The following is a 56,906-nucleotide window of genomic DNA, read 5'->3' as shown; positions in this document are numbered from 1 at the left end:
CATCCGCAAGATCCGCGACACCGGGGTCACGGTGCTGCTCATCGAGCACGACATGCGCCTGGTCATGGGCGTCACCGACCGGATCGTCGTGCTGGAGTTCGGCAAGAAGATCGCCGAGGGGACGCCGGCCGAGGTGCGCGAGAACCCGGCGGTCATCGCCGCCTACCTGGGAGTGCCGACCGATGCTGCTTGAGATGGAGAACGTGACGGTCGCCTACGGGCGTATCGAGGCGTTGCACGGCATCAGCCTGACCGTGGGCGAGGGCGAGATCGTCGCGCTGATCGGCGCCAACGGCGCCGGCAAGTCGACCACGATGCGGGCCATCTCGGGTTTGCGGCCGGTCGGTCAGGGCAAGATCCGCTTCGACGGTCAGGACATCACCAAGATGCGGGCCGACCTGCGGGTCATCCGCGGGGTGTCGCAGTCGCCGGAGGGCCGCGGCATCTTCCCGGGCATGACGGTCCGGGAGAACCTCGAGATGGGCGCCTACACCCGCCGGGTCCGGTCGGAGATCGACGAGGACCTCCAGCGGGCGTTCGACCTGTTCCCGCGACTCAAGGAGCGCGAGCGGCAGGCCGGTGGCACGCTGTCCGGCGGTGAGCAGCAGATGCTGGCCGTGGGCCGCGCGCTGATGAGCCGGCCCAAGCTGCTGCTGCTCGACGAGCCGTCGATGGGCCTGGCGCCGATGCTCATCCAGCAGATCTTCGACATCATCGTGGAGATCAACCAACAGGGCACGACCGTGCTGCTGGTGGAGCAGAATGCGCAGCAGGCATTGTCGCGCGCGCATCGTGCGTACGTCTTGGAGACCGGAAGGATCGTCAAGGAAGGCTCGGGCTCCGAGCTCCTGCACGACCCGGCGGTCAAGGACGCCTACCTCGGCGTCGCGTAACACCCCTTTGGACGACTAGGAGTCATCATGTTCCGCACCCCCTCAGGCCGCCGGGCGATCCTCGGCCTGGCCGCCGCGGCGGCGCTGACGTTGTCGATGGGCGCCTGCGGCTCGGAGTCCGACGACTCGGGCTCGAGCGGCGCCCCGGCGCCCAGCGCCTCCGCCGACACCTCGCTGGCCGACAAGGTCCCGGCCGACATCAAGAGCGCCGGCAAGCTGGTCATCGGCACCGACTCGTCGTACGCGCCGAACGAGTACCTCGACACCGACGGCAAGACGGTCATCGGCTTCGACGTCGACCTGTTCAACGCGGTCGCGCAGAAGCTCGGCCTGACCACCGAGTGGCAGTCGGCGACCTTCGACAGCATCATCCCGGGCGTCGGCAGCGACAAGTACGCGGTCGGCGTCTCGTCCTTCACGATCAACGCGGACCGGCTCAAGGAGGTCAACATGATCTCCTACTTCTCGGCCGGCACGCAGTGGGCGGCCAAGAAGGGCGCCACGATCAACCCGGACGACGTCTGCGGCAAGAAGATCGCCGTGCAGACCGCGACCGTGCAGGTCGACGACCTGAACGCGCGCTCGAAGAAGTGCACCGACGCCGGCAAGGCCAAGATCACGATCGACCAGTACCAGAAGCAGTCGGACGCGACCAACGCCGTCAACACCGGCAAGGACGAGGCCATGCTGGCCGACTCGCCGATCGTGGCCTACGCGGTGAAGCAGACCAACGGCACGCTCGAGCTGGTCGGTGACATCTACGACTCGGCCCCGTACGGCTACGTGGTGGCCAAGGACCAGACCGAGTTCGCCAACGTCATCGGCGAGGCCGTCAAGGCGCTGATCGCCGACGGCACGTACAAGACGATCCTCGACAAGTGGGGCGTCACCGCGGGTGCGGTCACCACTGCCGAAGTGAACCCGTCGGTCTGATCCGCCACACATGAGCGACCAGACAACCACCGAGCGGGCACGGCCGGAACCGATCAAGGCCGTGCCCGTCCGGCACCCCGGGCGCTGGGTGACCATCGCGGTCCTGGCGGTGCTCGCCGCGATGTTCGTGCACCTGCTGGCGACCAACGACAACTTCCGCTGGTCGTTCATCTTCTCGTCCTACGAGGAGGGCAAGCGCGGGGTCATGTTCACCGGCCCGGTGCTCGAGGGCCTGCGGGGCACGCTGCTGCTGACCGTCACGTCGATGGCGATCGGCATCTCCCTCGGCGTCGTGCTCGCCGTCATGCGGCTGTCACCGAACCGGATCCTGTCGTCGGTGGCGTTCGTCTACACCTGGTTCTTCCGGGCCGTGCCCCGCCTGATCCTGGCCATCCTGTTCGGCAACCTGAACATCCTGTGGAGCCGGGTCGGCTTCGGCCTGCCGTTCGACAAGCAGATCGGCGACCTGTTCGGCATCGACAACTTCAACGGGCAGTTCTACAGCATCCGGGCGGCCGACCTGCTGGCCGGTTTCGTGGCCGGCATGCTCGCGCTGGGGTTGTCCGAGGCCGCGTACATGGCCGAGATCGTCCGGGCCGGCCTGCAGTCGGTCGACGAGGGGCAGACCGAGGCCGCGGTCGCGCTGGGCATGTCCCGCTTCCAGGTGCTGCGGCGCATCGTCCTGCCGCAGGCCATGCGGGTGATCGTGCCGCCGACCGGCAACGAGACCATCGCCATGGTCAAGGACACGTCCCTGGTGGCGTACGTCCCGGTCGCCGGCGAGCTCTGGTTCCAGCTCAACGCCGTCTCGGCCCGGACCTTCGTGGTCTTCCCGGTGCTGGTGGCCGCGGTGATCTGGTATCTGATCATCTGTACCGTGCTGATGATCGGCCAGTTCTTCCTCGAACGGCACTACGGCAAGGGCTACGGGGCCGCCGCCAGGGCCCGGCAGCGGCTGCGCGACATCGAGGTCGAGCAGGGCGGCCGGGTCATCGACACCGGGGAGGGCAGATGACCGGTACGACCGAGATGGTGCGCGCCGACAATGTGCACAAGTCGTTCGGCTCGCTCGAGGTCCTCAAGGGCATCGACCTGGTCGTCAGGAGCGGCGAGGTGTGCTGCGTGCTCGGCCCGTCGGGCTCGGGCAAGTCGACGTTCCTGCGCTGCGTCAACCACCTGGAGAAGATCAACGCCGGCCGGATCTTCGTCGACGGCGATCTGATGGGCTACCGCGAGCGCGGCGGCAAGCTGCACGAGCTGGGCGAGAAGGACGTGGCCAAGCAACGGCGCTCGATCGGCATGGTCTTCCAGCGCTTCAACCTGTTCCCGCACATGACGGTCCTGCAGAACGTCATGGAGGCGCCGTGCCGGGTCAAGAAAGAGGCCAAGGCGGACGTACGCGACCGCGCGGTCGCGATGCTCGAACGCGTGGGCCTGGGCGAGAAGACCGGCTCGTACCCCGGTCAGCTCTCCGGCGGCCAGCAGCAGCGGGTGGCGATCGCCCGGGCCCTGGCCATGCGCCCCAAGCTGATGCTGTTCGACGAGCCGACCAGCGCGCTCGACCCGGAACTGGTCGGTGAGGTCCTGGACGTGATGAAGGACCTCGCCCGGGACGGGATGACGATGGTCGTGGTCACCCACGAGATCGGCTTCGCCCGCGAGGTCGGCGACAACCTGATCTTCATGGACGGCGGCGTCGTCGTGGAGCAGGGGGCTCCGCGCGAGGTCATCGCGAATCCGCAGCACGAGCGAACCAGGGCATTTCTGAGCAAGGTGCTCTAAGCGAGCGGGGTGGTCCGGGTTTCTGTCGTACCTCACGACTAGAGTTCACGGACGTGAGCGATGACGCCCAGACCCCCCGTTTGCTGCTGCTCGACGGCCACTCGCTGGCCTACCGGGCGTTCCACGCGCTGCCCAAGGAAAACTTCAGCACCCAGACCGGGCAGCACACGAACGCGGTCTTCGGTTTCACCTCGATGCTGATCAACATGCTGCGCGACGAGAAGCCGACGCACATCGTGGTCGCCTTCGACGTCTCCCGTAAAAGCTTCCGCACCGAGATCTACCCGGAGTACAAGGCCGGCCGCGCCGCCACCCCGCCCGAGTTCGTCGGCCAGGTGCCGCTGATCAAGGAGATCCTGGCCGCCCTGCGCATCCAGGTCGTGGAGAAAGAGGGCTTCGAGGCCGACGACGTCATCGCCACCCTGTCCGGGCAGGCCAGCGCGGCCGGCATGGAGGTCTTGATCTCCAGTGGCGACCGCGACTCTTTCCAGCTCGCCGGCGAGCACGTCACGATCCTCTACCCGGCCCGCGGCGTGTCCGAGGTCTGGCGCCTGACCCCCGACGCCATCGAGGCCAAGTACCTCGTGCGTCCCGAGCGCTACCGGGACAAGGCCGCCCTGGTCGGCGAGGTCAGCGACAACCTGTCCGGCGTGCCCGGGGTCGGCGACAAGACCGCCGCCAAATGGATCAAGGAGTACGGCGACCTCGACGGCGTCATCGCCCACGTCGACAAGATCAAGGGCAAGGTGGGCGACAACCTGCGGGCCCACCTGGCCGACGTGATGCGCAACTACCGGATGAACGCTCTGCGCACCGACCTGGAGCTGCCGGTCGGCCCCGAGGACACGCAGTGGCACGGCTGGGACCGCGAGGCCGTGCACCAGGTCTTCGACGCGCTCGAGTTCCGGGTGCTGCGCGAGCGTCTCTACTCCTACCTCGACGCGGTCGAGCCGGAGGCCGAGTCCGGCTTCGACCTCGAGGGCCGCGTGCTGCGCGCCGGCGAGGTGGCCGGCTGGCTCACCGAGCACGCCGCCGCCGCTCCCGTCGGCGTGGCCGTCACCGGCACCTTCGGCCGGGGCACGGGCACGCTCACCGGCGTCGCCATCGCCACCGGGGACGGCCCGGCCGCCTGGTTCGACCCGGCCGCGCTGGACGAGGCCGACGAGCAGGCCGTCAGCCGGTGGCTGGCCGACCCCGAGCGGCCCAAGGTCGTGCACGACGCGAAACCGGCCGCGCTGGCCATGCGGGCCCACGGCTGGCGCCTGGCCGGCGTGCGCGTCGACACCGCCCTCGCGGCCTATCTGGCCAAGCCCGACCAGCGGGCGTACGACCTGACCGACCTGGCCCTGCGCTACCTCAAGCGCGAGCTGCGCGTCGAGGAGCCCGAGACCGGCCAGCTCGACCTGCTCTCCGGCCTGGGCGCCGAGAGCGGCGAGGCCGCCGACAGCCTCGCCGAGCAGAACGTGATGCTGCGGGCCAGGGCCACCCTCGACCTGGCCGACGTGCTGACCGAGGAGCTCTCGCGCGACGGCGGCGAGTCGCAGACCCTGCTGACCGAGGTCGAGCAGCCGCTGTCCGAGGTCCTGGGCGAGATGGAGCACCTCGGCATCGCGGCCGACACCCAGTACCTCTCCGAGCTCGAGGCGCACTTCGCGGCCGAGGTGAAGGCCGCCCAGCAGGCCGCGCACGAGGTGGTCGGCCGCGAGTTCAACCTCGGCTCGCCCAAGCAGCTCCAGCAGATCCTGTTCGAGGAGCGGAGCCTGCCCAAGACCAAGAAGATCAAGTCGGGGTACACGACCGACGCCGACGCCCTGCAGAGCCTGTTCGCGCAGACCGGCGACCCGCTGCTGGAGCACCTGCTGCGCCACCGCGACGTGGCCAAGCTCAAGTCGACCGTCGACGGCCTGCTCAAGTCGGTCTCCGACGACGGGCGCATCCACACCACGTTCAACCAGACCGTGGCCGCCACCGGCCGGCTCTCCTCGACCGACCCCAACCTGCAGAACATCCCGATCCGCACCGAGGAGGGCCGGCGCATCCGCCGCGCGTTCGTGGTCGGCGAGGGCTTCGAGACGCTCATGACGGCCGACTACAGCCAGATCGAGATGCGCATCATGGCCCACCTGTCCGAGGACGAGGCGCTGATCGCCGCCTTCAACTCGGCCTTCGACTTCCACGCGGCCACCGCGTCCTCGGTCTTCCACGTCCCGGTCGAGGAGGTCGTCCCCGACCAGCGCCGCAAGATCAAAGCCATGAACTACGGCCTGGCCTACGGGCTGAGCGCGTTCGGCCTGTCGAACCAGCTCACCATCCCCGTCGAGGAGGCCCGCGGCCTGATGGAGGAGTACTTCCAGCGCTTCGGCGGCATCCGGGAGTACCTCGACAAGGTGGTGCGCCAGGCCGGCAAGGACGGCTACACGGCCACCATCCTGGGCCGGCGCCGCTACCTGCCCGATCTGTCCAGCGACAACCGCCAGCGCCGCGAGATGGCCGAGCGGATGGCCCTGAACGCCCCGATCCAGGGCTCGGCGGCCGACATCATCAAGGTCGCCATGCTCCGGGTCGACCGGGCCATCCGCGAGGCCGGGCTGCGCTCGCGCATGCTGCTGCAGGTCCACGACGAGCTCGTCTTCGACGTGGCCCCGGGCGAGCACGAGGCCCTGGAGGCGCTGGTCCGGCGCGAGATGGGCAACGCCCACCCGCTGTCGGTGCCGCTGGAGGTCTCGGTCGGCTCCGGCCGCGACTGGAACGGCGCCGACCACTGAGCCCCGGCGCGCATGGTGACGAGATGAGAGCGCGACGTGGTTGCGGGGCTCTGCAAACGTGTGGCTCATGACGAGCCACACGACGAGCCCCGGCGGCCCGGCGACGCTGAGGCGTGAACCGCTCGATCCCGCCCAGGCCGACACGTTCGCGCCGATGTTCAAGGCGCTCGGCGACCCGGTGCGGTTGCGGCTGCTGTCGATGATCGCCTCGGCCCGCGGCGGCGAGGTGTGCGTCTGCGACCTCACCGGCGCGTTCCACCTGACCGGGCCGACCATCTCGCACCATCTCAAGGTGCTGCGCGAGGCCGGCCTGGTCGACAGCGACCGCCGCGGCACCTGGGTCTACTACCGGCTCATCCCGGCCGCCCTCGCGGTGCTGGGCGGGCTGCTCGACACCGGGGTGCTGTGACCCGCTACTTCTTGAGCGGGTCGTGGCCCCAGTTCATCAGCGAGTACCGCCACTTGGTCTCCGAGACGTCGCCGGAGGGGCGCTGCGCCTGATGGCGGTGCACGTAACCGACGACCTTGCGCATGTGCGCCTCGTCGGCCTCGGTCAGGTCGGCCTTCTTGGTGCCGAGGATCTTGACGATCTTGCGGCCGGAGTCGTGGCCGACCGACTCGCCGCCGGACGACGGCTTCTGGCCGACGTCCTTCGACTCGTCGGTCGTGAGCCACTTCTCGATCTCGCCCGCGGTCATGTTCACGGCCGACTTGAAGTCGGCGTAGACGTCGTCAGCCATGGTGCAGCGCGCCCGGCTTGTGGACCGCCTCGCGGCCGGTCTTGTCGCTCTTGACCTTGTACTGCGGGTCGTCGGGGGAGGCGTCGACGGTGCGCCCGGCCGCCTCGGTCCGCTTGGTGATCTTCTGCTCGACCTCGCCGTGCACGGTCTGGCCGTGGCTCTTCCAGGTGACGTCGTCGCCCTTGCTCAGGTCTTTGCTCATGACCGGGCGATACCCGGGCCGGATCAGGGCAAACGGGTCACGAAGATGGCCGTTCCGGGAAACAGGCGGCCGCGCAGCGGGCTCCACTGGCCCCAGGTCTGCTCGTGCCCGGCCGGCCACTCGGGCTCGATCAGGTCGCGCAGCTCGAAGCCGGCCGCGACCAGTTCACGGACCCGGTCGCCGATCGTGCGGTGCTGCTCGATGTAGGTGACCGCGCCCGACTCGTCGCGCTCCACGTACGGCGTACGGTCGAAGTAGGAGTTGCGGGCGATCAGCCCGGTCTCGTCCGGCTCGTCCCAGAAGATCCAGCGCATCGGGTGGGTGACCGAGAAGACCCAGCTGCCGCCGGGGCGCAGCACCCGGGCCACCTCGCGCATGGCCGCGGCCGAGTCGGACACGAACGGGATCGCCCCGAAGGCGGTGCAGACGATGTCGAATACGCTGTCCGCGAACGGCAGGGCCAGCGCGTCCGCTTGGATCAAGGGCACCACCACGCCCGTACGCTCCGCGGCCGCCGCCGCATGCCGCAGCATGCCGGCCGAGAGATCGAGGGCGGTCACCTCCGCGCCCTGCCCGGCCAGCCACCGGGCCCCGGCCGCCGCGCCCGCCCCGAGCTCGAGGACCCGCCGGTCGCGGACGTCGCCGAGCAGGTGGGCGTCGGCCTCGCGCAGGCCCTCCGGGCACCACACGAAGTCGAGATCGCCCAGGAAGGCGCCGTGCTCGGCCTGGTACTCGTCGGCGTCGGAGTCCCACCAGCCGCGGCTCGCGCGCCGGCTCTCGTCGTCGCTGACAGCGTTTTCGATCACCGCGCCACGGTACGGCAGGGCACGCCGCCGCCCCGAATCGGCACATAAAGGGCATGGTGTGGGGTTTCGCGGCAACAATGTGCCGCGCTCGTCAGGAGGGCTTGCAACCTGTGGTAATGCGCACGGTAAGCTAGTCGATGCGCTCGCGGATCGTGTGCCTCGGCAGGGAGCAGGTTCCGTGGTCGCCGGTCCCGACATGATCGACTGGTCGTCATCTGGTTGCTCGTGCCGTGCCCGGCGGCAGTTCCGTGGAGCGCGAGAGACACCACGACACCCATCCGTTCGGAGCAACAGTCCACATGACGAGCAGCATCGAGGCCACCTCGAGCGCCAACAAGGTCACCGTCGACGATCTCGGCTCTGAGGAAGCTTTCCTCGCCGCCATCGACGAGACCATCAAGTACTTCAACGACGGCGACATTGTCGAAGGCACCGTCGTCAAGGTCGATCGGGACGAGGTCCTGCTCGACATCGGCTACAAGACCGAGGGCGTCATCCCCTCGCGCGAGTTGTCGATCAAGCATGACGTGGACCCCGCGGAAGTGGTGTCGGTCGGTGACCACATCGAAGCCCTCGTCCTCACCAAGGAGGACAAGGAAGGCCGTCTGATCCTCTCGAAGAAGCGCGCGCAGTACGAGCGCGCTTGGGGCACCATCGAGAAGATCAAGGAGGACGACGGCGTCGTCCGCGGCTCGGTCATCGAGGTCGTCAAGGGTGGTCTCATCCTCGACATCGGCCTCCGTGGCTTCCTGCCGGCCTCCCTGGTCGAGATGCGGCGCGTCCGCGACCTGCAGCCGTACGTCGGCCGCGAGCTCGAGGCGAAGATCATCGAGCTGGACAAGAACCGCAACAACGTGGTCCTGTCCCGCCGCGCCTGGCTCGAGCAGACGCAGTCCGAGGTCCGCACCGAGTTCCTCAACAAGCTGCAGAAGGGCCAGGTCCGCAAGGGCGTCGTGTCCTCGATCGTCAACTTCGGCGCCTTCGTCGACCTGGGCGGCGTGGACGGCCTCGTGCACGTCTCCGAGCTCTCCTGGAAGCACATCGACCACCCGTCCGAGGTGGTCGAGGTCGGCCAGGAGGTCGAGGTCGAGGTGCTCGACGTCGACCTGGACCGTGAGCGCGTCTCCCTGTCGCTGAAGGCGACGCAGGAGGACCCGTGGCGCCAGTTCGCCCGGACCCACGCGATCAACCAGATCGTGCCGGGCAAGGTCACCAAGCTGGTTCCGTTCGGCGCCTTCGTCCGCGTCGACGACGGCATCGAGGGCCTGGTGCACATCTCCGAGCTGGCCGAGCGGCACGTCGAGCTGCCCGAGCAGGTCGTCCAGGTGGGCTCCGACGTCCTCGTCAAGGTCATCGACATCGACCTCGAGCGCCGTCGCATCTCGCTGTCGCTCAAGCAGGCCAACGAGAACTTCGTGGAGGGCGAGGAGCACTTCGACCCCACCCTCTACGGCATGGCCGCCACGTACGACAACGAGGGCAACTACATCTACCCGGAGGGCTTCGACCCGGAGACGGGCGAGTGGCTCGAGGGCTTCGACAAGCAGCGCGAGGCCTGGGAGAAGCAGTACGCCGACGCGCGCGAGCGCTGGGAGGCCCACACCAAGCAGGTGCAGGCGTCCCGCGAGGCCGACGCCGAGGCCGCCCTCAACCCGGTTCCGGCCGGCACGGGCGCGACCACCACGTCGTCCTCCACCTCGACGAGCTCGTCCAGCTCGTCGGCCCCGGCCCGGGCGTCCGAGGAGCCCGCGGGCACCCTGGCCACCGACGAGGCCCTCGCCGCTCTGCGCGAGAAGCTCGCCGGCGGCAAGAGCTGACCTCAGCTCTGACCTAGCAGCACGCGAAAGGCCGTCCCGACTCCGGTCGGGGCGGCCTTTCGCCGTACCCGGCCCGGCGGCGATACTGGGCACGTGCTGAGGGTGGGTCTTACCGGCGGGATCGGCGCGGGCAAGAGCGCGGTGGCGCGCCGGCTCGCGCGTCACGGCGCGGTCATCGTCGACTCCGACGTGCTCGCCCGCGAGGTGGTGGAGCCGGGCACGCCCGGGCTGGCCGAGATCGTGACGGCGTTCGGGGCCGGCGTGCTGACGGCCGACGGCGCGCTCGACCGTCCGGCGCTGGCCGCCAAGGTCTTCGGCGACGACGAAGCCCGGCGCCGGCTGGAAAAGATCATTCACCCGCGCGTACGGGCCCGGGCGGCCGAGCTGCACGCGGCCGCCGACCCGGACGCCGTCGTCGTCAGCGACATCCCGCTGCTGGTCGAGACCGGCCAGGCCGCCTCGTTCCACCTGGTGATCGTCGTCGAGGCGGCCCCGGCGACGAGGATCCGCCGGCTCGTGCAGACCCGCGGCATGACCACCGAGCAGGCCACCGCGCGCATCGCCGCCCAGGCCGGCGACGCCGAGCGCCGGGCCGCGGCCGACGTGCTGCTGGTCAACGACGGCGCCCAGGCCGAGCTGGAGAAACGGGTCGACTCCGTGCACCGGCAGCGCCTGATCCCGTACGAGCGCAACCTGCGCGCCGGCAGGTCGGCCCAGGCCCCGCGCGACCTGCACATCGCCGACCCCGACCCGCAGTGGCCGGCCACCGCCGAGCGGATCATGGCCCGCATCCGGCACGCCCTGCGGGACCACCCGGCGACCACGGTGTCGCACATCGGCTCGACCGCCGTCCCCGGGCTCCCGGCCAAGGACATCATCGACCTCATGCTGGCCGTGCGCACCCTCGACGAGGCCGACGAGCTGGCCGGCGCGCTCGGCGCCGCCGGCCTGCCCCGCCGCGCGGGGGAGTGGGCCGACAACGCCCGCGGCCTGCCCGGCGAGACCTGGCCCAAGCGGCTGCACGGCTCGGCCGACCCCGGCCGCCCGGTCAACCTGCACGTCCGGGTCGCCGGTTCCCCCGGCTGGCGTTTCGCCCTGCTCATGCGCGACCACCTGCGCGCGGTGCCGTCGGCCCGCGAGGGCTACGCGGCGGCCAAGGCCGCCTGGTCCCAGGAGCACAAGGACCGCTACACGTACGGCGAGGCCAAGGAACCCTGGTTCGACGAGGAGGCCCGCGCCGCCGACGAGTGGGCCGAGGCTACTGGCTGGCAGCCGTCCTGACCCTTTCCGCTCCCGGCCGGGCATCACCGCATACCGCCCGGGGGTCCCGAAACTGGCTTGTCAGGCGCCCGCGGCGGCCGGTCAGCGCGGGGCGCGACCGCCGTGGGTGCGCTCGCCGTGTGACCGGGGCGCAGCGACCACGGGCCGGGCGAGGGAACCGTGTGGTGATCCCGCTCGATCCGGCAGGCCGCCGCGAGCGGCCTACCCGACCAGGCTAAGTGACGTACGCAACAGCGACAACCGGGCCGAATGTGCACCCTGAGCACGGGGTTCGCCCAAGGCCGAAGTCGTGCGCGGAAACTTGTCGTACCCCCGACGTACGGTGGTCCCCATGGCGCTCGACATCCCACGACTCGACGGCCGGTTCGAGGTCGTCAGCGAATTCCAGCCGGCCGGTGACCAGCCCGCCGCCATCGCTGAGCTGGAGCGACGGGTCCGGCGCGGCGACCGCAACACCGTGCTGCTCGGCGCGACCGGCACCGGCAAGAGCGCTACCTCGGCCTGGCTCATCGAGAAGCTGCAGCGGCCCGCGTTGGTGCTCGCGCCGAACAAGACCCTGTGCGCCCAGCTGGCCAAGGAGCTCCGCGAGCTCCTGCCGAACAACGCCGTCGAATACTTCGTCAGCTACTACGACTACTACCAGCCCGAGGCGTACATCGCCCAGACCGACACCTACATCGAGAAGGACTCGTCGGTCAACGAGGAGGTCGAGCGGCTGCGCCACTCGGCCACCATGTCGCTGCTGACCCGGCGCGACACGATCGTGGTGGCCACGGTCAGCGCGATCTACGGCCTGGGCACCCCGCAGGAGTACCTCGAGCGCGCCGTCAAGGTGAAGGTCGGCGGCGAGGTCGACCGCGACCAGCTGCTGCGCCGCCTGGTCGACATCCAGTACTCGCGCAACGACATGGCCTTCCAGCGGGGCACGTTCCGGGTCCGGGGCGACACGCTGGAGATCATCCCGGCCTACGAGGAGCTGGCCGTGCGGGTCGAGCTCTTCGGCGACGAGGTGGAGAAGCTCTACTACCTGCACCCGCTGACCGGCGACATCGTGCGCGAGGTGGACGAGCTGGTCATCTTCCCGGCGACCCACTACGTGGCCGGCCCGGAGCGGATGGAGCGGGCGATCCGCGACATCGAGGCCGAGCTGGAGGAGCGGCTGGCCGAGCTCGACCGGCAGGGCAAGCTGCTCGAGTCGCAACGGCTGCGCATGCGGACCACGTACGACATCGAGATGATGCGCCAGGTCGGCTTCTGCAACGGCATCGAGAACTACTCGATGCACATGGACGGCCGGACGTACGGCGAGCCGTCGTACACGCTGCTCGACTACTTCCCGGACGACTACGTGACGATCATCGACGAGTCGCACGTGACGATCCCGCAGATCGGCGGCATGTACGAGGGGGACGCCTCGCGCAAGCGGATCCTCATCGAGCACGGCTTCCGGCTGCCCAGCGCGGCCGACAACCGGCCGCTGCGCTTCGACGAGTTCCTCGAGCGGGTGGGGCAGATGGTGTTCCTGTCCGCCACGCCTGGCCCGTGGGAGATGCAGCAGGCCCAGGGCGAGTACGTGGAGCAGGTCATCCGCCCCACCGGCCTGGTCGACCCGCAGGTCGTGGTCAAGCCGACCAAGGGCCAGATCGACGACCTGATGCACGAGATCAAGCTGCGGACCGAGCGCGACGAGCGGGTCCTGGTGACCACCCTGACCAAGAAGATGGCCGAGGACCTCACCGACTACCTGCTGGAGAACGGCATCCGGGTGCGCTACCTGCACTCCGAGGTGGACACGCTGCGCCGCGTCGAGCTGCTGAAAGAGCTGCGCAAGGGCGACTACGACGTGCTCGTCGGCATCAACCTGCTCCGTGAGGGTCTCGACCTGCCCGAGGTGTCGCTGGTGGCGATCCTCGACGCCGACAAGGAGGGCTTCCTGCGCAGCGGCCGGTCGCTGATCCAGACGATCGGCCGGGCCGCCCGTAACGTCTCCGGCGAGGTCCACATGTATGCCGACAAGATGACGCCGTCGATGCGCGACGCCATCGAGGAGACCGACCGGCGCCGGGCCAAGCAGATCGCCCACAACGAGGCGAACGGCATCAAGCCGCAGGCCCTCCGCAAGAAGATCCACGACATCCTGGACGACATCTACCGCGAGGCCGAGGACACCGACGCCGCGGTCAGCCCGATGGTCGGTGGCGGGGGCCGGCAGGTCTCGCGCGGCAAGGCGCCGGTGCCCGAGACCCGCTCGAAGGCTCGCGGCGCGGCGGTCCCGGCCCGCGAGGGCATGGCCCGCGCCGAGCTGGCCCAGCTCATCCAGGACCTCAACGAGCAGATGCTGGGCGCGGCCCGCGAGCTGCAGTTCGAGCTGGCGGCCCGGATCCGCGACGAGATGGGCGAGCTGAAGAAGGAGCTCCGCGGCATGGACGCCGCCGGCGTGAAATAGATCGATGCGTCCCGGTGGCCTCGCCTAGGCTGCCGGGATGACCGACGGGACCGGGTGGGACGGCTTCTCGGGCGTGCCCCCGGAGCTGGTCGCCCTGGCCGAGCGCTGCTTCGAGGCCGACGGCGGGCTGCCGCTCGCCGTCGAGCCCGGTTTCCTTGCCGGCCGCTGGGCAGGCCAGGGCGTCGTGACTTTCGCCCGCCGCGACGCCGGCGGCCGGCTGACGGCGGCCGGCGCGGCTCGCCCGATCTTGGGCGGCGCCGCCTTCACCGGCCTCGTCGACCCGGCCGCCCGCGGCCGGGGCCTCGGCGCCCTCGTGCTCGACCGCGGCCTCGCCGAGGTCCGCGCCCTTGCCGCCCCACCACGCCGCGGCGCGCTTGCCGCTCACCTCGCCCCCGGCGCCGCTGCGGAGGGTGGCTCACCTTCGGCTGCCGGAAGCGACGTGGCTGCTGACGGTGAGCGAGTCGTCAACGTTGAGGCTGAGTCGCTGACTGATGATGCGGCGGCCTTGTTCGATACGCGGGGGCTGCGGCAGGACTTCGCCGAGGACGTGATGTGGGCCGACCTCGCGGGAGAGCCGCCGGCGGCGGTGTGGCCGGAGGGTGCGGCGATGGTGTCCTGGTCGGGGGAGGTCGCGCGGCGATTTCACGCCGTCTACGACGCGTCGTTCCGGGACAGGCCGGGATTCCCCGGTTATCGGGCTGACGACTGGATCGACGAGAACGAAGAGGACGAGGACTTCCGGCCGGACTGCTCGCTGCTGGTCAGCCTGCCCGGGGTGGGCGACGCGGGATTCGTGACGGCGGCCCGGGACTGGATCATCCAGGTGGGGGTGGTGCCGTCGGCGCGCCGGCGCGGGCTCGCAGCCGCCCTGGTGAGCGAGGCCCTCGCCCGGCTCCAAGCGGACGGCAGCGACCACGCCTGGCTCACCGTCAACGTCAACAACCCGGGAGCGGCCGCGGTCTACCGCGGCCTGGGTTTCCGCAACCGGGGCCGCCGAGCCCGCTACCGGCCGGCGCCATGACGAGGCGGCCCCGCCCATCTGCGGGGGCTCGTCCGTCTGCGGAGGGCTCGCCCATCTGAGCGGGGCCCTTTCGCGCGGGGGCCCTTTTGCGCCGGGGCCATCTGCGCGGGCCCATCTGCGCGGGGCTCTTTTGCGCGGGGCCATCTGCGCGGGGCCATCTGCGCGGGCCCATCTGCGCGGGGCCATTTTGCGCGGGGCCATCTGCGCGGGGCCACTTCGCGCGGGCCCATCTGTTCGGGCGCGGGCCCATCTGTTCGGGCACATCTGCGCGGGGCCCCCCTTTGCGTGGGCCCATCTGTGCGGGGCGCCCATCTTCGCGGTGACCGGCGAGAATCGGGGCCGGGAGGGGCTTGCGGGTCACGGTTGCGGGTAGCCCGCCCGGTGACTGGCCGGCACGGACTGGATGCACGGATGGATGGGGTGGCTTGATGATTCGGTGGGTGGACGTCTTTCTGGACCGGCCGGCTGGGACGCTGGACGCGGCGGTCTCGTTCTGGGCCGAGGTGACCGGGTCGGAGCCGAAGGCGCAGCGCGACCCCGGCTTCGTTCGCCTGGGCACGGCTGCGGGCGACGACTGGGTGGAGATCCAGGAGGTGCGCTCGGGCGAGGGCGGCACCCACCCCGACCTGTGGGTCGACGATCCGGCCGGGTTCACCGGGCGGGTGCTCACGGCCGGCGCCGGTCTGGTGTGCGATCACGGGGACTGGGTGACGCTGCGGTCGCCCGGCGGGCTGGCCTTCTGCGTGGCTCGGTGGCGCGATCAGAGCGTACGGCCGAGGCCCTTCGCCGGACCGGGCGGAGTGACCACCCGGCCCCACCAGATCTGCATCGACGTCGGTCCGTCGAGCTTCGAGGACGAGGTCCGTTTCTGGGAGATCGCCACCGGCTGGCGGCTGGACAGCGGGGAGCTCGGCGAGTTCCGGCGGCTGCAGCCGGAGCCGCCGATTCCCGTCCGGTTCCTGCTGCAGCGCCTCGGCGAGGAGCGGCCGATCTCGGCCCACCTGGACGTCACCTGCTCGGACCGGCCCGCCGGGCGCGCGTGGCACGAGTCGCTGGGCGCGACCTTCGTGGGGGAGTGGCCGCACTGGACGACCCTGCGCGACCCGGCCGGCGGCGTCTACTGCCTCACCGAGGGCGACCCGGCGACGGACTAGCCGGCCGGAGGGCGACTCGGACGCGGCTCAGCCGGCCGGGACGTCGCTTGGCCGGTGCGACCCGGCCACGGACTAGCCCGCCGGAGGGGGACCCGACCGCGGCTCAGCCGGCCGGAGGGGGACCCGACCGCGGCTCAGCCGGCCGGAGGGCGACCCGACCGCGGCTCAGCCGGCTGGGACGTCGCTTGACCGGGCGACCCAGCCGCAAACCAGCCGGGCGGAACATCGCTTGGCCGAGGCGGCCCGGCCGCGGCTCAGCTGGCTGGGACGTCGAGGAAGTGCTCGACCAGCGGTGGCGTGGCGAAGTACTGGCCGATGTGGCCGCGCCACTGGACGTAGCGGTCGGTGGCCCGGAAGTTCTCCAGGTGGGCCTCGACGGTCTCCCACTCGACCAGCAGGACGAAACGGGACGGGGACTCCACGCCACGGGTCATGCGGACCGAGAGACAGCCGGGCGTGCCGGCCAGGATGGGGCGGCCGGCCTGGTAAGCCGCTGCGAAGGCATCCTCTTCACCGGACTTGATGTCGATCAGCGCGACCTCGAGAACCATGGTCGCCAGCTTCCCACAGGAACTGTCGAACTAGCCTCCTAGGATGCCACCAAGGTTGTTGGTGGGTCGCCCATGGTGATGAGTGAGTCGCTCTCGGGGCATGAGGGATGCCCTGGGCGGGCACAGAGTTACCAAGAGGTGGCCCGCTGACGACGCACCGGAGGGTGGCAAGTGTCCTGCTTGGGAGGTTTGGCCGAGAGACTGGCCACCCTTTGCCGGGGCACCCTGCCAATGTGTCGGGGTATGCGTCACAATGGCTGCCGTAGGAGGGGAGTATTCCCCCGCGCCGGTCTCGTCAACACGGAGTGCCCTCATGGGCGCGCCCGGGGCCGGCGGTCGCGATTCCCCGCCTCTCGCGGGTTGCGGCGGAAGAGACCTCCGACAGTCGCACGTCGCTGTTCCCACATGCTCCATGAGTGGGCGCAGCGTCGAACCGTGTCTGCCGGAGGTTCCTGTTGAACGTCTCCACCTGGGTGTGGATCGTCACCCTGGTCGCTCTCGTCGCCGTCCTCGCCGTTGATCTGCTGATCATCGGGCGCCGGCCGCACGAACCTTCGATGAAGGAGTCCGGGGGCTGGGTCGCGTTCTATGTCGCGCTCGCCCTGGTCTTCGGTGTCGGTGTCTGGGTCACCGCCGGCGGCAGTTACGCCGCCGAGTTCTACACGGGCTGGCTGACCGAGTACTCGCTCAGCGTCGACAACCTGTTCGTCTTCGTGATCATCATGGCCCGCTTCGCGGTGCCCCGGAAGTTCCAGCAGAAGGTGCTGCTCATCGGCATCGTGCTGGCGCTGCTGATGCGGGGCGCGTTCATCGCCGCCGGGGCCGCGCTGATCTCCGAGTTCTCCTGGGTCTTCTACCTGTTCGGCGCGTTCCTCGTCTACACCGCCATCAACCTGCTCAAGGAGGGCGAGAACGACGAGGAGGACTTCAAGGAGAACATTCTGATCCGCTGGGCCAAGAAGGCCCTTCCGGTCTCGTCGTCGTTCGAGAGCGGCAAGATGACGGTGGTCACCGAGACCGGCAAGCGGCTGTTCACGCCCATGCTGATCGTGATGATCGCCATCGGTACGACGGATCTGCTGTTCGCCCTGGACTCCATCCCGGCCATCTTCGGCATCACCAAGGAGCCGTACCTGGTCTTCACCGCCAACGTGTTCGCGCTGATGGGTCTGCGGCAGCTGTTCTTCCTGCTCGGCGGTCTGCTGGAACGCCTGGTCTACCTCAACATCGGGCTCGCCGCCGTGCTCGCCTTCATCGGCGTCAAGCTCTTCCTCGAAGCGCTGCACACCAACAACCTGCCGTTCATCAACGGTGGTCACGAGGTGCACTGGGCGCCGGAGATCCCGATCTGGCTGTCGCTGCTGATCATCCTGGGCACGCTGGGCGTGGCCACGGTGGCCAGCCTCGCCAAATCTAACCGGGATCGGAAGAGGGAACTGACTGACACGCAGGTCTGATACCAATGAGAGGCGCCCCGGGTCGATGACCCGGGGCGCCTTTTCGTGCGCTCGAACTACTGGGCGTGCTTGCGGCGGGCGGCCTGGCGGCCACGGGTCTGCTGGTCCAGGATGACCTTGCGGATGCGGATCGCGCTCGGGGTGACCTCGACGCACTCGTCCTCGCGGCAGAACTCGAGGGCCTGCTCCAGCGACAGCTTGCGCGGCGGGATCACCTTTTCGGTGTTGTCGGCGCTTGCGGCCCGCATGTTCGTGAGCTTCTTCTCCTTGGTGATGTTGACGTCCATGTCGTCCTCGCGGGAGTTCTCGCCGACGATCATGCCTTCGTACACCTCGGTGGTCGGCTCCACGAAGAGCGAGCCACGCTCCTGAATGTTGATCATGGCGAACGGGGTGACCGCGCCGGCCCGGTCGGCGACCAGGGAGCCGTTGTTGCGGGTGCGCAGCTCGCCGAACCACGGCTCGTAGTCCTCGAACAGGTGGTGCATGATGCCGGTGCCGCGGGTCTCGGTGAGGAATTCCGTACGGAATCCGATCAGGCCCCGGGCCGGAACCAGCCACTCCATGCGCAGCCAGCCGGTGCCGTGGTTGATCAGCTCCTCCATGCGGCCCTTGCGGGTCGAGAGCAGCTGGGTGATGGCGCCCATGTACTCGTCGGGGGCGTCGATGGTCAGGCGCTCGACCGGCTCGTGGACCTTGCCGTCGATCGTCTTGGTGACCACCTGCGGCTTGCCGACGGTCAGCTCGTAGTTCTCGCGGCGCATCTGCTCGACCAGGATGGCCAGGGCGAGCTCACCGCGGCCCTGCACCTCCCAGGCGTCGGGGCGCTCGGTCGGCAGCACGCGCAGCGAGACGTTACCGATCAGCTCGCGGTCGAGGCGGTCCTTGACCATGCGGGCGGTGACCTTGGCCCCCTTGACCTTGCCGACCAGCGGCGAGGTGTTGGTGCCGAGGACCATCGAGATGGCCGGCTCGTCGACGGTGATCAGCGGCAGCGGGATCGGGTTCTCCGCGTCGGCCAGCGTCTCGCCGATCATGATGTCGGCGATACCGGCGACGGCCATGATGTCGCCCGGGCCGGCGCTTTCGGCCGGCTTGCGGTCGAGGCCCTCGGTGATCAGCAGCTCGGAGATGCGCACGTTGCTGATCGTGCCGTCGGTCTTGCACCAGGCCACGGTCTGGCCCTTGCGGATCGTGCCCTCGTGCACGCGGCAGAGCGCGAGCCGGCCCAGGAAGTTGGACGCGTCGAGGTTGACCACGTGCGCCTGCAGCGGCGCGCCCTCGGTGTAGGTCGGGGCCGGGATGGTCTCGAGGATCGTGCTGAACAGCACCTCGAGGTCGGTGCTGTCCTCGGGGACGGTGCCGTCCTTGGGCTGGGTCAGCGAGGCGATGCCGTCGCGGGCGCAGGCGTAGACGATCGGGAACTCGATCTGGTGCTCGTCGGCGTCGAGGTCGAGGAAGAGCTCGTACGTCTCGTCGACGACCTCCTTGATGCGCGCGTCCGGGCGGTCGACCTTGTTGATGATCAGGATGATCGGGAGCTTGGCCGCGAGCGCCTTGCGGAGCACGAACCGCGTCTGCGGCAGCGGGCCCTCGGAGGCGTCGACGAGCAGGGCGACCCCGTCGACCATGGTGAGGCCGCGCTCGACCTCGCCGCCGAAGTCGGCGTGGCCGGGAGTGTCGATGATGTTGATGGTGACCGGGTCACCCTCGGCGGGCTGGTAGCTGATCGCCGTGTTCTTGGCGAGAATGGTGATGCCCTTTTCCCGCTCCAGGTCCATGGAGTCCATGACGCGGTCGGCCATCTCGCCCCGCGCGTGGGACTGGCTCCCCTGGCGCAGCATGGCGTCGACCAGGGTTGTTTTGCCATGGTCGACGTGGGCGATGATGGCGACGTTGCGTAGGTCGGTGCGGGTCTGCATGACACCATTGTCCCCGGTGTTGGTTGCTGTCGCGGGCCGGGGTTGGATCGACGGGACCGGTTCCGCATCACATCAGGTTTGTCTGATTTGCCGGCCAGCCTTTAAGCGACGACTTAAGGGTCAGCGCGCCCGGGCCGTGATCTGTAGCGTCCGCATCGATTCCACTGACGGGGAAAGGTCGGACCGATATGGCTCGGAGGAGTTGGGCCCTGGGTCTGGTCGCGCTGCTGGTCGCGGCCGGGTGCGGTTTGGGCGGTAAGGACGAGGACAAGGCGGCCGCCGATCCGGTGCCGTCGGCGGTGGCGGCCGGCGACTCGGCCGAGCCGGAGTTCGAGCCGAGCGCCGAGAGTCCCACGCCGGAGCCGGTGGAGACCACCACCAGCAAGGCGCCGTCGAAGAAGCCCACCACCAAGCCGCCGTCGGCCGAGCCGACCGTGCCGCCGTTCTGGAGCCAGCTCCCCGACTGCGCGCACTACGACAAGACCAAGCCGGTCGCCAAGACCAAGGTCAAGGCGGCGCTCAAGGCGGCCGCGGCCAAGCAGTACTGGCGCACCGAGGCCCCCAGCCTGCGCATCAACTACCCGCTGATCAAGGCGGTGGCGTGGCAGGAGAGCGGCTGGCAGAGCAACATCCACAACTGCGACGGCGGGGCCGGCGTCATGCAGGTCATGCCGGACACGGTCGACATGATCAACAACCGGTTCGGCCTGGGCTACGAGGCCTCGGTGTTCAATCAGAACGTCCTGGTCGGCGGCAACTACCTCGCCTGGCTGACGAAGTGGGCCGGCGACCGGTACTTCGGCGGCAGCTACAACCTGAGCGCGGCCAAGTGCAAGTCGGCGTCGTCGTGGTGCCTGCTGAACGTGGTGATCTCCGGCTACAACGCGGGCGCCGGGGGCGTCGAGCAGGCGGCCGCGGCCAAGGAGCTGCCCAACCCGGAGTACGTGGCGTCGGTGCGCGCGCTGATGAAGCGGTGCCAGTGCGACCAGTACTAGAGGCCGAGCTACACTAGTCCTGCTACCTGAGACCCGCCGCCGTTTTGACCCACTAAACGTGCCGGTAGTAAGGTCTCGGGGTTGTCGTGTGTTGATGAAGCTGGCGAGCTGCGTCCTTGGCTTGTGCAGCTCACCTTAAGGAGCCCTACGCAATGCCGCCCAAGAAAAAGACTCATGAGGTAACCCTCGCGCTTGAGGCGGGTAACGCCGCGATGGTCGACCTCGGCAAGATGCTTGGTCCGACCGGGGCCAACATGCGTGCCGTGAAGGTGGAGTACGACGAGGCCACCTCGAAGAACCGGGGCGAGATCATCCCGGTGATCGTCAGCGTCTACGAGGACCGCAGCCACACGCTGGCCTACAAGACGCCGCCGACCAGCTTCTTGATCAAGAAGGCCCTCGGCATCCAGTCCGGCGCGTCGAACCCGCTGACCCAGACCGCGGGCACGCTGAACGCGACGCAGGTCAAGGAGATCGCCGAGCGCAAGCTCCCCGACCTCAACGCGAACGACCTCGACGCCGCGATCCAGATCGTGGCCGGCACCGCCCGCTCCATGGGTGTGAAGGTCGCGCAGTAACACAGCCTTGTGAAAAGCCCCCGGGTTTCCCCGGGGGCTTTTTCATGCCTTGCCGATGATCTCCTCGATCAGGTGATATTCGAGGGCCTCCTGGGCGGTCAAACCTCGGCCGGCCGACAGGTCGTCCTCGATCCGGCTGCGGCTCTGCCCGGTCAGCTCGACCAGCCGGATGATGATCTCCTCCAGCTCGCGCAGGTGCTGCCCGGCGGCCCGGGCCACCTCGTCGGCGGTGCCGCTGACGGCGGCCGCGCGCGGCTCGGTCAGCCGGAACCGGGCGTGCCGGTAGGCGGCGCGCCGCTCGGCCGCCGCGAGCACCGCGACCACGGCCCCGGCCGCCTCCGAGGTGACCACCGCGTGCACCGGCGCCGCCATCGAGTCGATCACGTCGATCACCGAGAGGGCCGCCCCGAGCTCGCCGCCGGCGCTGGCCACGTGCAGCTGCACCGGCCCTGGGCCGGCCGCGTCCAGGGTGAGCAGCGCGGCCGCGATGCCGGTGGCGCCCTCGGGGGTGAGCGGGCCCCGGATCATGACGATCCGCTGGTCGAACAGCCGCTCCTCGAGCCAGCCGGGCAGCCCCGGCCCGGCCCCGGGCGGCAGGTGCGGCGGCCAGGGCTCGGGGTTCGGCGGGGGCTGGCCCCACCGCATCGGATCATGCCGCAGATTCACCGAAAACCTCCCGTCGGCCGCGTGCCGCCAGAGTAACCACGCGGGCCCCGGAAGCGGCCACTTCTTCCGCTGTGGGCAAACAGCCGCAGTGGATAAAGGAGCGACCGGCCGCAGCGGGCGAGCGGGCACCGCGAGGAAGTGTGCGTGCGCACGCACACTTCGCCGCGGTAGCAGAGTTGTAACGGAACGGGTCTAGGGTCCGGGCATGTCGGGTCCCCGCCGGAGGTCGGCCCTGGTCGCGCGGCTGGCCGACCGGCCGCCGGGTGTGCTGCTGGACGAGTTGCGCGGCGCCATCCTGGACGGGGGCGTGCCGCCCGGCTCGGCGATTCCCGTCGACGCGGTGGCGGCCGCGTTCAAGGTCAGCCGCATTCCGGTCCGGGAAGCATTGATGACCTTGATCGGCGAGGGCCTGGTCGATCACCGGCCGAACGGCGGGTACCGCGTGGCCATGATGACCGCGGCCGAGTTCGCCGAGATCTATCTGGTGCGGGAGGCGCTGGAGACGGCGGCGCTGCGGGCCGCGATCGAGCGGGCCGGGGCGGACGACGACGAGTCGGCCCGGGCGGCCCACCGGGCGCTGGACGCGGCGGTGCGAGCGTACGACGGGAAGCTGTATCACCGGGAGAGCCGCCGGTTCCATCTGGCGCTGATCCGGCCCTGCCGGATGCGCCGGTTGCTGCACATGCTGGACATGGCGTGGAACATGACCGAGCCGCTGCAGCCGATGTCGCATGTGGACGACGCGGCCCGCGAGCTGCTGCACGCGGATCATGCCGGGATGCTGACGGCTTTCTGCGCACGGGACGCGGAGAGTCTGATCGCCGTCTTCGCCGCGCATCACCATCGGCTGCAGGCGGCTATCGAGGATCTGCCGCGGGACACGGGTCTATTCTCGCCGTCGTCGTGAAGGCCCGCAGGATCCCGGTGTACGCCTTGGGCGGCGGGGCGGCGTACTCGTCGCGCCCCGAGGTCCGCAGGCCGAGCGTGACCAGCGACTGCACCAGTGTGGTGGCCGCGGCCACGCCGTCGATCACTGGGACGCCGAGTTCGGCGCTCAGCCAGGCGGGCAGGTCGGCCAGGCCCGCGCAACCCAGCACGATCACGTCCGAGCCGTCGGCCGTCAATGCCTCCCGGGCCAGGTCGAGGACCTTCTTGCGGACGCCGGGGTCGCTCTCCAGGCGCAACACCGGGATGTCACACGCGTGCACGCCCCGGCAGGCGCCCGCGGCCACGTAGCGCGTGGCCAGGTCGTGCGCCCGTCCGAGCGTACGGCCCAGGCTGGTGACCACGCTGAAACCGCGACCGATCAACGTGGCGGCGTGCATCGCCGCCTCGGCGATACCGACGACCGGGCGAGAGGTGATCTCGCGGGCGGCGTCGAGTCCGGGGTCTCCGAAGCACGCGATGACGTAACCGTCAGCGTCACTGTCCATGATGGCCCGCAGGACGCCGGGGACGGCCAGGGCCTCGTCGTAGTGCGACTCGATGGAGGCCGGCCCCATGACGGACGTGACGGCCTCGACCGTGGTGCCCGGGCTCGCGGCGGCCCGGGCACTCGCTCCGATCAGCGCCGTCATCGACGCGGTGGTGTTGGGATTGATGACCCGGAGGAGCATCAGGCCTTCTTCAAGGTCGCGACACGGTAGACGGCGAAGCCGAGGCCGCAGCCGATGAACCAGCTGTACTGGGCGACGGTGTGCATGCCGGGCCCGCCGGTCCACAACACGGGGATCATGGCGACGACGGCGCCGGTGGCGGTGGCGATGATGGCCGGCGGGTTGTAGCCCTTGCGGTACCAGTAGCGGGCCTTCGGGTCCATGGTGAACATGTCGTCGACGTGGACCTGCTGCCGGCGTACCAGGTAGTAGTCGGCGATCAGCACGCCGAACAGCGGGCCGATGAAGGCGCCCAGGGTCTCCAGCGTGTAGTGGATGACGTCGGGGTTGTTGTAGAGGTTCCACGGGGTGATCAGCACCGAGCCGACCGCGGCGATCATGCCGCCCATCCGCCAGCTGATCCGCTGCGGGCTGACGTTGGAGAAGTCGAAGGCAGGCGAGATGAAGTTGGCCACGATGTTGATGCCGATGGTGGCGATGGTGAAGGTCAGCGCGCCCAGCGCGATGGCGAACGTGCTGTCGATCTTCGAGACGGTCTCGACCGGGTCGGTGATCAGCTCGCCGAAGACCGGCAGGGTCAGCGACGAGGTGATCACGACCAGCAGCGAGAAGGCGAGGAAGTTGAGTGGCAGGCCGAGGAAGTTGCCCTTCTTGACGGCGCGGAACGACTTGCCGTACCGGGAGAAGTCGCCGAAGTTGAGCATCGGGCCGGAGAAGTAGGACACGACCAGGGCGATCGCGCCCAGCATGATCGGCAGGGCGTCCCAGCCGTGGTACCGGACGTCGCCGAGGTTGAGGTCGATCTCGTTCCAGCCCGCCTTGTAGATCAGATAGCCGGTCAGCGCGATCATCACGACGTAGACGGCCGGGCCGCAGAAGTCGATGAACTTGCGGATCGTCTCCATGCCGGTCCAGAAGACCGCCGCTTGCAGGACCCACAGGACGGCGTACGTGCACCAGCCGAGCAGCGGCAGACCGAGGAAACCGTACTGGTCGACGTCGGCGTACGGGGCCAGGCCCGGCCAGAACTTCAGCACCACGACATCGAGGGCGGCCGAGGCCAGGTACGTCTGGATGCCGTACCAGGCGACCGCGATCGCACCCCGGATGATGGCCGGCAAGTTCGCGCCGAGCACCCCGAACGCCGTCCGGTTGATCACCGGGTAGGGGACGCCCGTGCGCTGGCTCGGCTTGGCCACCAGGTTGCAGAAGAAGTAGACGATCGTGATGCCGGCGACCAGCGACACCAGCACCTGCCAACTCGACAGGCCCAGCGCGAACAGGCTGCCCGCGGTCACGTAGCCGCCGACGCTGTGCACGTCGGACATCCAGAAGGCGAAGATGTTGTACGAACCCCAGCGCTGCTCACGGAGCGGGGCCAGGTCCTCATTGGTCAGCCGGGGGTCGTACCCCGGTTTGACGACGCCGCTGCCGGCCGGCATGCCGGCGGCCTCGACCAGATCCTCGGGGGTGCTCGCGATGGTGTCAGCCATGCGGTGACGCTATGTATCGGCTGTTTCACTCCGATGAGCGGAAATGTATATCTTCCGTTCGCTACGGTCGTCGACATGGGCAACAACATGGTTCTCGGCCTGGTCGTCCACCCGCGCAACGACGTGAGCGACTCGGTCGCCACGGTCGTCCAGGCGGCGGCGCGGGCCGGCGGCCGGGTGGTGGCCCGCCCCGCCGACGCGAAACGGCTCGGCCTGGACGCGGTCGAGGACGCCGACTTCGCCGAGCAGGTCGACTTCGTCTTCAGCCTCGGCGGCGACGGCACCATGCTCGGCGCGATGCGGCTGATGGCCGGACGGCCGACCCCGATCCTCGGCGTCAACCACGGCAACCTCGGCTTCCTCATCGAGACCACCCCCGCCCAGCTGTCGGCGGCGCTCGACCGGCTGATGGCGGGCGAGTTCAGCCTGGAGCCGCACAGCGGCCTCGCGGTCGGTGACAGCCTCGCCTTCAACGACGTGGTCGTCACGGCCGGCCGGCCCTGGACGTCGGTGGCCCTCGACCTCGCGCTCAACGGCGTCAAGCACGGCTACTTCCGCTGCGACGCTGTCGTGGTCTGCACGCCGACCGGTTCCACCGCGTACAACTACGCGGCCGGCGGCCCGATCATCTCCCCGTCCGTGCCCGCCATCGGCCTGACCCCGGTCGCCCCGATGTCCGGCATCAGCCGCCCCATCGTCCTCGGCGGCGCCGAAGTCATCACCTTGCGCGGCGCCGCCCCGTCCCGCGTCTCCCTCGACGGCGCCGACACCGTGACGATCGAGCCGGACACCGACCTCACCGTCGAGCTGCGCCCCCACGCCGTCAACGTGGTCCGCTTCGACCGGGCCGCCCACGAACGCCGCACCCGCATCAAGCTCAGCCTGCTCGACCTGCCCCTGCGCCCCGACCAGCTCATCGAGCTCGTCCCCGAACACCTCCGCGACCGGGTGCTGAAGCAGCAGCGCTAGTGGCTTGTACCTGCAAAGGGGGTTCGTGGCTACTTGTATCCCGTTATAGCGTCAATGCTATGACCTGGGGTACCGTCGAGTTGGAGCCGGAGGTGGAGAAGTGGCTCGAGAGCCTGCCGACTGAGCTCTTCGCTCGTGTCGCGTTCTACATCGATCTGCTGGCTGAGCAGGGAGTGTTGCTTGGCGAGCCCTATACGAAGCAGTTGGACGGAAAGCTTAGAGAGCTGCGGTTCTACCTTGAACAGGACTCGCTCCGGATCACCTACTGGGTTGCTCCGGGAAGGCGGATCATCCTGTTGACGGTGTTCCGGAAGACGCGAGGGCGTGAGACTCGGGAGGTCGTGCGCGCTCGCTGGGCGATGGCGAAGTTCATCGACGAGCGGCATCTCGTCGAGGAGGAGGTGGCCGATGGGCGAGCGGGGTGACTGGGCGGCCATGCGAGAGCGGCGGATGGCCGAGCCGGGCGCGGCGGAGGCCTATGGTGCTGCTCGATTGGCGTTCGAGCTGGGGATCTCGGTGCGGGAGCTGAGGGAGCGGCGGGGCTGGAGTCAGGCTCAGCTGGCCGAGGCGGCGGGGATGACGCAGTCGGCGGTGGCACGGTTCGAGGGCGGGGGGACGGTGCCTACGTTGCCGGTGCTGGGGCGGCTGGCCGAGGCGCTCGAGGTGCGGCTCAACGTCAGTTTCGGGCCGCGGGATGTGGCGGCCTGAGCCAGCCCCGGTCACCTGGCCATGGCAATCGTGGTCATCTGGCCAGGTGACTTGTGGTCACCTGGCCGTCGGGGTTGCTACCAGCCGCGGTCGCGCCATTCCTTGAGGTGGGGGCGTTCGGTGCCGAGGGTGGAGTCCTTGCCGTGGCCGGGGTAGAACCAGGTGTCGTCGGGGAGGCGGTTGAAGACCTTGGCCTCCAGGTCGTCCATCAGGGTGAGGTGGTCCTCGGTGGTGACCGTCTTGCCGTGGCCGCCGGGGAAGAGGCTGTCGCCGGTCCACAGGTGGGCGGTGCCGTTCGGGTCCTGGTAGAGCAGGGCGATCGAGCCCGGCGTGTGGCCGACCAGGTGGATGACCTCCAGGGCGGCGTCGCCCACGGTGATCGTCTCGCCCTCGCGCAGGTCGCGGTTGACCAGCGGGATCTCGGCCGCGTCGTCGATGTGGGCCAGCGACTCGGCGCCGGTCGACGAGATCACCTCGGTCAGGGCCTGCCAGTGGTCGCCGTGGCGGTGGGTGGTCACGATCGTGGCCAGGCCGCCGTCGCCGATCACCTTGAGCAGGGTCGGCGTTTCGTTGGCGGCGTCGATCAGCAGTTGCTCGTTGCCGCTGCGGAGCAGGTAGGCGTTGTTCTCCATGGGGCCGACGGCGACCTTGGTGATGGTCAGGCCGCCGAGGTCGCGGACGTCGGCGGGGCCGCCGACGGTCACGTCACCGGTGTAGGTCATGTCACTTCCACCTTGCTGGTTTCGGGAGCTCGCCGTCCGGCGAGACGGTCAGGTCGGCGCCGTCGGCCCGGCCGGCCAGCCAGGCGGCCAGCGACTTGGTCGGCCCGCCGATGACCGGCGGGTTCTCGGCGGCGCCGATGGTCAGGGCGTGCTCGATGCCGTACGGCCGTAGTTGCATGGCCGGCCAGCCCGCGCCGGCCCCGGTGACGATCTCGCGCAGCAGCCGCAACGAGAACGCCTCCGACCAGTCCGACGGCGTGTAGGCCAGGCCCAGGTCGACGTGGTGCACGGTCACTTCGCGCAGCCGGGCCCACGGCACGGCCGCCGCCGACTGGCCGGTCGCCGGGAGGAAGAACGCCCACGCCTCGGCCGGCATGGCCGCCCCGGCGTCGGCGAACCGGTCGTGGGCGGCCCGGATGTCCTCCAGCTGCTCGCGCAGCGGCCGGCCGGCGCCCTCCTGGATGCCGGCCTCGCGGGCCTCGGGGGAGGGGTAGGCCGGCGTCTCGACGCCGGTGCGGGCCCAGGTCAGCAGGTTCACGTACGCGTCGGCGTTGCGCGCGACGTGGGTCAGGACGTGCCCGACCGTCCAGCCGGGCAGCAGCGACGCCTGAGCGACCGCGGCGGGGTCGAGGTCGGCGGCCGTACGGAGCAGTTCCTCGGTGGCTCGGTCCACGTCTGTGAGGAGAACGAGCGGATCCATCGTCACGTGCAAACCCTATCGGCCCGGAATTCGCTTTCGCAGAGGTAGCCGCGACCGTACCGTCTGTTTCAGACGCGCCGATCGAGCCCGCGGAGGAGGTGGGGAGCGTGCTGTTCGTCTTGGCGTCCCTTCACCCGGAGGCCTTCGCCTGACCGCCCACCGGCCGGCAGGTCTCCCGTCCCGCAAAGGGTTCCCATGTCGCACGACCTGTCCCAGCTCGGCTGGGACGATGACTTCGCATCCGCATATCGCCGTTTCGACCGTTCCGACGCCTCGGCCGGGCGTGTCCTGCGCGCCGACCGTGGCGTCTGCACCGTCCTCGAGACCACTGGCGTCACCCGGGCCAGCCTGGCCGGGGGCGTTCTGCTGAGTGCCGCCGGCGACCCGTCCCGCTTGCCCTGCGCCGGCGACTGGGTGGTGCTGCGGCACTGGCCCGACCGACGGGTCACCATCGAGTGCGTGCTGCCCCGGCGCACCACGCTGATCCGCCGCACTTCCGACAAGGATTCGACCGGCCAGGTCCTGGCGGCGAACATGGACACGGTCGCCGTCGTGGAGCCGATCCATCCGGAACCGGACGATGCCCGCATCGAGCGCCTGCTCTCCCTGGCGTGGGACTCGGGCGCGAAACCGCTGCTCATCCTGACCAAGAGCGACATGACGCCGGACCCGGCGGCCGTCGCTCGGCAGATCGCCGAGCTCGCCCCGGGCGTCCCGGTGGTCCCGCTGAGCGTTCGGCTTCAGGCCGGTTTGGATGCTGTACGCGAGTACGTGCGTCCCGGGAGCACTCTGGCGTTGCTGGGCCGTTCCGGCGCGGGTAAGTCGACGCTGGTCAACGCGCTGGCCGGCACGCCCGTGATGCCGGTGCAGCAGATTCGTGACGTCGACGGCAAGGGGCGCCACACCACCGCGTACCGCAATCTGGTCCTGCTGCCGAACGGCGGCGCCGTGCTGGACACGCCCGGCATCCGGGGAGTGGGTCTGCTCGACACGGCCGAGGGGCTCGACCGGGCCTTCGCCGACATCGCCGAGCTGGCCGCCCACTGCCGGTTCGACGATTGCGGGCACGGCGCCGAGCCGGGCTGCGCGGTGGTGGCGGCCGTGGCCGACGGCGAGCTGGCCCCGCGGCGGCTGGCCTCGTGGCGCAAGCTGCGGCACGAGATCGAGGTCGAGTCGGCCCGCCAGACCGCCCGCCTAGCAGGTGCGGCCGGACATCGGCGCCGGAGGCACTGACAAGGAACTGTCAGGGGGATTGTCTTCAGGCCGGTCAAGGGTGGCGGCGGGGCGGTTTTGGATGGGCTGTAAGAATGCCCCGGTGCAAACGGTGGAAGAGGTGGCCCAGGAGCGACCGACTGAGGCCCCGGTCCGCCGTCGCGGACCCGCGGATCTGTGGGCCGCGCTGAGCTACGCGGTGCTGTCGGTGCTGGTGATGAGCCAGCTCTGGCGGGACCCGAACGGCCGCATGCTCGCCGGCAACAAGGACGACCACAACATCTTCCTGTTCATGATCGCGCACGCCGAGCGCGTCGTGTTCGCCGGCGAGAACCCGTTCCACTCGTCCCGGCTCAACGTGCCCGACGGCGTGAACATGATGGCCAACACCGCGGTGCTGGCCCTCGGCCTGCCGCTGGCCCCCGTCTCGCACTGCCTCGGCGTCGGCGTCACCGTGGTCCTGCTGATCACCCTCGGGCTGGCCGGCACGGCCTTCGCCTGGTACTGGGTGCTCTCCCGGCACCTGGTGACCAGCAAGGTGGCGGCCTGGATCGGCGGCCTGTGGTGCGGCTTCTGCCCGGCGATGATCTCGCACGCCAACGGCCACGTGAACTTCGTCAGCCAGTGGGTCATCCCGTTCATCGTCTGGCAGGCCCTGCGGCTGCGCGAGCCGGGCCGGGCCGTGCGCGGCGGGATCATCCTCGGTCTGCTCATCGTGCTGCAGGTCTTCATCAACGAGGAGAGCCTGCTCTTCACCGCGCTCGCTTTGGGCGTCTTCGTGGTGGCGTACGGCCTGATGGCCTGGAGCCGCGCCAAGCGTGACGCGCCGCACATGGTCAAGGGTCTCGGCGTCGCGGCCCTGGTGTCGGGCGGCTTGCTGGCCTACCCGCTGTGGTACCAGTTTTTCGCGCCCGGCCACTACCACGGGCAGCCGTTCGAGCCCGACCACTACGCCACCGACCTGGCCTCGCTGGGCTTCTTCGCGCGGCAGTCGCTGGCCGGCTACGGCGAGATCACCCGGAAGATGAGCGTCAGCGCGACCGAGGACAACACGTTCTTCGGCCCGGCCGGCCTGCTGATGATCATCATTTCGGTGGTGGTCCTGTGGCGCTCGGTGGCCGCCCGGGCCGCCGCGGTCGCCGCGTTCGTGCTGCTGGTCATGTCGCTCGGCCCCGAGCTGGTCTTCTACGGTCACCGCACCGGTGTGCCGCTGCCGTTCGGCCTGATCAGCCACGCGCCGGTGATCGACCTGGTGAGTGTGACCCGGTTCGCGATCGTGACCTCGACCATCGCCGGCGTCCTGCTGGCCCTGGCCGCCGACCGGGCCCGCGCCTTCTCGCCCGGCAAACGCCGGTTGTTCCAGGTCGGGCTCGTCCTCGCGCTGGTGCCGCTCTTCCCGAAACCGGCGCCGGTGGTCCAGGGCGACCCGCTGCCGCCGTTCCTGACCCAGGGCACCTGGAAGCAGTACGTGACCGGCAACCGCACCCTGGTGACCGTGCCGTTGCCCGAGGTGACCACCGGGCGCGCCGGCCAGCGGTGGGCGACGCTCAATCACTTCGAGTACCCGACGCCGCGCGGCTACTTCATGGGCCCGGCCGATCCGCCGGCCAACGACACCGGCTCGTGGAACGCGCCCCGCCGCTTCACCTCCGACCTGCTCTACAGCGTCCGCGAGTACGGGATCCGGCCCCGGCTGACCGCCACCGACCGGGCCCGGATCACCGCGGACCTGATCTTCTGGCGGGCCGCCGTGGTCGTCCTCGTGCCGAACAGCCGCAACGGCGACGACCTGCAGGCCACGCTGACCGACGCGTTGGGCCCGCCACAGGAGGTCGGCGGGGTCGAGATCTGGGACGTACGCTATTTGGCGGTTCCCTCCTAAGGGTGATCTACCCGTGGGTGAACTGCGGGAATGTGCGCCATCTGGTGGGCCTTGCACTTACTTGGGCCATCGGCGGGGAAAAGTTGTCGTACCCCCTGGCTAGAGTGGCCCGCGGCTTAGCTGCAATCAAACACCTGTACGGAGAGGCTGGCTGGTGGCCGACCGTTTGACTATCCGAGGCGCGCGCGAGCACAACCTGCGCGACGTCAACCTTGACCTGCCCCGCGACGCGATGATCGTCTTCACCGGTCTGTCCGGGTCGGGCAAGTCCAGCCTCGCGTTCGACACGATCTTCGCCGAGGGGCAGCGACGCTACGTCGAGTCGCTCTCGTCGTACGCGAGGCAGTTCCTCGGGCAGATGGACAAGCCCGACGTCGACTTCATCGAGGGCCTGTCGCCCGCGGTGTCGATCGACCAGAAGTCCACCTCGCGCAACCCGCGCTCGACGGTGGGCACCATCACCGAGGTCTACGACTACCTGCGCCTGCTGTACGCGCGTACGGGCATCCCGCACTGCCCGGTCTGCGGCGAGCGGATCAGCAAGCAGACCCCGCAGCAGATCGTCGACCGGGTCCTCGCCATGGAGGAGGGCACCAAGTTCATGGTGCTCGCCCCGGTGATCCGCGGCCGCAAGGGTGAGTATGTCGACCTCTTCGCCGAGCTGCAGGCCAAGGGCTACGCCCGGGCCCGGGTCGACGGGGTGGTCCACCCGCTGACCGAGCCGCCCAAGCTCAAGAAGCAGGAGAAGCACACCATCGAGGTGGTCGTCGACCGCCTCAGCGTCAAGGCGAGCAGCAAGCAGCGCCTGACCGACTCCATCGAGTCGGCCCTGGGCCTGGCCAACGGCATCGTCGTGCTCGACTTCGTCGATCTGCCGGAGGACGACCCGGGCCGCGAGCGCAAGTTCTCCGAGCACCTGGCCTGCCCGAACGACCACCCCCTGGCGATCGAGGACCTCGAGCCCCGGGTCTTCTCGTTCAACGCTCCGTACGGCGCCTGCCCCGAGTGCACGGGCATCGGCACCAAGAAGGAGGTCGACCCCGAGCTGCTCATCCCGGACGAGGAGCGCAGCATCCGTGAGGGCGCGATCCAGCCGTGGTCCGGCGGCCAGACCCAGGAGTACTTCCTGCGCCTGCTCGAGGCCCTGGCCAAGAGCGAGAAGTTCAGCATCGACACCCCGTGGCGCCAGTTGCCCTCGCGCGCGCAGAAAACGATCATGTACGGGTCGGAGGACCAGGTCCACGTCCGCTACCGGAACAAGTACGGCCGCGAGCGTTCGTACTACACCGGTTTCGAGGGTGTCGTGCAGTGGATCGAGCGCCGGCACAACGACACCGAGAGCGACTGGTCCCGGGACAAGTACGAGGGCTACATGCGCGACGTGCCCTGCCCGGTCTGCGGCGGCACCCGGCTCAAGCCCGAGGTGCTCGCGGTGACCATCGCCGGCAAGAGCATCGCCGAGGTCTGCAACCTGTCCATCGGCGAGTGCGCCGACCTGCTGGCCGGCCTCGAGCTCGACGACCGGCAGAAGATGATCGCCGAGCGGGTCCTCAAGGAGATCAACGCCCGGCTGCGCTTCCTGGTCGACGTCGGCCTCGAATACCTCTCGCTCGACCGCGGGGCGGGCACGCTGTCCGGCGGCGAGGCCCAGCGCATCCGGCTCGCCACCCAGATCGGCTCCGGCCTGGTGGGCGTGCTCTACGTGCTCGACGAGCCGTCGATCGGCCTGCACCAGCGCGACAACCACCGGCTCATCGAGACCCTGGTCCGGCTGCGCGACCTGGGCAACACGCTGATCGTGGTCGAGCACGACGAGGACACGATCCGTACGGCCGACTGGATCGTCGACATCGGCCCCGGCGCCGGTGAGCACGGCGGGCACATCGTGCACAGCGGCTCGGTCGAGGGCCTGCTGAAGAACAAGCAATCACCCACCGGGGCGTACCTGTCCGGCCGCAAGTCGATCCCGACCCCGGCCGGCCGGCGACCGCAGACGCCCGGCCGCGAGCTGGTCGTGCAGGGCGCTCGCGAGCACAACCTGCGCAACCTGACCGTGGGCTTCCCGCTCGGGCAGTTCATCGCGGTCACCGGTGTCAGCGGCTCCGGCAAGTCGACGCTGGTCAACGACATCCTCTACACGGTGCTGGCCAACCAGATCAACGGCGCCCGGATGGTGCCGGGCCGGCACACCCGGATCACCGGCCTGGAAGAGGTGGACAAGGTCGTCGGCGTCGACCAGTCCCCGATCGGGCGGACCCCGCGGTCGAACCCGGCCACCTACACGGGGGTGTTCGACAACATCCGCAAGCTGTTCGCCGAGACGACCGAGGCCAAGGTGCGCGGCTACGGCCCGGGCCGGTTCTCGTTCAACGTCAAGGGCGGCCGCTGCGAGAACTGCTCGGGCGACGGCACGATCAAGATCGAGATGAACTTCCTGCCCGACGTCTACGTCCCGTGCGAGGTGTGCAAGGGCGCCCGGTACAACCGGGAGACGCTCGAGGTGCACTACAAGGGCAAGACGATCTCCGAGGTGCTGAACATGCCGATCGAGGAGGCGGCGGACTTCTTCCAGCCGATCCCCGCGATCCACCGGCACCTCAAGACCCTGGTCGACGTCGGCCTGGGCTACGTGCGGCTGGGCCAGCCGGCGCCGACGCTCTCCGGCGGCGAGGCGCAGCGCGTCAAGCTCGCCTCCGAGCTGCAGAAGCGCTCGACCGGCAAGACGGTCTACGTGCTCGACGAGCCGACCACCGGCCTGCACTTCGAGGACATCCGCAAGCTGCTGATGGTGCTCAACGGGCTGGTCGACAAGGGCAACACGGTGATCACGATCGAGCACAACCTCGACGTCATCAAGACGGCCGACTGGCTGATCGACATGGGCCCCGAGGGCGGCAGCAAGGGCGGTCTGGTGCTGGCCACCGGCACGCCCGAGGAACTGGCCGAGGTGCCCGAGAGCCACACCGGGCAGTATTTGCGGCACATGCTGGGTCTCGAGGGCCAGGGTGCCGGCTCGTCCGACGCGATCGCCCGCGCGGCCCAGGCCAACGGCACCGCGCCCAAGAAGCGCGCGACCCGCGCGCGGGCCAAGGCCTCGGTGTAAGCCCTCAGGAACATCACAGGTCACTCATAGCTACCGTGCCCGGTCGGGACTCTAGTCTCGACCGGGCGCTGTCATGTCGGCCGAAGACGGGCAAAGCCGACGAGAACCGGCCGACAATTTGCCGATCACCTGAACCTGAACCGCCCGCGACAGCGTATGTAGATGCGACGCCGCGTGACCCGATCACGCGGAACCAGGCACTGGAGGACAACCAAGATGACAGACGTGCAGACCAGGACCGAGGCCGAGCTCAGCACCGAGGAGCCGACCAGCCCCGGTACGACGTCGACCCGCCGTGTCGTCCTTCTCGGCGCGGGCGGTCTGGGTGCGGCCTGCGTGCTCGCCGCCTGCGGCACGAGCACCTCGAGCACCAACACCAACGGCACCGACTTCAGCGACAAGCCGGCCCCGGCCGGCAGCGCGGGCGCGCAGAACGACGGCACCGGCAACGCGGCCGCCGGCGGCGCGGCTCTCGCGCTGGTGGCCGACATCCCCGAGGGCGGCGGCATCATCAAGGGCGACTACGTGATCACCCAGCCCGTGGCCGGCACGTTCAAGGCGTTCAGCAAGGTGTGCACGCACGCCGGCTGCGACGTCAACAAGGTCGACGGCGGCGAGATCGCCTGCCCGTGCCACAACAGCAAGTTCTCGATCGAGACGGGCGAGCCCACCTCGGGCCCGGCCACCAAGGCGCTGCCCGAGACCAAGGTCAAGAAGGACGGCGACAACATCGTCGCCGCCTGATCTCTTGCGATTGCGGCCGGAGGTCCGAAGCCGTGGCGGCGGCGACGGACCTCCGGTCGGGTAATCATGTCAGTCCCCCGCACTAGTGTTGAGGCGTGCCAGACCCCTCCAGCTACCGCCCGGCGACCGGGACCATCCCGGAGTCGCCCGGCGTCTACCGCTTCAAAGACCCCAGCGGCCGCGTCATCTACGTCGGCAAGGCGAAGAACCTGCGGAACAGGCTGAATTCCTACTTCGCCGACACCTGGTCGCTGCACGCGCGGACGCAGCAGATGGTCACCACCGCGGCCAGTGTGGACTGGGTGACCGTGGGCACGGAGGTCGAGGCGCTCCAGCTCGAGTTCAGCTGGATCAAGGAGTTCGACCCGCGGTTCAACGTCAAGTACCGCGACGACAAGTCCTACCCGTTCCTCGCCGTCACCCTGAACGAGGAGTACCCGCGCCTGCAGGTGATGCGCGGGGCCAAGCGCAAGGGCGTGCGCTACTTCGGCCCGTACTCGCACGCGTGGGCCATCCGCGAGACGCTCGACCTGCTGCTGCGGGTCTTCCCGGCGCGGACCTGCTCGACCGGTGTCTTCAAACGGGCCGGCCAGATCGGGCGGCCCTGTCTGCTCGGCTACATCGGCAAGTGCTCGGCCCCCTGCGTCGGCACGGTCTCGGCCGACGAGCACCGGGCCATCGTCGACGACTTCTGCGACTTCATGGCCGGGCGCACCGACACGTTCGTCAAGCGGCTCGAGCGCGACATGATGCAGGCCTCCGAGGAGCTCGAGTTCGAGAAGGCGGCCCGGCTCCGCGACGACATCGCCGCCCTGCGCCGCGCCATGGAGAAGCAGACCGTGGTCCTCGGCGACGGCACCGACGCCGACGTCGTGGCCTTCTCGGAGGACCCGCTCGAGGCCGCGGTCCAGGTCTTCCACGTGCGGGACGGCCGCGTCCGCGGTCAGCGCGGCTGGGTCGTCGAGAAGGTCGAGGACCTGACGACCGGCGACCTGGTGCACCACTTCTGCTCCCAGATGTACGGCGGCGAACAGGGCGAGGGCGACGTGCCCCGCGAGCTGCTCGTGCCGGCCCTGCCCGACGACGCCACGGCCCTGGAGAGCTGGCTCTCCGAGCGCCGCGGCAGCCGGGTCGCGCTCCGCGTCCCGCAGCGCGGCGACAAGCGGGCGCTGCTCGAGACCGTGGCCCGCAACGCGGGGGAGTCCCTCCAGCGGCACAAGCTGCGCCGGGCCGGCGACCTGACCACCCGCAGCAAGGCGCTCGACGAGATCGCCGAGGCGCTCGGCCTCGACTCGGCGCCGCTGCGCATCGAGTGCTTCGACGTCTCGCAGATCCAGGGCACCGACGTGGTGGCCTCCATGGTCGTCTTCGAGGACGGTCTGGCCCGCAAGAGCGAATACCGCCGGTTCGCGGTCCGGGGCAACCCCGACGGCAGCGGCATGGACGACCTGTCGGCGATGAGCGAGGTCATGCGGCGGCGGTTCGCCCGCTTCAAGGCCCAGCCGGGCGCGGACGGGCCGCTCGACAAGCCCTCGTCCGCCGACGATCTCGAGCCGCCGGCCGAGCCGGAGGCGCTGACCGCGTCGGGGCAGCCGGCCGATCTCGGCGTCCCCACCAGCGAACTTCCCGGCATCGATCCGCTCACCGGCAAGCCCCGCCGTTTCGCGTACCCGCCGCAGCTGGTCGTGGTGGACGGCGGCCAGCCGCAGGTGAACGCGGTGGCCGCGGTCTTCGCCGACCTGGGCATCACCGACGTGGCGCTGTGCGGGCTGGCCAAGCGCCTGGAAGAGGTGTGGCAGCCGGGGGAGGACTTCCCGGTGATCCTGCCGCGCACCTCCGAGGCCCTCTACCTGTTGCAGCGCGTCCGCGACGAGGCGCACCGGTTCGCCATCACGTTCCACCGGCAGCGGCGCTCCAAGCGGATGACGGCGTCGGCCCTGGACAACATCGCCGGGCTGGGGGAGACCCGGCGCAAGGCGCTGCTGCGGCACTTCGGCTCGCTCAAACGGCTCTCCGCGGCCACCCCGGAGGAGATCACCGAGGTGCCCGGCATCGGCCGCCGCACCGCCGAGGCGGTCCTGGCGGCGCTCATCCCGCCCACGAAGGCGGCCGACGCTCCGGAGGACGAGCCGGCCGACGAGTCCGCCATCCCCGCGGGCGGCGCGGGCCCCACCAAAGCCCGGGCCAACCGGCCGCGGGCCACGCCACCGCGGCAATGAGAAAGGCCGGGCCCGCGGGCCCGGCCTTCACAAGGTGCGTCAGCGCAGGCCCAGGGCACGCTTCGCGGTGTAGAAGAGGTCGGTCTGGTTGGTCACGCCGAGCACGTTGGCCGCCTGCGGGCCGCCGGCGGCGATGCGGACCTCCGTGCCGGTGTGCTGCTGCGAGCCGCCGATCTCGGCCGTGGCGTAGCTGATCGTCATGTTGGCGTTGTCGTGCGTGATCAGCGTGGCCGTGTAGCCCAGCGTCGCCGACTCGACGATCTGGCTGGTGTGGCCGTGGTCGGCGGTCACGACGACCAGGGTGTCCGGGTGCGACTTCTGGTAGTCGAGGGCCTTCTTGACCGCCGCGTCGAAGGCGACCGTCTCACCGATCTGGCCGCACGGGTTGGCCGCGTGGTCCTGCTTGTCGATCGAGGCGCCCTCGATCTGCAGGAAGAAGCCCTTGCGGCTGTGCCGGGTCTGCTTGTCGAGCACGTCCAGGGCCTTGCCGGCCATGTCGACCAGGTGCGGCTGGGACGCCGTACGGGCGGTGTTGGTGGCGCACTTGGCCGGGGTGGTGCCGGTGCGGGTCGGGGTCGGCCCGACCCACTCGAGGTCCATGTTGTTCTTGGCGAAGGCGCCCAGGATCGGCTTGTCGGCGCGGGCCGCGGCCAGCCCGGCCGCGTCGGTGACGACCTGGTAGCCGTTGGCCTGGGCCTGCTGGGTCACCGTCTTGCCCTGGTACCTGCCGGCCTTGACGGTCTGGTCGAAGTACTGCTTGCCGCCGCCGAGCAGGACGTCGGGGCGGGTCTGCACGAGCTGCTCGGCGATCGAGCCGGCGCCGCCGTTGACCTTGTCGTTGACGGCGCAGGTGGCCATCGCGTCCGGGCCCTTGCAGTCGCGGTTGACGACGTGCGCGCCCAGAACGGCCGGGGTGGCGTCCTGCAGCTCGGCGGTGGTGACGTCGCCGGTGCGGAAGCCGGCGGCCTTGGCCAGCTCCAGAATGGTCGGAACGGGCTTGCCGTCGGGCCGTACGGAGATCGCGCCGTTGTAGGTCTTCTGGCCGGTCGCCCAGCCGGTGCCGGACGCGGCCGAGTCGGTGACGTAATCGGGCAGCGCCGGGTTCGCCTTCTGCACCGCGTAGGTGGTGTAGGCGCCGGTCAGCGGCAGCTTGTCCATGGCGAGCCGGCCGTTCGCGCCGACCTGGTAGTTGCGGGCGATGGTGATCTCGCTGTCGCCCATGCCGTCACCGATGAGCAGGATGACGTTGCGAGCCTGGCCGCCCTTGATCGCCTGCTTCGCGGCCTGGGTCCGGTCCGGGTGGGTGTCACCGGCGAGGGCGACGGACGGCGCCGCGACGATCGCGGCGGCGGCCACGGCCAGGGCGACGCGCCCGCGACGGGAACGCAGAGCATTCATGAATGCGCACTCCAATACGTATGAATGCATCGGTCAAGGTCCACGCCATCAGCCCTGGGCGTCCATCGGGTGTCATCGAGGTGAGCGTCCGGCCAACTCCCGGCCGGATCGGCCCCGAAGGTGAACTCCCAAGGACCTCACGCTGTCAGTCCGCTGAAAACCGGGGGCCCGGAATACTGGAAAGAGCCCGGCGGCTGGAGCTTGTGGAGCCCGATCGGGTAGACGACAGCGGCCGAGGCGGCCGGTCCCGGTGGCTTCGGCCTAGGATGTTGTGTCCGCCGCAGGCGCGGGCACGGAGGCGGGAGGCGTGGTGACGGAGTCGATGCCGGAGTACGTGGCGGACTCTGATGTTGATCCGGACGAGGTGGCGACCGATCTCGTGATCGTCACCGGGGTGTCCGGCGGCGGGCGCAGCACGGTGGCCCGGGCCCTGGAGAACGTCGGCTTCTACGTGGTCGACAACCTGCCCCAGGCCCTCATGCTCGACATGGCCCAGCTCGCGCGGCAGGCCGGCGGGGCCGCCCGGCGTACGGCCATGGTGCTCGACGTGCGCAGCCGGGCCTTCTCGACCGACCTCACCGGGGCCGTGCACGCCCTGCGCGAGCGCGGCTTCTCCCCGCGCGTGGTCTTCGTCGACGCCGAGGACGACGTGCTCATCCGGCGCTTCGAGTCGGTGCGCCGCTCGCACCCGCTGCAGGGCGACGGGCGGCTGGCCGACGGCATCGCGGCCGAGCGCAAGCTGCTGGCCGAGGCCCGCGAGCAGGCCGATGTGATCATCGACACCAGCCACCTCAACGTCAACCAGCTCCGCCGCCGGGTCGAGGAGCTGTTCGGCGGCGAGGACGTCCGCCGGTTGCGGATCACCGTGCTTTCCTTCGGCTTCAAGTACGGCCTGCCCCCGGACGCCGACTACGTGATGGACGCGCGCTTCCTGCCCAACCCGTTCTGGGTGCCGGCGCTGCGCGACCACACCGGCCTCGAGGAGTCGGTCAGCAGCTACGTGCTCGACCAGGAGGGCGCGAGCGACTTCGTGAAGACGTACGCCGGCCTGATCGCGGCCACCGCGACCGGCTTCGAGCGCGAGGGCAAGCGCTACCTGACCGTGGCCGTCGGCTGCACCGGCGGCAAGCACCGCAGCGTCGCCATCACCGAGGAGCTCACCGCCCAGCTGCGCGACATGCGCCTGTCGGCCCACGCCTCCCACCGCGACCTGGGGCGGGAGTGACGGCGCGCCGCCCGGTCAAGGTGGTCGCGTTCGGCGGCGGCCACGGCCTCGGCGCCTCGCTGCGGGCCCTGCGCCGGGTCACCGACGAGATCGAGCTCGACATCACCGCGGTGGTCACCGTGGGCGACGACGGCGGCTCCAGCGGCCGCCTGCTCACCGAGCGGGACGCGCTGCTGCCCCCGGGCGACCTGCGGCAGGCGCTGGCCGCGCTGGCCGACGACGACCCGGTCACCCAGCGCACGGCCGACGTCCTGCAGTACCGCTTCGCCGAGATCCCGGCCGGCGGCGAGGGTCCCGACCCGCTCGTCGGGCACGCGGTGGGCAACCTGCTGCTGCTCGGGCTGATGGAGATGCTCGGCGATCCGGTGCAGGCGCTCGACCACGCGGCCGCGATGGTCGGCGCCCGGGGCCGGGTGCTGCCGATGGCCCGCCACGCGGTCGGCATCGAGGCGGACGTGCGCGGCGCCGATCCGGCGCGGCCGGACGAGGTGGTCACCGTGCGGGGTCAGCATGCGGTCGCGGTGACCTGCGGTCACGTCGAGGCCGTACGGATCGAGCCCGCCGACCCGCCCGTCTGCGATCCCGCGGTCGAGGCGATCGGGGCCGCCGACTGGCTCATCTTCGGACCGGGCAGCTGGTACACGAGCGTACTGCCGCACCTGATGGTCCCCCGGCTGGCCGAGGCGATCATGGCGAGCCCGGCCCGGCGGCTGGTGACGCTCAACCTGGCCGCCGACAACGAGACGCTCGGTCTCTCGGTCGCCGACCACCTGGCCGCCCTGCACTGGTACCGGCCCGGTCTGCGGGTCGACGCGGTGGTCGCCGACGGCAAATGGGTGGGTGAGCCCGAGCCGGTCCGGCGGGCCGCCGAGGCCCTGGGCGCGCAGCTGGTCCTGGCCCCCGTGGCCGTGGCCGACGGCAGTGCGAGGCATGATCCTGAGTCGTTGGGTGTTGCCCTGGTGCCAGTATTGGGCGCCGCTCGTTAAGCAGTCGCCTGTAAGGGCACGTATTGGTGGAAATCCGGCACATGAGGTGAGCACACGATGGCGATGACGGCAGCGGTCAAGGACGAGCTGAGCCGGGTCGACGTGCCCAAGCCCTGCTGCCGCCGGGCCGAGATGGCGGCCCTGCTGAGATTCGCCGGCGGCCTGCACATCGTCTCCGGCCGGGTGGTGGTCGAGGCCGAGCTCGACACGGGTGCGGTGGCGCGGCGGCTGCGGCGCGAGATCGCCGACGTCTACGGCTACCCCAGCGAGGTGCACGTCCTGGCCTCCGGCGGCCTGCGCAAGGGCAGCCACTACATCGTTCGCATCGTCAAAGACGGCGAGGCCCTGGCCCGTCAGACCGGCCTGCTCGACGTGCGCGGCCGTCCCGTCCGGGGTCTGCCCCCGCACGTGGTCTCGGCCAACGTCTGCTGCGCGGTGGCCGCGTGGCGGGGCGCCTTCATGGCCCACGGCTCGCTGACCGAGCCGGGCCGCTCCAGCGCCCTGGAGATCACCTGCCCGGGCCCGGAGGCCGCGCTCGCGCTGCGCGGCGCCGCCCGCCGGATCGGCATCACGGCCAAGGAGCGGGAGGTCCGCGGCGTCGACCGGGTCGTCATCAAGGACGGTGACGCCATCGCGGCCCTGCTGACCCGGATCGGCGCCCACGCGAGCGTGCTGGCCTGGGAGGAGCGCCGGGTCCGGCGCGAGGTCCGGGCCACGGCCAACCGCCTGGCCAACTTCGACGACGCCAACCTGCGCCGCTCGGCCCGGGCCGCCGTGGCCGCCGCCGCCCGGGTCACCCGGGCGCTGGAAATTCTCGCCGACGAGGCTCCCAACCACCTGACGTCGGCCGGCCAGCTGCGGCTGGAGCACCGGCAGGCTTCGCTGGAGGAGCTGGGCGCCCTGGCCGACCCGCCGCTGACGAAGGATGCGATCGCCGGCCGTATAAGGCGTCTGCTCGCCCTCGCCGACAAGCGCGCCCGTGACCTGGGCATTCCCGACACCGAGGCCGCCGTCACCCCCGAGATGATGGCCTGCTGACGTTGCCTTGCGCCTAGATGCTCCTTGTCAACCGGTCATCTTCGCGCCATCCGCGTCTTCGCGCGCGTTTTTCCTCTTACAGCTCGCCTCGAAAATCCGGAAGACTCTCCCGCCATGAGCGGCGAGAAGAGCCTTGAGGAACGAGTCACGGCGGTGGAAGCTCAAGTCGAGGAGGTGCATACGTTGGCAGCTGGAGCTGATCGAGACGTGGCTGATCTGCGAGTGAAGCTGAACGCCCACGTCAAGCTTCTGGAAGCTATGCGCAAGACGCAGGTCGATCATTACAAGGAGTGCGCCGATCACCGCAAGGAGTTCAACAGCTTCCGTGCGGAGAACCGGGCTGGTCTGGCCCACATCACCCGCCTGCTGGAGGGGCTTGCGAAGGAGCCCAGGAGCGAAGGGCCGAGCCAGGCGAACTGAGACGCTGTGAGACGAGGGCCGCGTGAGCGGCCCTTCGTCGTTTCGGGGGGAAGAAGCGCAGGTTAACGGGGGAGCTTAGTCACGGTTAGGTTGCGCCCCCTGCGTGAGGCGCTCCGGGGGCTCGGATAGTGTCTTAGCCGACGGCGACGGTGCCGGCAGCTCGGCCGACCGCGCTGTGCGCCGCCCGTCAGTCGCGGCGCCTCCTCCTGCTGGCGCGGCGGCCGGACGCCCCTTTTGCCGGCCCCGGAAACGGTCGGCAACGCAGACCCTCCGCCGGTCGCAAAATCCGGCGGACCGAAACGAGGAGATCCACCTGTGACCATCCGGGTTGGCATCAACGGATTTGGCCGCATCGGCCGCAACTTCTTCCGGGCCGCGCAGGCCTCGGGTGCGGACATCGAGATCGTCGGCGTGAACGACCTGACCGACAACGCGACGCTGGCCCACCTGCTCAAGTACGACTCGATCCTGGGCCGCCTGCCGCACGAGGTGAAGGCCACGGCCGACGAGATCACCGTGGGTGGCAAGACCTTCAAGGCCTTCGCCGAGCGTGACCCCAACAACCTCCCGTGGGGCGACCTGGGCGCCGACGTCGTCATCGAGTCGACCGGCTTCTTCACCGACGCCACCAAGGCCAAGGCGCACGTCGACAAGGGCGCCAAGAAGGTCATCATCTCGGCCCCGGCCAAGAACGAGGACATCACTGTCGTCATCGGCGTCAACGACGACAAGTACGACGCCGCGCAGCACACGATCATCTCGAACGCGTCCTGCACGACCAACTGCCTCGCCCCGATGGCGAAGGTCCTGAACGACACCATCGGCATCGAGCGTGGCCTGATGACCACGATCCACGCCTACACCCAGGACCAGAACCTGCAGGACGGCCCGCACAAGGACCTGCGCCGCGCCCGCGCCGCCGCGCTGAACGTGGTGCCGACCTCGACCGGCGCCGCCAAGGCCGTCAGCCTGGTGCTGCCGGAGCTCAAGGGCAAGCTCGACGGCTTCGCGATGCGCGTGCCGATCCCGACCGGCTCGGCCACCGACCTGACCTTCCAGGCCAAGAAGGAGACCTCCGTGGAGGAGGTCAACGCCGCGATCAAGGCCGCCGCCGAGGGCGCTCTGCGGGGCATCCTGACCTACACCGAGGACGAGATCGTCTCCTCGGACATCGTGACCGACCCGGCCTCGTGCATCTTCGACGCCGGCCTGACCAAGGTCATCGGCAACCAGGTCAAGGTCGTCGGCTGGTACGACAACGAGTGGGGCTACTCGAACCGCCTCGTCGACCTGGTCAAGCTGGTCGGCTGACGCATCGTGAAGACTCTCGACGACCTGCTCGGCGAGGGTGTGTCGGGTCGGCGCGTGCTCGTGCGCGCCGACCTGAACGTCCCGTTCGACAAGAGCAACCCTGGGGTCATCTCGGACGACGGCCGCGCCCGCGCGGTCCTGCCGACCGTGATAGCCCTGCGTGACGCGGGCGCCCGCGTCATTGTGGTGTCGCACCTGGGCCGCCCGAAGGGCGCCCCGGACCCGAAGTACACGCTGCAGCCGGTCGCCACCCGCCTGGGCGAGCTGCTCGGCTCGCCGGTGGCCTTCGCGACCGACACGGTCGGCGACGACGCGGCGGCCAAGGTCGACGCCCTTCAGGACGGCCAGGTGCTCCTGCTGGAGAACCTGCGCTTCAACGAGGGCGAGACGGCCAAGGACGACGCCGCCCGGGCCGCCTTCGCGGCTCAGCTGGCCTCGTTCGCCGACTACTACGTCGACGACGCGTTCGGCGCCGTGCACCGCAAGCACGCCTCGGTGTACGACGTGCCGGCGATCCTGCCGCACTACGCCGGCGGTCTCGTGCTGCGCGAGGTCGAGGTGCTCAAGAAGGTCACCGAGAGCCCCGAGCAGCCGTACGTCGTGGTCCTGGGTGGCTCGAAGGTCTCCGACAAGCTCGCGGTGATCAAGGCGCTGCTGCCGAAGGTCGACAAGCTGCTCGTCGGCGGCGGCATGTGCTTCACCTTCCTCAAGGCCCAGGGCCACGAGGTCGGCAAGTCGCTGCTCGAGGACGAGATGGTGCAGACCTGCGCCGACCTGCTGGCCGAGGCCGGCGGGCGGATCGTGCTGCCGGTCGACGTCGTCGCGGCCACCGAGTTCTCGGCCGACGCCGACCACGTCACCGTCGCCGCGTCCGAGATCCCGGCCGACCGGCTCGGCCTGGACATCGGCCCGGAGTCGGTGGCGCTGTTCGCCGACGCCATCGGCCCGGCCAAGACGGTGTTCTGGAACGGTCCGATGGGCGTCTTCGAGCTGGCGCCGTTCGCGGCCGGCACCCGGGGCGTGGCCGAGGCCATCACCAAGATCGACGGCTTCTCGGTCGTCGGCGGGGGCGACTCGGCCGCGGCCGTGCGCACGCTCGGCCTGGACGAGAGCGCCTTCGGGCACATCTCGACCGGTGGCGGCGCCTCCCTGGAGTACCTCGAGGGCAAGACCCTGCCCGGCATCGAAGCGCTGGAGAAGTGACGTGACTGCCGAAGCACGCCGGCCGCTGATGGCCGGCAACTGGAAGATGAACCTCAACCACTTCGAGGCGAATCTGCTGGTGCAGAAGCTGGCCGCGAGCCTGTCCGAGCAGCAGCTGACCGACGTCGAGGTGGCCGTCCTGCCGCCGTTCACCGACCTGCGCACCGTGCAGACCGCGGTCGACGGCGACAAGCTGCTGATCAAGTACGGCGCCCAGGACATCTCGAAGCACAAGTCCGGCGCCTACACCGGTGAGATCGCCGGCTCGATGCTGGAGAAGCTGGGCTGCACGTACGTGCTGGCCGGTCACTCCGAGCGCCGCGAGTACCACGACGAGGACGACGCCACGGTCAACGCGAAGGTGAAGGCGGCCTTCGCGAGCGGCCTGACGCCGATCCTGTGCGTGGGCGAGGGGCTGGACATCCGCGAGGCCAACGGCCACTGCTCGCACTGCGTCGACCAGCTCGACGCCGGTCTGGCCGGGCTCAAGCCCGAGCAGGTCAAGCAGATCGTCATCGCGTACGAGCCGGTCTGGGCGATCGGCACGGGCAAGACGGCGACGCCGGAGGACGCGCAGGAGGTCTGCGCCGCCCTGCGGGTGCGGCTCACCGAGAAGTACGGCGAGGAGATCGGCAACGCGGTCCGGATCCTGTACGGCGGCTCGGTGAAGGCGGCCAACGTCGCGTCCATCATGTCGCAGCCGGACGTGGACGGCGCCCTCGTCGGCGGGGCGAGCCTCGACGCCGAGGAGTTCGCGTCGATCGCGCGTTTTCGGGAGCATGTAGCCCGCTGAGAAGTTCCCCGTGTGCCCGGACGCCTGAGGTGTCCGGGCACACGCTATTGTTGGACCGCTGTTATGCCCTTCGAGAGGAATCGAACCGACCATGCCGATGTGGTTCGCGTACACGATGATCGTGTTGCTGGTGATCACCAGCATTCTGCTGACCCTGCTGATCCTGCTGCACCGCGGCAAGGGCGGCGGCATGTCGAGCATGTTCGGCGGCGGTGTCACCTCCAGCCTCTCGGGCTCGTCGGTGGCGGAGAAGAACCTCGACCGCTACACCGTGCTGGTGGGCATCGTCTGGTTCGCCTGCATCGTCGGCCTGGGCCTTTGGCTTCGCCTGGCCCTGCCCGGCAGTTAATGGCCAGCCGCGCTTCCTGACGGAGCGTAATAGTCGTAGACTCTGCCGCGCGTCCGGTTCTGCCGGGCGCGCGGCGTTTGTTTTGGTTTGTTTCGCACCCGTTAACGGGTGACCCCAGCAACGCCCTCGAGACAGGAGTGACGTCCGTGTCCAGTGGCAGCGCCATCCGTGGCAGCCGAGTCGGCTCGTCCCCGATGCGCCCCGACGAGCGTACCGAGCCCGCACCCCGCCGGGAGGTGACCTACTTCTGCTCCGCCGGGCACCGCAGCGACATCCTGTTCGCGGCCGAGGCCGCCGCGCCGGAGACGTGGGACTGCCCGCGCTGCGGCCAGCCCGCCGGCCTGGACGGGCAGAACCCGCCCGGCCGGCTGCGCTCCGAGCCGTACAAGTCGCACCTGGCCTACGTCAAGGAGCGCCGTAGCGACGAGGACGGGGCCAAGATCCTCGAGGAGGCGCTGGCCAAGGTGCGCCAGCGCCGCGGCCGCGAGTGACCCTCACTCCTCCGTGGAGCGGCCCAGATAGGTGACGTTCTCGGCCCCGGGCACCGTGATCTCGGTGAAGCCCAGCCGGTCGTAGAAGACGCGCGCCCCGGTGTTGGCCGGGTTCATGCCCAAGTGGACCCGGGCCACGCCGGCCGCGCGCAGACCGCCCAGGAAGGCCGACATCAGGCCCCGGCCGAAGCCCTTGCCCTGCCACTCCGGCAGCAGGTCGATGTGCAGGTGGGCCGGGTAGCCGGCCAGCTCCGGGATCAGCATGCGCTCGGGGTTGTGGTGCAGCTCGAGCCACGACTGGTCGCGGGGATCGTCGCCGTAACGGCCCTCGGTGGCCGGCAGCCACTCCGCGCGGTAGCGCTTCACGAAGTCGGCCGTGTCCTTCGTGCCCAGGACGTAGCCGACCGCGGTGCCCTCGCCGTCGTCCACCACGTACGCCCGCTCGGGCTCCAGCACGACGTAGGGCGCGGCGAAGATGTCGCCGACCAGCCGGTCGGAGCTGTTCTGCCCGCGGGCGTCGCCGCCGGCGTCGGCGGTACGGACGCAGATGTCGTAGACGGAGTCGAGGTCGCTGGGCCGGTAGGCGCGGATCTTTGGTTGCACGATGCGCAGTCTATGAGCCGCCGGCCCGGTGACCGGGCGCACGCCCTCGAGGTGGGCGCCGATTGCCCTCGGCGCCGCACCTTCGGGCAGATTTCAGCTCTTCGCGGCCACGTTCGCCGCGGCCGCCCTGTCGAGCAGCCAGTACGTTTTCGTGGCGCCGGTGGCGTGCGCGGCCGGCAGCAGCTTGTCGCCGTTGAGGGCCTTGCCGACCGACTCGGTCTTGTCCGGGCCGGCGGCGATCAGCCACACCTCGTCGGCGCTCTGGATCGTCGGCATGGTCAGCGTGATCCGGGTCGGCGGCGGCTTCGGGCTGTTGTGCACGGCCGCGGTGGTCCCGGTCTCGTTGAGCACCGGGTGCTCGGGGAAGAGCGAGGCCACGTGGCCGTCCTCGCCCACGCCGAGCATCAGCACGTCGATCGGGGGCACGTCGGCCCCGCCCAGGCGCAGCTCACCCGCGTACCGCGCGGCGGCCGCCTCGGCGTCGTCGCCGTCCGGGCCGTCCGAGGCCGGCATGGCGTGCACCCGGGCCTGGTCGAGCGGCAGCGCGTCGAGCAGGGCCGCGCGGGCCTGGGTCTCGTTGCGGTCGGGGTCGCCCGCGGGCAGGAACCGCTCGTCACCCCACCACAGGTCCACGTGGGACCAGTCGATGGCCGCGGCGGCCGGCAGGTCCTTCAGGGTGTGCAGCACCTTGCCGGCGATGCGGCCGCCGGTCAGCACCACGCTCGCCGTGCCGCGCTCGGCCTGCGCGTCCACGATCTTGGCGACGAGCCGGGACGCCACCGTCGCCGCGAGGATGTCGGCGTCGGGTACCACCACGACCAAGGTCTTGCTCACGGTCACTCCTGTCAAAGGCCGTGGGCCGCCCTCCACAGAGGGAGGACGGCCCACTTCGAAAATGGGGGAAACTAGGCGGCCGAACCGCCGGGGCCGGCCATGGCGCCGGCCTCGGACTCCGCCTTGGCGGCCAGCGCCGGGTCCTTCCACACGTGCACGCGCATCGGCGGCTTGTGGTCGAGCCCGGTGACCCCGGCCATCGCGCCGAGGGCGTCGGCGTAGATCTGGTCGGCGTCCAGGCGGCGCAGCTCCTCGGCCAGCTCGTCGCCGACCGGCCGCTTGGGCAGCGGCATGTAGCGGTCCTCCTGACCGGTGCGGCTGAACAGCGCGGTGTTCTCCTCGCGGGTCACCGTCACCGTGTCGCCGTTCTCGCACTGCAGCTGGACCGAGTGCATCCGCGGGGAGCGGTCGGTGTGCTGCAGCGTCGGGCGGATGCCGAGCCGCGACTGGAGCCAGCCGCTCATCAGCGCCGCCGTCGGGTCGCTCGTCGGCGCCGTGATGGTGGCGCCGGTGACGCGGGCCTCGGTGGTGTCGAAGGCGCCCGCGACCAGGGTGCGCCACAGCGTGATGCGGGTCCAGGTCAGGTCGGTGTCGCCGGGCGCGTAGTCGATCGCCCGCTGGCGCAGCGCGGCCACCGGATCGAGCGCCTGCGCGCAGTCGGTGATCCGGCGGTCGGCCACGACACCGAGGAAGTCGTTCGCGATCACGTCCGGCGGGTCCTGGTGCCACCAGGTGACGACCGGGACGTCCGGCGCCAGCAGCGGCATGACCACCGACTCGGCGTGCAGCGCGAGCCGGCCGTACATCCGCATGACGACCGCCTCGGCCGGGCCGAGACGACCGCCCACGACGATCTCCGCGTCGAGCCGGCTGCGGCCCTCCAGGTCGGACCGGACCACGATGAGCAGCCGGCACGGGTGCGCGGCGGCGGCGATCGTGGCGGCCGCCTCGGCCTCGCGGACCTTCTTCTCCTCGACCACGGCGACCAGCGTCAGGGCCAGGCCGGACGCGACGCCGCCGGCGCTGCGCCGCTCGGCCGCGAGCGCCTTGACCACCTCGTTGCCGGTGGTGTCCCACAGCCCGATCATGCTCGCCTCCACGCGCGGCCCTCGCGGGCCAGCATCTCGTCCGACGCCCGCGGGCCCCACTCGCCGGCCCGGTACGGCTCCGGCTTCGTGCCCTTCCAGGCGGCCTCCAGCGGGTCGATGACCTGCCAGCTCTGCTCGATCTCGGCGGCGTCCGGGAACAGGGTCCGGTCGCCGACCAGAACATCCAGGACCAGGCGCTCGTACGCCTCGGGGCTGGACTCGGTGAACGCCTCGCCGTACTGGAAGTCCATCGCGATGTCGCGGACCTCCATCGTGGTGCCGGGCACCTTGGAGCCGAACTTGAGCACCACGCCCTCGTCCGGCTGCACGCGGATGACCAGCTGGTTGTTGCCCAGCATCTCGACGTCGGCCGGGTCGAACGGCAGGTGCGGCGCGCGCTTGAACAGAATCGCGATCTCGGTCACCCGGCGCGGCATGCGCTTGCCGACGCGCACGTAGAACGGCACCTCGGCCCAGCGCCTGTTCTGGATGCCGAGCCGGACCGCCGCGTACGTCTCCGTGGTGGAGCCGGCCGGGATGTTCTTCTCCTCCAGGTAGCCCACGGCGCGCTCGCCGGCCACCCAGCCGGGGAGGTACTGACCGCGGACCGAGCCCTTGGAGATGTCCTTGGGAAGGCTGATCGCCTTCAGCACCTTGAGCTTCTCGGCGCGTACGTCGTCGTGGTCGAAGCTCGTCGGCTCCTCCATGGCGACCAGGGCGAGCAGCTGGAGCAGGTGGTTCTGCAGCACGTCGCGGGCGGCGCCGGACGCGTCGTAGAAGGCGGCCCGGGTGCCGATGCCGACGTCCTCGGCCATGGTGATCTGGACCGAGTCGACGTACTTGCTGTTCCAGACCGGCTCGAACAGGCTGTTGGCGAAGCGGAGGGCCAGGATGTTCTGGACCGTCTCCTTGCCCAGGTAGTGGTCGATCCGGTAGACGTCGCTGGGCGTGAAGACCTCGTCCACCAGCTGGTTGAGCGCGACGGCGCTCTCCAGGTCGCTGCCGAACGGCTTCTCCACGACGACCCGGCGCCACCCGCCGGACTTGGCGTTGTCGGCCATGCCGGTGCGGGCCAGCTGGTTGAGCACCAGCGGGAACGCGGCCGGCGGGATCGAGAAGTAGAAGGCGGCGTTGCCCGGGATGCCGTTGCGCTCGCGCAGGTCGTCGAGGGTCTCGGCGAGGTGGTCGAACGCGGCGTCGTCGTCGAACGACCCCGGCACGAACTGGAACTGGCTGGCCAGCCGCTGCCAGACGTCCTCGCGCCACGGGGTACGGGCGCCCTTTTTCGCCGCCTCGTAGGCCAGGGACTCGAAGTCGCCGTCACCCCAGTCGCGGCGGGCGAAGCCCAGAACCACGAAACCGGGCGGCAGCAGACCTCGGTTGGCCAGGTCGTAGACGGCCGGGATGAGCTTCTTTCTAGACAGGTCACCGGTGACTCCGAAGATCACCAGAGCGCACGGCTCCGGGATCCGGGGAAGCCTGCGGTCCTGTGCGGTACGCAGCGGATTGCCCACGTGGTCCATCCTGCCAGTTTTCGGTGTCGTGCAGGTGTCTAAGCAGGTACAGCCGTGCAAGGGGGCCCGCCGAAGCGGGCCCCCGCACACCGGATCAGGCTGCGTCGCTCGGGCTGCTCGAGCCGGAGGCGGCCGCCTTCAGCGACTTGTCGACGCCCTCGAGCAGCTCCTTCCAGCTCTGCTCGAACTTGTCGACGCCCTCGGTCTCGAGAACCTTGACGACGTCGTCGAAGTCGACGCCGACGGCCTTGAGGTCGGCGAAGACCTTCTTGGCGGCCTCGTACTGGCCCGAGATGGTGTTGCCGCGGGTCTCACCGTGGTCGGCGTACGCCTTGATGACGGACTCCGGCATGGTGTTGACCGTGCCGGGAGCGATGAGCTCCTCGACGTAGATCGTGTCCTTGTACTCGGGGTTCTTCGTCGAGGTCGACGCCCACAGCGGACGCTGCGGCTGGGCCCCGGCGGCGGCGAGCGCCTTCCAGCGCTCACCGGAGAAGACCTCCTCGTACGCCTCGTACGCGAGCTGGGCGTTGGCGATGGCGGCCTTGCCCTTGAGGGCCTTGGCCTCGTCGCTGCCGATCTTGTCGAGGCGCTTGTCGACCTCGCTGTCCACGCGGGAGACGAAGAACGACGCGACCGAGCCGATCTTGCTGAGGTCGTGCCCGTTCGCCTTGGCCTGCTCGATGCCGGCCAGGAAGGCCTCCATCACCGCGCGGTAGCGCTCGAGCGAGAAGATCAGCGTCACGTTGACGCTGATGCCCTCGGCGAGCGTGGCGGTGATCGCCGGCAGGCCCGCGAGGGTCGCCGGGATCTTGATGAACAGGTTCTCCCGGTCGACCAGCCACCACAGGGTCTTGGCCTCGGCCACGGTGCTCTCGGTCTCGTGCGCCTTGCGCGGGTCGACCTCGATCGACACGCGGCCGTCGACGCCGTTGGAGGCGTCGTAGGCCGGGCGCTCCACGTCGCACGCGTCACGCACGTCGCGGGCCGTCATCAGCCGTACGGCCTCCTCGACGGTGACCCGCTGCGCGGCCAGGTCCTTGAGCTGCTCGTCGTACGCGTCCGCGTCCGAGAGCGCCTTCTGGAAGATGCTCGGGTTGGTGGTCACACCGACCACGTGCTCCTCGTCGAGCATCTTCTTCAGCGAGCCGGTGGTCAGCCGGGGGCGGGAGAGGTCGTCGAGCCATACCGCCACACCCTGGGCGGAGAGCTCTGCCAGCCTGTCGGTCATAACTACTTCTCCTCAGTTTCCGGTCTTGTGACCGGTGATCTCGCCGACCTTGGCCAGGGCGGCGTTGGCCTTGGCCACCACGTTGTCCGCGGTGAACCCGAACTGCTCGAAGAGGATCTTGGCGGGGGCGCTCGCACCGTAGTGCTCGATGCTCACGGGCTCGCCGGCCTCGCCCAGGATCCGGTCCCAGCTCTGCCGGATGCCGGCCTCCACCGTCACCCGGGCCTTGACGCCGCGCGGCAGCACCTGCTGCTGGTACGCGGTGTCCTGCTCGTAGAACCACTCGAGGCACGGCATCGATACCACGCGGGTCGGAGTTCCCTCGGCCTCGAGGCGCTCCTGAGCGGCCAGGCAGATGGACACCTCGGAGCCGGTGCCGATGAGGATCACCTTGGGCTCGCCGCCGGACGCCTCGGAGAGGATGTAGCCGCCCTTGAGCGTGCCCTCGGCCGACGCGTACTTGGTGCGGTCGATCGTCGGCAGGTTCTGCCGGGACAGCGCCAGGCCGGTCGGGCGGTCGTTGTGCTCCAGGGCGCCGCGCCAGGCCCACGCGGTCTCGTTGGCGTCGGCCGGGCGCACCACGTCGAGGCCGACGATGGCCCGCAGCGCGGACAGCGTCTCGATCGGCTGGTGGGTCGGGCCGTCCTCGCCGAGACCGATCGAGTCGTGCGTCCACACGTAGACGACCGGCAGCTTCATCAGCGCGGACAGGCGCACGGCGCCGCGCATGTAGTCGCTGAAGACCAGGAACGTGCCGCCGTAGGGACGGGTCCTGCCGTGGGCGGTGATGCCGTTGAGGATCGAGCCCATGCCGTGCTCACGGATGCCGAAGTGCAGCGTGCGGCCGTACTCGTTGCCGGGGAAGGCCTTGGTCGCGTACTCCGAGGGGATGAAGGACGGCTCGCCCTCCATGGTGGTGTTGTTGCTCTCGGCGAGGTCGGCCGAGCCGCCCCACAGCTCGGGCAGCACCGGGGCGAGCGCCTTGAGCACCTTGCCGGAGGCGGCGCGGGTGGCCAGGCCCTTGGCGTCGGCCGGGAACTCGGGCAGCGACTTCTCCCAGCCCTCGGGCAGCTTGTGCGCGGAGAGCCGGTCGAACAGCGCCTTGCCGTCGGGGTTGCCCTTGGCCCAGGCCTCGAACTTGGTGTTCCACTCGGCGTGGGCCGCCTGGCCCCGCTCGACGACCTTGCGCGCGTGGGCGAGCACGTCCTCGGCGACGGCGAACGTCTCGTTCTTGTCGAAGCCGAGGATCTCCTTGGTCGCGGCGACCTCGTCGGCGCCCAGCGCGGAGCCGTGGATCTTGCCGGTGTTCTGCTTGTTCGGCGCGGGCCAGCCGATGATCGTGCGCAGCACGATGAAGGAGGGCTTGTCGGTGACCTTGTTGGCCGCCACGATCGCGGCGTGCAGCGCCTCGACGTCCTCGTGGTACTCGCTGCCCTTCGACGGGTCGCCCTTGCGCCAGTCCACGTGCTGCACGTGCCAGCCGTACGCGGCGTAGCGCGCCCCGACGTCCTCGTTCTTGGCGATGCGGGTGTCGTCCTCGATGGAGATCTCGTTGTCGTCGTAGATCACCGTGAGGTTGCCGAGCTTCTGCACGCCGGCGATGGCGCTCGACTCGTGGCTGACGCCCTCCTCGATGTCGCCGTCCGAGCACAGCACGTACACATTGTGGTCGAACGGAGAGTCACCGTCGGCGGCCTCGGGGTCGAACAGGCCCCGCTCGCGCCGGGCGGCCATGGCCATGCCGATCGCGTTGCCGATGCCCTGCCCGAGCGGGCCGGTGGTGACCTCGACGCCGGGGGTGTGCCCGTACTCGGGGTGACCGGGGGTCAGCGAGTCCCACTGGCGCAGCGAGGCCAGGTCGTCGATGCCCAGGCCAAAGCCGTTGAGGTAGAGCTGAATGTAGAGGGTGAGACTGGAGTGCCCACAGGAGAGCACGAAGCGGTCGCGCCCGGCCCACAGGGGGTCGGTCGGGTCGTGCCGCATGACCCGGTTGAACAGCAGGTATGCGGCGGGCGCGAGGCTCATCGCGGTACCGGGATGGCCGTTGCCGGACTTCTCGACGGCATCCATGGCCAGCACCCGGACAGTGTCCACCGCTTTGCGGTCAAGGTCGGACCAATTGAGAGCAGGATCTGTGGCAGCCACGTCGGTTGTGCTCCTCGGGCATGATTTTGGGAATCCCTTTTGAGCTTGACCCTATCCACTTGGGTTAAACCCGCGCCCGGGGAACGGCCGAGGCCCATACGCTGAGAGCGGACACGCCCGTTGTGACGCCGTGCACCTGGCAAGGGTCGTCAGAGCAGCGGAGATGGCTGAGCGTAGGCTGTCCGAGCGTGCCGCCGGCTGCTGCCGGCAACGGTCGTGAGTTGGCAAGTGCCGATGCCGGAAGGTGGCAGTCCGTGAGCATGATCACCGAGCGTCCCGTCGAAGGACAGGAGCTTGGCCGTCCGGAGAGCACCGCCGAGGCGACGCGTCGCGATCCCATCGCGCTGTTCCGCGCCTACCTGGCGCTGACCAAGCCGCAGATCGTCGAGTTGCTGCTGGTGACCACGATCCCGGCGATGATCGTCGCCGCCAAGGGCTGGCCTGACCTGGGCACTCTCGCCGTGGTGCTGATCGGCGGGGCGATGGCGGGCGGCGCCGCGAGCGCGCTCAACTGCTACATCGACCGCGACATCGACCAGGTGATGCGGCGCACCAAGCGGCGCCCGCTGCCGGCCAACGCCGTCACCCCGCGATCGGTGTTGATCTTTGGTCTGACCCTCGCGGTGATTTCCGTCGCCCTGATGGCCGTCTTCACCAACTGGCTGGCCACGGCGCTGACCGCGGGCGCGATCTTCTACTACGACGTCGTCTACACGCTGTGGCTCAAGCGGCGCACCGTCGCCAGCACGTTCTGGGGCGGCATCTGCGGCTCGGCCCCGGTGATCATCGGCTGGGCCGCCGTCACCGGCGACGTGGGCGCCGTCGGATGGGCGCTTTTCGCCATTGTCTTCTTTTGGCAGATGCCGCACTTCTATGCGCTGGCCATCAAGTACAAGGACGACTACGCCCGGGCCGGCGTCCCGATGCTGCCCGTGGTGCGCTCCATGGGCCGGGTCAACTTCGAGATCGTCCTCTACACCGTGCTGACCGTGGCCGCCTCGCTGGCCGCCTGGCCGCTCGGGCTCGGCTGGATCTACGGCGTGACCGCGATCGCCACCGGCGTGGCCTTCCTGGCCGAGGCGCTGCTTCTGGTGAAGCGGTCGCGGGCCGGTGAGCCCCTCAAGCCGATGCGGCTGTTCCACTGGTCGATCACCTACCTGACGATCCTGTTCATCGCGGTGGCGGTCGACGCCCTTGTGTGAGTTTTAAGGTCCGATCTCGTTCTTGTCACGGGCGGGCGTTCGGCAGCCATCGGCTGCCGGCGCCCGCCCGCGGTCGTTCCGGGGCCCGGCGTCGCCACCGCAGAGTCACCGCGTCGCACAACGTGCCCGATATCATCCCATTCTCGGTTACGGCCAGTCACTCAATAGATGGAAACCCGTTGATGGGTACAAAACGGGCGAATTAGTTGATAGCTATGTGTCCAACAGTTAAACCCGCAGGTAATTCCCCTCACAAAAGCGGGGCGAGGGTGCTTGCTCTCCCAGATTCTCTGCTTACGCTGCCCGTCATGGCTCAAGGTTCCGATACGACACTGACCGCGGGGATCAAGTCCTTCGCGGCAGGCCACGGTGGCGCCAAGGCGGTCATCGAGTACGTCGGCAAGCGTGGTGCCCGCATTGTCCTCGTCGGCCAGGACGGCGAGTGGTCCGACCAGTTCGCCGACGACACGAACGTCGCCCGCAAGGCGTGTGAGAACGCCGGCGTGGAAGTGGAGAACGAGTGGGAGCGTGAGCTCATGGAGCAGATGCGCCCCAGCAACGACCTTTGGCGGTCGATGTCGCGCCGGAGCATGGCCCGGTAGAAAGATCCAGTGACTTCCCCTATTCGTCGGGCGGCCCGGGAGGACTCCCGGGTCGCTCTCGTTACGTGTGAGCTCTTCCCCGACCTGTGGGAGGACGACTTCCCGCTGCGTGACGCGCTGCGCGACCGCGGCGTGCACGTCGACGCCGTCCGCTGGGACGACGAGACCGCCGTCTGGGCCGGCTACGACCTGGTCGTGATCCGGTCCCCGTGGGACTACGTGCCCCGCCGCGACGCCTTCGTGGCCTGGGCCCGCAGCGTGCCCCGCCTGCTCAACCCGGGCGACGTCGTCGAGTGGAACACCGACAAGCGCTACCTGGGCCGGCTCGCCGAGGCCGGCCTGCCGGTGACGCCGACGTCGTACGTCGCCCCGGGCGAGAAGTGGACGGCCCCCAAGGCCGGCGAATGGGTCGTCAAGCCCACAATCAGCGCCGGCAGCCAGGACACCGGCCGCTACCGCCTGCCCGCACAGACCGGACTGGCCGGGGCCCACGTGGCCCGCCTGCTCGCGGCCGGCCGCACGGCGATGATCCAGCCCTACCTCGAGGCCGTGGACACCGTCGGCGAGAGCGCGCTCATCTTCACGCCCGGCCCGGACGGCGAGCTGAGCTTCAGCCACTCCATCCGCAAGGGCGCGATGCTGACCGGCCCCGACGAGGGCGCCATCGACCCCGGCAGCGAGCGCATCACCCCACGCACACCGGACCAGGCCGAACTCGACGTGGCCGCCCGCGTCCTCGAACACGTCCCGGGCGGCCCCAAGCGCCTGCTCTACGCCCGCGTCGACCTCATCCCAGGCCCCGACGGCGCGCCGCTGCTGGTCGAGCTCGAGCTCGCCGAGCCCTCCCTCTTCCTGAGCACGGCCCCGGGCGCCGCCCCCCGACTGGCCGACGCCATCCTCACCCGCCTCTGACCCACCCGGCTTCGCCCCCGCGGTGCCCCGCGCTACGCCTGCGCGTGCCTGCGCTGCCCCGTGCCCGCGCTACCGCGTGCCCGCGCTACCGCGTGCCCGCGCTGCCCGCGCCCGCGTCGCCCTCCGCCTGCGCGCCCCGCGCCTGCGCGCCCCGCGCCTGCGCGCCCCGCGCCTGCGCGCCCCG

Annotated in this window: 53 protein-coding genes (1 of these 53 running past the window's edge); 36 read left to right on the top strand and 17 right to left on the bottom strand. The window is 69.9% G+C overall.

What is annotated here, in order from left to right; translation table 11 throughout:
- From AB0J66_RS33655 to AB0J66_RS33625, 7 genes are all read left to right on the top strand, one after another.
- Positions 1-193, top strand: partial view of an ABC transporter ATP-binding protein gene (locus AB0J66_RS33655; protein WP_364669412.1) — the end only. The gene continues 698 nt to the left of window position 1, outside the view; only the last 193 of its 891 coding nucleotides appear in the window; its start codon lies beyond the left edge, outside the window; the stop codon is at positions 191-193.
- Complete coding sequence (locus tag AB0J66_RS33650) at positions 183-893, top strand: ABC transporter ATP-binding protein (RefSeq protein WP_364669409.1); 711 nt, start codon at positions 183-185, stop codon at positions 891-893. Before AB0J66_RS33655 ends, AB0J66_RS33650 begins: the two co-directional genes overlap by 11 nt.
- A gap of 27 nt (positions 894-920) precedes the next feature.
- Positions 921-1,826, top strand: coding sequence for an ABC transporter substrate-binding protein (locus tag AB0J66_RS33645; protein WP_364669406.1), 906 nt, complete (start codon positions 921-923; stop codon positions 1,824-1,826).
- Positions 1,827-1,836: 10 nt separating this feature from the next.
- Positions 1,837-2,841: an amino acid ABC transporter permease gene (locus tag AB0J66_RS33640; protein WP_364669404.1), complete on the top strand. Its 1,005-nt coding sequence runs from the start codon at positions 1,837-1,839 to the stop codon at positions 2,839-2,841.
- Positions 2,838-3,608 (top strand): amino acid ABC transporter ATP-binding protein, encoded by a 771-nt coding sequence (locus AB0J66_RS33635; RefSeq protein WP_364669401.1) that lies wholly within the window; start codon positions 2,838-2,840, stop codon positions 3,606-3,608. The genes AB0J66_RS33640 and AB0J66_RS33635 overlap by 4 nt, the downstream gene beginning before the upstream one ends.
- A 53-nt stretch (positions 3,609-3,661) precedes the next feature.
- Positions 3,662-6,373 (top strand): DNA polymerase I, encoded by a 2,712-nt coding sequence (polA, locus tag AB0J66_RS33630; RefSeq protein ID WP_364669398.1) that lies wholly within the window; start codon positions 3,662-3,664, stop codon positions 6,371-6,373.
- Between the two features lie 67 nt (positions 6,374-6,440).
- Positions 6,441-6,782: a metalloregulator ArsR/SmtB family transcription factor gene (locus AB0J66_RS33625; protein ID WP_364669395.1), complete on the top strand. Its 342-nt coding sequence runs from the start codon at positions 6,441-6,443 to the stop codon at positions 6,780-6,782.
- 4 nt (positions 6,783-6,786) lie between these two features.
- Here the strand turns inward: AB0J66_RS33625 and AB0J66_RS33620 are convergent, their stop codons facing one another.
- From AB0J66_RS33620 to AB0J66_RS33610, 3 genes are read right to left on the bottom strand one after another with little or no spacing between them, the layout of a single operon-like run.
- Positions 6,787-7,113: a DUF3140 domain-containing protein gene (locus tag AB0J66_RS33620; RefSeq protein ID WP_364669392.1), complete on the bottom strand. Its 327-nt coding sequence runs from the start codon at positions 7,111-7,113 to the stop codon at positions 6,787-6,789.
- Positions 7,106-7,315 carry a DUF2945 domain-containing protein gene (locus AB0J66_RS33615; RefSeq protein WP_364669390.1) on the bottom strand — a complete coding sequence of 70 codons (210 nt, stop codon included), beginning with the start codon at positions 7,313-7,315 and terminating at the stop codon, positions 7,106-7,108. The genes AB0J66_RS33620 and AB0J66_RS33615 overlap by 8 nt, the downstream gene beginning before the upstream one ends.
- Before the next feature lie 23 nt (positions 7,316-7,338).
- Positions 7,339-8,121 carry a class I SAM-dependent methyltransferase gene (locus AB0J66_RS33610; RefSeq protein ID WP_364669387.1) on the bottom strand — a complete coding sequence of 261 codons (783 nt, stop codon included), beginning with the start codon at positions 8,119-8,121 and terminating at the stop codon, positions 7,339-7,341.
- Between the two features lie 299 nt (positions 8,122-8,420).
- On the opposite strand from AB0J66_RS33610, the gene rpsA reads away from it, so the two are divergent.
- The 5 genes from rpsA to AB0J66_RS33585 all read left to right on the top strand — a co-directional run bounded on the left by rpsA (position 8,421) and on the right by AB0J66_RS33585 (position 15,840).
- Complete coding sequence (gene rpsA, locus AB0J66_RS33605; protein WP_364669385.1) at positions 8,421-9,938, top strand: 30S ribosomal protein S1; 1,518 nt, start codon at positions 8,421-8,423, stop codon at positions 9,936-9,938.
- 93 nt (positions 9,939-10,031) lie between these two features.
- A complete protein-coding gene (gene coaE / locus AB0J66_RS33600) occupies positions 10,032-11,219 on the top strand; it encodes a dephospho-CoA kinase (RefSeq protein ID WP_364669382.1) in 1,188 nt (395 codons plus the stop codon).
- A 331-nt stretch (positions 11,220-11,550) separates the two neighbouring features.
- A complete protein-coding gene (uvrB, locus tag AB0J66_RS33595) occupies positions 11,551-13,665 on the top strand; it encodes an excinuclease ABC subunit UvrB (protein ID WP_364669379.1) in 2,115 nt (704 codons plus the stop codon).
- A gap of 37 nt (positions 13,666-13,702) precedes the next feature.
- On the top strand, positions 13,703-14,686 hold the full coding sequence (locus AB0J66_RS33590; RefSeq protein WP_364669376.1) for a GNAT family N-acetyltransferase: 984 nt from the start codon (positions 13,703-13,705) through the stop codon (positions 14,684-14,686).
- A gap of 440 nt (positions 14,687-15,126) precedes the next feature.
- Positions 15,127-15,840 (top strand): VOC family protein, encoded by a 714-nt coding sequence (locus AB0J66_RS33585; RefSeq protein ID WP_364669374.1) that lies wholly within the window; start codon positions 15,127-15,129, stop codon positions 15,838-15,840.
- A gap of 254 nt (positions 15,841-16,094) precedes the next feature.
- Here the strand turns inward: AB0J66_RS33585 and AB0J66_RS33580 are convergent, their stop codons facing one another.
- The gene (locus AB0J66_RS33580; protein WP_364669371.1) at positions 16,095-16,391 is read right to left on the bottom strand and encodes an antibiotic biosynthesis monooxygenase; all 297 of its coding nucleotides are present in this window, start codon (positions 16,389-16,391) and stop codon (positions 16,095-16,097) included.
- A 455-nt stretch (positions 16,392-16,846) separates the two neighbouring features.
- Between AB0J66_RS33580 and AB0J66_RS33575 the strand changes: the two genes are divergently transcribed.
- Positions 16,847-17,848: a TerC family protein gene (locus AB0J66_RS33575; protein ID WP_364669369.1), complete on the top strand. Its 1,002-nt coding sequence runs from the start codon at positions 16,847-16,849 to the stop codon at positions 17,846-17,848.
- A gap of 56 nt (positions 17,849-17,904) precedes the next feature.
- Here the strand turns inward: AB0J66_RS33575 and typA are convergent, their stop codons facing one another.
- Positions 17,905-19,770, bottom strand: coding sequence for a translational GTPase TypA (typA, locus tag AB0J66_RS33570; protein WP_364669366.1), 1,866 nt, complete (start codon positions 19,768-19,770; stop codon positions 17,905-17,907).
- A gap of 188 nt (positions 19,771-19,958) precedes the next feature.
- On the opposite strand from typA, the gene AB0J66_RS33565 reads away from it, so the two are divergent.
- Complete coding sequence (locus AB0J66_RS33565) at positions 19,959-20,765, top strand: transglycosylase SLT domain-containing protein (RefSeq protein ID WP_364669363.1); 807 nt, start codon at positions 19,959-19,961, stop codon at positions 20,763-20,765.
- A 152-nt stretch (positions 20,766-20,917) separates the two neighbouring features.
- On the top strand, positions 20,918-21,343 hold the full coding sequence (locus AB0J66_RS33560; protein ID WP_364669360.1) for a 50S ribosomal protein L11: 426 nt from the start codon (positions 20,918-20,920) through the stop codon (positions 21,341-21,343).
- 42 nt (positions 21,344-21,385) lie between these two features.
- On the opposite strand, the gene AB0J66_RS33555 is transcribed toward AB0J66_RS33560, so the two are convergent.
- Positions 21,386-22,009, bottom strand: a complete 624-nt coding sequence (locus tag AB0J66_RS33555) for an ATP-dependent Clp protease proteolytic subunit (RefSeq protein WP_364669357.1) — start codon at positions 22,007-22,009, stop codon at positions 21,386-21,388.
- Between the two features lie 205 nt (positions 22,010-22,214).
- Between AB0J66_RS33555 and AB0J66_RS33550 the strand changes: the two genes are divergently transcribed.
- Positions 22,215-22,916 carry a GntR family transcriptional regulator gene (locus tag AB0J66_RS33550; RefSeq protein WP_364669355.1) on the top strand — a complete coding sequence of 234 codons (702 nt, stop codon included), beginning with the start codon at positions 22,215-22,217 and terminating at the stop codon, positions 22,914-22,916.
- On the opposite strand, the gene AB0J66_RS33545 is transcribed toward AB0J66_RS33550, so the two are convergent.
- Both AB0J66_RS33545 and AB0J66_RS33540 read right to left on the bottom strand, forming a co-directional pair.
- Positions 22,867-23,625 carry an aspartate/glutamate racemase family protein gene (locus tag AB0J66_RS33545; RefSeq protein ID WP_364669352.1) on the bottom strand — a complete coding sequence of 253 codons (759 nt, stop codon included), beginning with the start codon at positions 23,623-23,625 and terminating at the stop codon, positions 22,867-22,869. The two genes, AB0J66_RS33550 and AB0J66_RS33545, sit on opposite strands and share 50 nt — an antisense overlap.
- Positions 23,625-25,118, bottom strand: a complete 1,494-nt coding sequence (locus tag AB0J66_RS33540; RefSeq protein WP_364669349.1) for an NCS1 family nucleobase:cation symporter-1 — start codon at positions 25,116-25,118, stop codon at positions 23,625-23,627. Before AB0J66_RS33540 ends, AB0J66_RS33545 begins: the two co-directional genes overlap by 1 nt.
- 75 nt (positions 25,119-25,193) lie before the next feature.
- Between AB0J66_RS33540 and AB0J66_RS33535 the strand changes: the two genes are divergently transcribed.
- Genes AB0J66_RS33535 through AB0J66_RS33525 form a run of 3 tightly spaced genes read left to right on the top strand, consistent with a single transcriptional unit; the run spans position 25,194 to position 26,795 of the window.
- Positions 25,194-26,087: an NAD(+)/NADH kinase gene (locus tag AB0J66_RS33535; RefSeq protein ID WP_364669346.1), complete on the top strand. Its 894-nt coding sequence runs from the start codon at positions 25,194-25,196 to the stop codon at positions 26,085-26,087.
- Positions 26,088-26,146: 59 nt separating this feature from the next.
- The gene (locus tag AB0J66_RS33530) at positions 26,147-26,512 is read left to right on the top strand and encodes a type II toxin-antitoxin system RelE/ParE family toxin (protein ID WP_364669343.1); all 366 of its coding nucleotides are present in this window, start codon (positions 26,147-26,149) and stop codon (positions 26,510-26,512) included.
- Complete coding sequence (locus tag AB0J66_RS33525; protein ID WP_364669341.1) at positions 26,496-26,795, top strand: helix-turn-helix transcriptional regulator; 300 nt, start codon at positions 26,496-26,498, stop codon at positions 26,793-26,795. Before AB0J66_RS33530 ends, AB0J66_RS33525 begins: the two co-directional genes overlap by 17 nt.
- A 77-nt stretch (positions 26,796-26,872) precedes the next feature.
- Here AB0J66_RS33525 and AB0J66_RS33520 read toward each other — a convergent pair whose 3' ends face one another.
- Positions 26,873-27,517: an MBL fold metallo-hydrolase gene (locus AB0J66_RS33520; protein ID WP_364669339.1), complete on the bottom strand. Its 645-nt coding sequence runs from the start codon at positions 27,515-27,517 to the stop codon at positions 26,873-26,875.
- A 1-nt stretch (position 27,518) separates the two neighbouring features.
- Positions 27,519-28,223, bottom strand: a complete 705-nt coding sequence (locus tag AB0J66_RS33515; protein ID WP_364669336.1) for a maleylpyruvate isomerase family mycothiol-dependent enzyme — start codon at positions 28,221-28,223, stop codon at positions 27,519-27,521.
- Between the two features lie 189 nt (positions 28,224-28,412).
- On the opposite strand from AB0J66_RS33515, the gene rsgA reads away from it, so the two are divergent.
- From rsgA to uvrC, 5 genes are all read left to right on the top strand, one after another.
- Positions 28,413-29,450, top strand: coding sequence for a ribosome small subunit-dependent GTPase A (rsgA, locus tag AB0J66_RS33510; RefSeq protein WP_364669334.1), 1,038 nt, complete (start codon positions 28,413-28,415; stop codon positions 29,448-29,450).
- An 82-nt stretch (positions 29,451-29,532) separates the two neighbouring features.
- Positions 29,533-31,311 (top strand): hypothetical protein, encoded by a 1,779-nt coding sequence (locus AB0J66_RS33505; protein WP_364669331.1) that lies wholly within the window; start codon positions 29,533-29,535, stop codon positions 31,309-31,311.
- Positions 31,312-31,465: 154 nt separating this feature from the next.
- Complete coding sequence (gene uvrA, locus AB0J66_RS33500) at positions 31,466-34,414, top strand: excinuclease ABC subunit UvrA (RefSeq protein ID WP_364669328.1); 2,949 nt, start codon at positions 31,466-31,468, stop codon at positions 34,412-34,414.
- Positions 34,415-34,630: 216 nt separating this feature from the next.
- Positions 34,631-35,158, top strand: a complete 528-nt coding sequence (locus tag AB0J66_RS33495; RefSeq protein WP_364669325.1) for a Rieske (2Fe-2S) protein — start codon at positions 34,631-34,633, stop codon at positions 35,156-35,158.
- Between the two features lie 95 nt (positions 35,159-35,253).
- Positions 35,254-37,377, top strand: coding sequence for an excinuclease ABC subunit UvrC (uvrC, locus tag AB0J66_RS33490; RefSeq protein ID WP_364669322.1), 2,124 nt, complete (start codon positions 35,254-35,256; stop codon positions 37,375-37,377).
- A gap of 39 nt (positions 37,378-37,416) precedes the next feature.
- Here the strand turns inward: uvrC and phoA are convergent, their stop codons facing one another.
- Positions 37,417-38,775 (bottom strand): alkaline phosphatase, encoded by a 1,359-nt coding sequence (gene phoA, locus AB0J66_RS33485; protein WP_364669320.1) that lies wholly within the window; start codon positions 38,773-38,775, stop codon positions 37,417-37,419.
- A gap of 322 nt (positions 38,776-39,097) precedes the next feature.
- On the opposite strand from phoA, the gene rapZ reads away from it, so the two are divergent.
- The 9 genes from rapZ to AB0J66_RS33440 all read left to right on the top strand — a co-directional run bounded on the left by rapZ (position 39,098) and on the right by AB0J66_RS33440 (position 46,591).
- The gene (rapZ, locus tag AB0J66_RS33480) at positions 39,098-40,000 is read left to right on the top strand and encodes an RNase adapter RapZ (protein ID WP_364669702.1); all 903 of its coding nucleotides are present in this window, start codon (positions 39,098-39,100) and stop codon (positions 39,998-40,000) included.
- On the top strand, positions 39,997-40,986 hold the full coding sequence (gene yvcK / locus AB0J66_RS33475; RefSeq protein WP_364669318.1) for a uridine diphosphate-N-acetylglucosamine-binding protein YvcK: 990 nt from the start codon (positions 39,997-39,999) through the stop codon (positions 40,984-40,986). Before rapZ ends, yvcK begins: the two co-directional genes overlap by 4 nt.
- 57 nt (positions 40,987-41,043) lie before the next feature.
- Positions 41,044-42,024 carry a DNA-binding protein WhiA gene (gene whiA / locus AB0J66_RS33470; RefSeq protein WP_097322458.1) on the top strand — a complete coding sequence of 327 codons (981 nt, stop codon included), beginning with the start codon at positions 41,044-41,046 and terminating at the stop codon, positions 42,022-42,024.
- Between the two features lie 114 nt (positions 42,025-42,138).
- Positions 42,139-42,444, top strand: a complete 306-nt coding sequence (locus tag AB0J66_RS33465) for a hypothetical protein (protein ID WP_364669315.1) — start codon at positions 42,139-42,141, stop codon at positions 42,442-42,444.
- A gap of 315 nt (positions 42,445-42,759) precedes the next feature.
- Positions 42,760-43,755, top strand: a complete 996-nt coding sequence (gene gap / locus AB0J66_RS33460) for a type I glyceraldehyde-3-phosphate dehydrogenase (RefSeq protein ID WP_364669312.1) — start codon at positions 42,760-42,762, stop codon at positions 43,753-43,755.
- 6 nt (positions 43,756-43,761) lie between these two features.
- The gene (locus AB0J66_RS33455) at positions 43,762-44,958 is read left to right on the top strand and encodes a phosphoglycerate kinase (RefSeq protein WP_364669309.1); all 1,197 of its coding nucleotides are present in this window, start codon (positions 43,762-43,764) and stop codon (positions 44,956-44,958) included.
- A gap of 28 nt (positions 44,959-44,986) precedes the next feature.
- Positions 44,987-45,751: a triose-phosphate isomerase gene (gene tpiA, locus AB0J66_RS33450; RefSeq protein WP_364669700.1), complete on the top strand. Its 765-nt coding sequence runs from the start codon at positions 44,987-44,989 to the stop codon at positions 45,749-45,751.
- A gap of 91 nt (positions 45,752-45,842) precedes the next feature.
- The gene (gene secG / locus AB0J66_RS33445; RefSeq protein WP_364669307.1) at positions 45,843-46,100 is read left to right on the top strand and encodes a preprotein translocase subunit SecG; all 258 of its coding nucleotides are present in this window, start codon (positions 45,843-45,845) and stop codon (positions 46,098-46,100) included.
- A 146-nt stretch (positions 46,101-46,246) separates the two neighbouring features.
- On the top strand, positions 46,247-46,591 hold the full coding sequence (locus AB0J66_RS33440) for an RNA polymerase-binding protein RbpA (protein ID WP_364669304.1): 345 nt from the start codon (positions 46,247-46,249) through the stop codon (positions 46,589-46,591).
- 3 nt (positions 46,592-46,594) lie between these two features.
- On the opposite strand, the gene AB0J66_RS33435 is transcribed toward AB0J66_RS33440, so the two are convergent.
- From AB0J66_RS33435 to tkt, 6 genes are all read right to left on the bottom strand, one after another.
- A complete protein-coding gene (locus AB0J66_RS33435; protein WP_364669302.1) occupies positions 46,595-47,194 on the bottom strand; it encodes a GNAT family N-acetyltransferase in 600 nt (199 codons plus the stop codon).
- A gap of 93 nt (positions 47,195-47,287) precedes the next feature.
- The gene (gene pgl / locus AB0J66_RS33430; protein ID WP_364669301.1) at positions 47,288-48,028 is read right to left on the bottom strand and encodes a 6-phosphogluconolactonase; all 741 of its coding nucleotides are present in this window, start codon (positions 48,026-48,028) and stop codon (positions 47,288-47,290) included.
- A 71-nt stretch (positions 48,029-48,099) separates the two neighbouring features.
- Entirely contained in the window at positions 48,100-49,116 is a 1,017-nt protein-coding gene (locus AB0J66_RS33425) for a glucose-6-phosphate dehydrogenase assembly protein OpcA (RefSeq protein ID WP_364669300.1), read from the bottom strand.
- On the bottom strand, positions 49,113-50,630 hold the full coding sequence (gene zwf, locus AB0J66_RS33420; RefSeq protein WP_364669697.1) for a glucose-6-phosphate dehydrogenase: 1,518 nt from the start codon (positions 50,628-50,630) through the stop codon (positions 49,113-49,115). The genes AB0J66_RS33425 and zwf overlap by 4 nt, the downstream gene beginning before the upstream one ends.
- Before the next feature lie 94 nt (positions 50,631-50,724).
- On the bottom strand, positions 50,725-51,861 hold the full coding sequence (gene tal / locus AB0J66_RS33415) for a transaldolase (RefSeq protein ID WP_364669297.1): 1,137 nt from the start codon (positions 51,859-51,861) through the stop codon (positions 50,725-50,727).
- Positions 51,862-51,873: 12 nt separating this feature from the next.
- The gene (gene tkt, locus AB0J66_RS33410) at positions 51,874-54,006 is read right to left on the bottom strand and encodes a transketolase (protein WP_364669295.1); all 2,133 of its coding nucleotides are present in this window, start codon (positions 54,004-54,006) and stop codon (positions 51,874-51,876) included.
- A 254-nt stretch (positions 54,007-54,260) separates the two neighbouring features.
- Here tkt and AB0J66_RS33405 point away from each other — a divergent pair, with 254 nt between their 5' ends.
- The 3 genes from AB0J66_RS33405 (at position 54,261) to AB0J66_RS33395 (ending at position 56,722) form a co-directional block, all read left to right on the top strand.
- The gene (locus AB0J66_RS33405) at positions 54,261-55,208 is read left to right on the top strand and encodes a heme o synthase (RefSeq protein ID WP_364669293.1); all 948 of its coding nucleotides are present in this window, start codon (positions 54,261-54,263) and stop codon (positions 55,206-55,208) included.
- Positions 55,209-55,516: 308 nt separating this feature from the next.
- A complete protein-coding gene (locus tag AB0J66_RS33400; RefSeq protein WP_364669290.1) occupies positions 55,517-55,810 on the top strand; it encodes a hypothetical protein in 294 nt (97 codons plus the stop codon).
- Positions 55,811-55,819: 9 nt separating this feature from the next.
- Entirely contained in the window at positions 55,820-56,722 is a 903-nt protein-coding gene (locus tag AB0J66_RS33395) for a hypothetical protein (protein ID WP_364669288.1), read from the top strand.
- Positions 56,723-56,906: the final 184 nt, after the last annotated feature.

The sequence above is a fragment of the Actinoplanes sp. NPDC049598 genome, assembly GCF_040675435.1.
Classification (GTDB): Bacteria; Actinomycetota; Actinomycetes; order Mycobacteriales; family Micromonosporaceae; genus Actinoplanes.
Note: the sequence above shows the minus strand (reverse complement) of the source record. Positions and strands in the feature narration are given on the sequence as shown.

Excerpts from the sequence above, each read along its gene's own strand:
- AB0J66_RS33650 (WP_364669409.1), top strand. The coding sequence starts at position 183 with ATGCTGCTTGAGATGGAGAACGTGACGGTCGCCTACGGGCGTATCGAG.
- AB0J66_RS33645 (WP_364669406.1), top strand. The coding sequence starts at position 921 with ATGTTCCGCACCCCCTCAGGCCGCCGGGCGATCCTCGGCCTGGCCGCC.
- AB0J66_RS33640 (WP_364669404.1), top strand. The coding sequence starts at position 1,837 with ATGAGCGACCAGACAACCACCGAGCGGGCACGGCCGGAACCGATCAAG.
- AB0J66_RS33635 (WP_364669401.1), top strand. The coding sequence starts at position 2,838 with ATGACCGGTACGACCGAGATGGTGCGCGCCGACAATGTGCACAAGTCG.
- AB0J66_RS33625 (WP_364669395.1), top strand. The coding sequence starts at position 6,441 with ATGACGAGCCACACGACGAGCCCCGGCGGCCCGGCGACGCTGAGGCGT.
- AB0J66_RS33620 (WP_364669392.1), bottom strand. The coding sequence starts at position 7,113 with ATGGCTGACGACGTCTACGCCGACTTCAAGTCGGCCGTGAACATGACC.
- AB0J66_RS33615 (WP_364669390.1), bottom strand. The coding sequence starts at position 7,315 with ATGAGCAAAGACCTGAGCAAGGGCGACGACGTCACCTGGAAGAGCCAC.
- rpsA (WP_364669385.1), top strand. The coding sequence starts at position 8,421 with ATGACGAGCAGCATCGAGGCCACCTCGAGCGCCAACAAGGTCACCGTC.
- uvrB (WP_364669379.1), top strand. The coding sequence starts at position 11,551 with ATGGCGCTCGACATCCCACGACTCGACGGCCGGTTCGAGGTCGTCAGC.
- AB0J66_RS33590 (WP_364669376.1), top strand. The coding sequence starts at position 13,703 with ATGACCGACGGGACCGGGTGGGACGGCTTCTCGGGCGTGCCCCCGGAG.
- AB0J66_RS33580 (WP_364669371.1), bottom strand. The coding sequence starts at position 16,391 with ATGGTTCTCGAGGTCGCGCTGATCGACATCAAGTCCGGTGAAGAGGAT.
- typA (WP_364669366.1), bottom strand. The coding sequence starts at position 19,770 with ATGCAGACCCGCACCGACCTACGCAACGTCGCCATCATCGCCCACGTC.
- AB0J66_RS33565 (WP_364669363.1), top strand. The coding sequence starts at position 19,959 with ATGGCTCGGAGGAGTTGGGCCCTGGGTCTGGTCGCGCTGCTGGTCGCG.
- AB0J66_RS33560 (WP_364669360.1), top strand. The coding sequence starts at position 20,918 with ATGCCGCCCAAGAAAAAGACTCATGAGGTAACCCTCGCGCTTGAGGCG.
- AB0J66_RS33550 (WP_364669355.1), top strand. The coding sequence starts at position 22,215 with ATGTCGGGTCCCCGCCGGAGGTCGGCCCTGGTCGCGCGGCTGGCCGAC.
- AB0J66_RS33545 (WP_364669352.1), bottom strand. The coding sequence starts at position 23,625 with ATGCTCCTCCGGGTCATCAATCCCAACACCACCGCGTCGATGACGGCG.
- AB0J66_RS33540 (WP_364669349.1), bottom strand. The coding sequence starts at position 25,118 with ATGGCTGACACCATCGCGAGCACCCCCGAGGATCTGGTCGAGGCCGCC.
- AB0J66_RS33535 (WP_364669346.1), top strand. The coding sequence starts at position 25,194 with ATGGGCAACAACATGGTTCTCGGCCTGGTCGTCCACCCGCGCAACGAC.
- AB0J66_RS33530 (WP_364669343.1), top strand. The coding sequence starts at position 26,147 with ATGACCTGGGGTACCGTCGAGTTGGAGCCGGAGGTGGAGAAGTGGCTC.
- AB0J66_RS33525 (WP_364669341.1), top strand. The coding sequence starts at position 26,496 with ATGGGCGAGCGGGGTGACTGGGCGGCCATGCGAGAGCGGCGGATGGCC.
- AB0J66_RS33520 (WP_364669339.1), bottom strand. The coding sequence starts at position 27,517 with ATGACCTACACCGGTGACGTGACCGTCGGCGGCCCCGCCGACGTCCGC.
- rsgA (WP_364669334.1), top strand. The coding sequence starts at position 28,413 with ATGTCGCACGACCTGTCCCAGCTCGGCTGGGACGATGACTTCGCATCC.
- AB0J66_RS33495 (WP_364669325.1), top strand. The coding sequence starts at position 34,631 with ATGACAGACGTGCAGACCAGGACCGAGGCCGAGCTCAGCACCGAGGAG.
- phoA (WP_364669320.1), bottom strand. The coding sequence starts at position 38,775 with ATGAATGCTCTGCGTTCCCGTCGCGGGCGCGTCGCCCTGGCCGTGGCC.
- rapZ (WP_364669702.1), top strand. The coding sequence starts at position 39,098 with ATGCCGGAGTACGTGGCGGACTCTGATGTTGATCCGGACGAGGTGGCG.
- whiA (WP_097322458.1), top strand. The coding sequence starts at position 41,044 with ATGGCGATGACGGCAGCGGTCAAGGACGAGCTGAGCCGGGTCGACGTG.
- AB0J66_RS33465 (WP_364669315.1), top strand. The coding sequence starts at position 42,139 with ATGAGCGGCGAGAAGAGCCTTGAGGAACGAGTCACGGCGGTGGAAGCT.
- tpiA (WP_364669700.1), top strand. The coding sequence starts at position 44,987 with ATGGCCGGCAACTGGAAGATGAACCTCAACCACTTCGAGGCGAATCTG.
- secG (WP_364669307.1), top strand. The coding sequence starts at position 45,843 with ATGCCGATGTGGTTCGCGTACACGATGATCGTGTTGCTGGTGATCACC.
- AB0J66_RS33425 (WP_364669300.1), bottom strand. The coding sequence starts at position 49,116 with ATGATCGGGCTGTGGGACACCACCGGCAACGAGGTGGTCAAGGCGCTC.
- tal (WP_364669297.1), bottom strand. The coding sequence starts at position 51,861 with ATGACCGACAGGCTGGCAGAGCTCTCCGCCCAGGGTGTGGCGGTATGG.
- AB0J66_RS33400 (WP_364669290.1), top strand. The coding sequence starts at position 55,517 with ATGGCTCAAGGTTCCGATACGACACTGACCGCGGGGATCAAGTCCTTC.